Origin of the sequence: Streptomyces sp. ICBB 8177, from assembly GCF_003144095.1 — a bacterium.
Lineage (GTDB): Bacteria > Actinomycetota > Actinomycetes > Streptomycetales > Streptomycetaceae > Streptantibioticus_D.
Genome location: NZ_NSKH01000018.1, coordinates 1,657,790 through 1,712,172 on the forward strand (window position 1 = coordinate 1,657,790; position 54,383 = coordinate 1,712,172).

Annotated in this window: 43 protein-coding genes; 29 read left to right on the forward strand and 14 right to left on the reverse strand. The window is 72.7% G+C overall.

Annotation, left to right across the window (positions count from 1 at the left end):
• From CK485_RS15950 to CK485_RS15965, 4 genes are all read left to right on the forward strand, one after another.
• A partial coding sequence (locus tag CK485_RS15950; RefSeq protein WP_342673478.1) for a flavodoxin-dependent (E)-4-hydroxy-3-methylbut-2-enyl-diphosphate synthase occupies positions 1-196 on the forward strand: 196 nt, incomplete at its 5' end.
• Between the two features lie 150 nt (positions 197-346).
• A complete protein-coding gene (locus tag CK485_RS15955; protein WP_109453074.1) occupies positions 347-1,192 on the forward strand; it encodes a GNAT family N-acetyltransferase in 846 nt (281 codons plus the stop codon).
• Positions 1,193-1,275: 83 nt separating this feature from the next.
• Positions 1,276-1,866 (forward strand): GNAT family N-acetyltransferase, encoded by a 591-nt coding sequence (locus CK485_RS15960; RefSeq protein WP_109451167.1) that lies wholly within the window; start codon positions 1,276-1,278, stop codon positions 1,864-1,866.
• An 81-nt stretch (positions 1,867-1,947) separates the two neighbouring features.
• Positions 1,948-3,621 carry a proline--tRNA ligase gene (locus CK485_RS15965; protein WP_109453076.1) on the forward strand — a complete coding sequence of 558 codons (1,674 nt, stop codon included), beginning with the start codon at positions 1,948-1,950 and terminating at the stop codon, positions 3,619-3,621.
• A 93-nt stretch (positions 3,622-3,714) separates the two neighbouring features.
• On the opposite strand, the gene CK485_RS15970 is transcribed toward CK485_RS15965, so the two are convergent.
• Genes CK485_RS15970 through CK485_RS15980 form a run of 3 tightly spaced genes read right to left on the reverse strand, consistent with a single transcriptional unit; the run spans position 3,715 to position 5,754 of the window.
• The gene (locus CK485_RS15970; protein WP_109451169.1) at positions 3,715-4,629 is read right to left on the reverse strand and encodes an aminoglycoside phosphotransferase family protein; all 915 of its coding nucleotides are present in this window, start codon (positions 4,627-4,629) and stop codon (positions 3,715-3,717) included.
• Positions 4,630-4,655: 26 nt separating this feature from the next.
• On the reverse strand, positions 4,656-5,219 hold the full coding sequence (locus CK485_RS15975; protein WP_109451170.1) for a DUF4439 domain-containing protein: 564 nt from the start codon (positions 5,217-5,219) through the stop codon (positions 4,656-4,658).
• Position 5,220: 1 nt separating this feature from the next.
• Positions 5,221-5,754 carry a hypothetical protein gene (locus tag CK485_RS15980; RefSeq protein ID WP_109451172.1) on the reverse strand — a complete coding sequence of 178 codons (534 nt, stop codon included), beginning with the start codon at positions 5,752-5,754 and terminating at the stop codon, positions 5,221-5,223.
• A gap of 211 nt (positions 5,755-5,965) precedes the next feature.
• On the opposite strand from CK485_RS15980, the gene rimP reads away from it, so the two are divergent.
• From rimP to CK485_RS16025, 9 genes are all read left to right on the forward strand, one after another.
• Positions 5,966-6,586, forward strand: coding sequence for a ribosome maturation factor RimP (rimP, locus tag CK485_RS15985; RefSeq protein ID WP_109451174.1), 621 nt, complete (start codon positions 5,966-5,968; stop codon positions 6,584-6,586).
• 2 nt (positions 6,587-6,588) lie between these two features.
• The gene (nusA, locus tag CK485_RS15990; RefSeq protein ID WP_109451176.1) at positions 6,589-7,596 is read left to right on the forward strand and encodes a transcription termination factor NusA; all 1,008 of its coding nucleotides are present in this window, start codon (positions 6,589-6,591) and stop codon (positions 7,594-7,596) included.
• A gap of 237 nt (positions 7,597-7,833) precedes the next feature.
• Positions 7,834-8,118 carry a YlxR family protein gene (locus tag CK485_RS15995; protein WP_109451178.1) on the forward strand — a complete coding sequence of 95 codons (285 nt, stop codon included), beginning with the start codon at positions 7,834-7,836 and terminating at the stop codon, positions 8,116-8,118.
• A 199-nt stretch (positions 8,119-8,317) separates the two neighbouring features.
• Positions 8,318-11,386 carry a translation initiation factor IF-2 gene (gene infB / locus CK485_RS16000; RefSeq protein WP_109451180.1) on the forward strand — a complete coding sequence of 1,023 codons (3,069 nt, stop codon included), beginning with the start codon at positions 8,318-8,320 and terminating at the stop codon, positions 11,384-11,386.
• A gap of 165 nt (positions 11,387-11,551) precedes the next feature.
• Positions 11,552-11,845, forward strand: a complete 294-nt coding sequence (locus tag CK485_RS16005) for a DUF503 domain-containing protein (RefSeq protein ID WP_109451182.1) — start codon at positions 11,552-11,554, stop codon at positions 11,843-11,845.
• Between the two features lie 26 nt (positions 11,846-11,871).
• Positions 11,872-12,336 carry a 30S ribosome-binding factor RbfA gene (rbfA, locus tag CK485_RS16010; RefSeq protein ID WP_109451184.1) on the forward strand — a complete coding sequence of 155 codons (465 nt, stop codon included), beginning with the start codon at positions 11,872-11,874 and terminating at the stop codon, positions 12,334-12,336.
• Positions 12,333-13,235, forward strand: coding sequence for a tRNA pseudouridine(55) synthase TruB (gene truB, locus CK485_RS16015; RefSeq protein WP_109451186.1), 903 nt, complete (start codon positions 12,333-12,335; stop codon positions 13,233-13,235). Before rbfA ends, truB begins: the two co-directional genes overlap by 4 nt.
• A gap of 410 nt (positions 13,236-13,645) precedes the next feature.
• Positions 13,646-17,053: a serine protease gene (locus CK485_RS28520; RefSeq protein WP_146214548.1), complete on the forward strand. Its 3,408-nt coding sequence runs from the start codon at positions 13,646-13,648 to the stop codon at positions 17,051-17,053.
• Between the two features lie 146 nt (positions 17,054-17,199).
• On the forward strand, positions 17,200-18,141 hold the full coding sequence (locus CK485_RS16025) for a bifunctional riboflavin kinase/FAD synthetase (RefSeq protein ID WP_109451188.1): 942 nt from the start codon (positions 17,200-17,202) through the stop codon (positions 18,139-18,141).
• Between the two features lie 89 nt (positions 18,142-18,230).
• Here CK485_RS16025 and CK485_RS16030 read toward each other — a convergent pair whose 3' ends face one another.
• The 3 genes from CK485_RS16030 to eccE form a co-directional block, all read right to left on the reverse strand.
• The gene (locus CK485_RS16030; RefSeq protein ID WP_109451190.1) at positions 18,231-20,975 is read right to left on the reverse strand and encodes an SCO5717 family growth-regulating ATPase; all 2,745 of its coding nucleotides are present in this window, start codon (positions 20,973-20,975) and stop codon (positions 18,231-18,233) included.
• A 281-nt stretch (positions 20,976-21,256) separates the two neighbouring features.
• The gene (locus tag CK485_RS16035; RefSeq protein WP_241968365.1) at positions 21,257-22,120 is read right to left on the reverse strand and encodes a hypothetical protein; all 864 of its coding nucleotides are present in this window, start codon (positions 22,118-22,120) and stop codon (positions 21,257-21,259) included.
• Positions 22,120-23,466 (reverse strand): type VII secretion protein EccE, encoded by a 1,347-nt coding sequence (gene eccE / locus CK485_RS16040; RefSeq protein WP_109451192.1) that lies wholly within the window; start codon positions 23,464-23,466, stop codon positions 22,120-22,122. The genes CK485_RS16035 and eccE overlap by 1 nt, the downstream gene beginning before the upstream one ends.
• A 293-nt stretch (positions 23,467-23,759) precedes the next feature.
• Between eccE and eccB the strand changes: the two genes are divergently transcribed.
• A complete protein-coding gene (gene eccB / locus CK485_RS16045) occupies positions 23,760-25,289 on the forward strand; it encodes a type VII secretion protein EccB (RefSeq protein ID WP_109451194.1) in 1,530 nt (509 codons plus the stop codon).
• Positions 25,289-26,488 carry a type VII secretion-associated serine protease mycosin gene (gene mycP, locus CK485_RS16050; RefSeq protein ID WP_109451196.1) on the forward strand — a complete coding sequence of 400 codons (1,200 nt, stop codon included), beginning with the start codon at positions 25,289-25,291 and terminating at the stop codon, positions 26,486-26,488. Before eccB ends, mycP begins: the two co-directional genes overlap by 1 nt.
• A 185-nt stretch (positions 26,489-26,673) precedes the next feature.
• On the opposite strand, the gene CK485_RS29665 is transcribed toward mycP, so the two are convergent.
• Positions 26,674-27,987, reverse strand: a complete 1,314-nt coding sequence (locus tag CK485_RS29665) for a hypothetical protein (RefSeq protein ID WP_241968366.1) — start codon at positions 27,985-27,987, stop codon at positions 26,674-26,676.
• 89 nt (positions 27,988-28,076) lie between these two features.
• Entirely contained in the window at positions 28,077-29,603 is a 1,527-nt protein-coding gene (locus CK485_RS16060; RefSeq protein WP_275124639.1) for a beta-N-acetylhexosaminidase, read from the reverse strand.
• Positions 29,604-30,351: 748 nt separating this feature from the next.
• On the opposite strand from CK485_RS16060, the gene CK485_RS16065 reads away from it, so the two are divergent.
• From CK485_RS16065 to CK485_RS16085, 5 genes are all read left to right on the forward strand, one after another.
• Complete coding sequence (locus CK485_RS16065) at positions 30,352-30,798, forward strand: hypothetical protein (RefSeq protein WP_109451200.1); 447 nt, start codon at positions 30,352-30,354, stop codon at positions 30,796-30,798.
• The gene (locus CK485_RS16070) at positions 30,795-32,177 is read left to right on the forward strand and encodes a hypothetical protein (RefSeq protein WP_109451202.1); all 1,383 of its coding nucleotides are present in this window, start codon (positions 30,795-30,797) and stop codon (positions 32,175-32,177) included. Before CK485_RS16065 ends, CK485_RS16070 begins: the two co-directional genes overlap by 4 nt.
• Before the next feature lie 195 nt (positions 32,178-32,372).
• On the forward strand, positions 32,373-33,407 hold the full coding sequence (locus CK485_RS16075) for a S8 family serine peptidase (protein ID WP_241968467.1): 1,035 nt from the start codon (positions 32,373-32,375) through the stop codon (positions 33,405-33,407).
• Positions 33,408-33,568: 161 nt separating this feature from the next.
• Positions 33,569-33,904, forward strand: a complete 336-nt coding sequence (locus CK485_RS16080; RefSeq protein ID WP_158288217.1) for a WXG100 family type VII secretion target — start codon at positions 33,569-33,571, stop codon at positions 33,902-33,904.
• Between the two features lie 78 nt (positions 33,905-33,982).
• Positions 33,983-34,282, forward strand: a complete 300-nt coding sequence (locus CK485_RS16085; RefSeq protein ID WP_109451208.1) for a WXG100 family type VII secretion target — start codon at positions 33,983-33,985, stop codon at positions 34,280-34,282.
• Between the two features lie 52 nt (positions 34,283-34,334).
• Here CK485_RS16085 and CK485_RS28525 read toward each other — a convergent pair whose 3' ends face one another.
• The 4 genes from CK485_RS28525 to eccCa form a co-directional block, all read right to left on the reverse strand.
• On the reverse strand, positions 34,335-34,859 hold the full coding sequence (locus tag CK485_RS28525) for a hypothetical protein (protein WP_146214550.1): 525 nt from the start codon (positions 34,857-34,859) through the stop codon (positions 34,335-34,337).
• A 148-nt stretch (positions 34,860-35,007) separates the two neighbouring features.
• Complete coding sequence (locus CK485_RS16090) at positions 35,008-37,197, reverse strand: hypothetical protein (protein ID WP_109451210.1); 2,190 nt, start codon at positions 37,195-37,197, stop codon at positions 35,008-35,010.
• 13 nt (positions 37,198-37,210) lie between these two features.
• Positions 37,211-37,621, reverse strand: coding sequence for a hypothetical protein (locus CK485_RS16095; protein WP_109451212.1), 411 nt, complete (start codon positions 37,619-37,621; stop codon positions 37,211-37,213).
• 54 nt (positions 37,622-37,675) lie between these two features.
• Entirely contained in the window at positions 37,676-41,629 is a 3,954-nt protein-coding gene (eccCa, locus tag CK485_RS16100) for a type VII secretion protein EccCa (RefSeq protein WP_109451214.1), read from the reverse strand.
• A gap of 183 nt (positions 41,630-41,812) precedes the next feature.
• Here eccCa and eccD point away from each other — a divergent pair, with 183 nt between their 5' ends.
• From eccD to CK485_RS16130, 6 genes are all read left to right on the forward strand, one after another.
• Positions 41,813-43,261: a type VII secretion integral membrane protein EccD gene (eccD, locus tag CK485_RS16105; protein ID WP_109451216.1), complete on the forward strand. Its 1,449-nt coding sequence runs from the start codon at positions 41,813-41,815 to the stop codon at positions 43,259-43,261.
• A gap of 184 nt (positions 43,262-43,445) precedes the next feature.
• A complete protein-coding gene (rpsO, locus tag CK485_RS16110) occupies positions 43,446-43,733 on the forward strand; it encodes a 30S ribosomal protein S15 (protein ID WP_109451217.1) in 288 nt (95 codons plus the stop codon).
• Between the two features lie 394 nt (positions 43,734-44,127).
• Positions 44,128-46,350, forward strand: a complete 2,223-nt coding sequence (locus tag CK485_RS16115) for a polyribonucleotide nucleotidyltransferase (RefSeq protein WP_109451219.1) — start codon at positions 44,128-44,130, stop codon at positions 46,348-46,350.
• The gene (locus CK485_RS16120; RefSeq protein ID WP_109451221.1) at positions 46,347-47,726 is read left to right on the forward strand and encodes a pitrilysin family protein; all 1,380 of its coding nucleotides are present in this window, start codon (positions 46,347-46,349) and stop codon (positions 47,724-47,726) included. Before CK485_RS16115 ends, CK485_RS16120 begins: the two co-directional genes overlap by 4 nt.
• Before the next feature lie 77 nt (positions 47,727-47,803).
• Complete coding sequence (dapB, locus tag CK485_RS16125; protein ID WP_109451223.1) at positions 47,804-48,556, forward strand: 4-hydroxy-tetrahydrodipicolinate reductase; 753 nt, start codon at positions 47,804-47,806, stop codon at positions 48,554-48,556.
• 13 nt (positions 48,557-48,569) lie between these two features.
• On the forward strand, positions 48,570-49,022 hold the full coding sequence (locus tag CK485_RS16130; protein ID WP_109451225.1) for a tetratricopeptide repeat protein: 453 nt from the start codon (positions 48,570-48,572) through the stop codon (positions 49,020-49,022).
• A 60-nt stretch (positions 49,023-49,082) separates the two neighbouring features.
• On the opposite strand, the gene CK485_RS16135 is transcribed toward CK485_RS16130, so the two are convergent.
• Positions 49,083-49,634: a hypothetical protein gene (locus CK485_RS16135; protein ID WP_109451227.1), complete on the reverse strand. Its 552-nt coding sequence runs from the start codon at positions 49,632-49,634 to the stop codon at positions 49,083-49,085.
• Positions 49,635-49,781: 147 nt separating this feature from the next.
• Positions 49,782-50,024 (reverse strand): hypothetical protein, encoded by a 243-nt coding sequence (locus CK485_RS16140; RefSeq protein WP_109451228.1) that lies wholly within the window; start codon positions 50,022-50,024, stop codon positions 49,782-49,784.
• A 228-nt stretch (positions 50,025-50,252) separates the two neighbouring features.
• Between CK485_RS16140 and thyX the strand changes: the two genes are divergently transcribed.
• The 3 genes from thyX (at position 50,253) to CK485_RS16155 (ending at position 54,070) form a co-directional block, all read left to right on the forward strand.
• Positions 50,253-50,999 (forward strand): FAD-dependent thymidylate synthase, encoded by a 747-nt coding sequence (thyX, locus tag CK485_RS16145; RefSeq protein WP_109451230.1) that lies wholly within the window; start codon positions 50,253-50,255, stop codon positions 50,997-50,999.
• A gap of 307 nt (positions 51,000-51,306) precedes the next feature.
• Positions 51,307-52,206 carry a 4-hydroxy-tetrahydrodipicolinate synthase gene (gene dapA / locus CK485_RS16150; RefSeq protein ID WP_109451232.1) on the forward strand — a complete coding sequence of 300 codons (900 nt, stop codon included), beginning with the start codon at positions 51,307-51,309 and terminating at the stop codon, positions 52,204-52,206.
• A gap of 178 nt (positions 52,207-52,384) precedes the next feature.
• Entirely contained in the window at positions 52,385-54,070 is a 1,686-nt protein-coding gene (locus tag CK485_RS16155) for a ribonuclease J (protein ID WP_109451233.1), read from the forward strand.
• Positions 54,071-54,383 lie beyond the last annotated feature (313 nt).

Here is a 54,383-nt window from a genome sequence, read left to right on the forward strand (position 1 = left end):
TGGTGAGGCGCGTGAGGCGGATCTGGGTGTGGCGTCGGGGAACGGGAAGGGGCAGATCTTCGTGAAGGGCGAGGTGATCAAGACCGTGCCGGAGTCGAAGATCGTGGAGACCCTGATCGAGGAAGCCCTCAAGATCGCCGAGCAGATGGAGGCCGACGGCGAGGCCTCCGGCGAGCCCACCGTCAGCGTCTCCTGACCCCGGCCCGCCCACCGGCCGTATCCGCGTCGCACCCGCACCGCCTCCTCCCGCACCCGCAGTTCCATGGCTGCGCCCCGGAGCGGCGGTGCGGGGTACAGTGCGGTGACCAGCAGCCCGCTGCGGGCCCGTACCGGTGAGGCGCCCTACGTGTTGACGACGACCACGACCAAGGTCCTGGAACCCTCCGACCTGGACGCCGCGCTCGCCGTGCTCGACCGCGACCCGGTCGCCAACGCCTTCGTCGCCGCCCGCGTCCAGATCGCCGGACTCGACCCGTGGCGACTCGGCGGGGAGATGTGGGGCTGGTACAGCGGCGGGCGCCTGGAGTCGCTCTGCTACGCGGGCGCCAACCTCGTCCCCCTCTGCGCGACCCCGGCCGCCGTACGCGCCTTCGCCGACCGCGCCCGGCGGGCCGGCCGCCGCTGCTCGTCCATCGTCGGGCCCGCCGAGCCCACCGCCGCCCTGTGGGCGCTGCTGGAGCCGAGCTGGGGCCCGGCCCGCGAGGTGCGCGCCCGCCAGCCACTGATGGTCACCCGCTCGCTGCCCGCCGACGTCGTGCCCGACCCCGGGGTGCGGCGGGTGCGCCGGGACGAGATGGACGTGATCATGCCGGCCTGCGTGGCGATGTTCACCGAGGAGGTCGGCGTCTCGCCGCTCGCCGGGGACGGCGGCCTGCTCTACCAGGCCCGGGTCGCCGAACTCGTCTCCACCGGGCGGTCGTTCGCCCGCATCGAGGACGGCCGGGTGGTCTTCAAGGCCGAGATCGGGGCGGCCACCGCGCACGCCTGCCAGATCCAGGGCGTCTGGGTCGCGCCGGAACACCGCGGCCGGGGCCTGTCCAAGACCGGCATGGCCGCCGTGCTCCACTACGCGCTGCGCGACGTCGCCCCCGTCGCCAGCCTCTACGTCAACGACTTCAACGCCGCCGCCCGCGCCGCCTACCGCGCGGTCGGCTTCACCGAGGTCGGCGCGTTCATGAGTGTCCTGTTCTGAACGCCCCCGCGCGCGGCCGCCGTCGGCGCAGCTCGAACGTCAACGCTGTTCAGCGGAGGCGGTGCGGCTAGTAGTGTCCCCGCATGGATGACGTGCTGGTGGGGCCGCTCGACCTGGCGGAACGGGTCGACGAGGCGCTCGCCGTTCAGGCCCTCGCGTTCGGGCTCAACGACGAGGAGATCGCGGTACGCACGCAGATCGTGCTGCGCCACCTCACCCAGCCCGGCGTGCGCGCCCTGGGCGCCACCACCGAGAGCGGCAGGCTCGTCGGCTTCGGCTACGGCATGCCCAACGACCGCGCCCACTGGTGGTCCACCGTCGTCGAGCCCTACCTGCGCCGCGCCGGCACCGCCGACTGGCTGGACGACTCCTTCGTGGTCGTCGAACTGCACGTCCTCCCCGCCCACCAGGGCAGGGGCGTCGGCCGCCGCCTGATCACCGGACTGACCGGACCCGTGCCCCAGCCCCGCAGCATCCTGTCCGCGCTCGACCTCGACAGCCCCGCCCGCCGCTTCTACCGGGGCCTGGGCTACGTCGACCTCGCGCACCCCGTGCACTTCCCCGGCGCCCCCGTCCCGTACACGGTGATGGGCGCCCCGCTGCCGCTGCGCGGGGCCGGCGCCGGACAGCGCGGCGGCTCCCCGGGGCGGCCGGACCGCGGAACGCGTTTCTGACCGGGCCGCCGCGCTCGGTATCCTCGACGTCCGCCCCACCCCGCCGTGACGACGTACCGGAGAGCCCCCATGGTCCAGCGCATGTCCCGAATGCTCCTCAAGACACTGCGCGACGCACCGGCCGACGCCGAGACCGCCAGCCACAAGCTGCTGGTGCGCGCCGGTTACGTCCGCCGCACGTCGGCGGGCGTGTGGACCTGGCTGCCGCTCGGCAAGCGGGTGCTGGAGAACGTGACGCGGATCGTCCGCGAGGAGATGGACGCGATCGGCGGCCAGGAGGTGCTGCTGCCCGCGCTGCTGCCGCGCGAGCCCTACGAGGTCACCGGCCGCGCCGGGGAGTACGGCGACCTGCTCTTCCAGCTCAAGGACCGCAAGGGCGCCGACTACGTGCTCGGCCCCACCCACGAGGAGATCTTCACCCAGGTCGTCAAGGACCAGGCCACCTCGTACAAGGACCTGCCGGTCATCCTGTACCAGATCCAGACCAAGTACCGGGACGAGGCCCGCCCGCGCTCCGGCGTGCTGCGCGGTCGCGAGTTCCAGATGAAGGACGCCTACTCCTTCGACACCACCGACGAGGGGCTGGCGGAGTCCTACCGCCTGCACCGCGAGGCGTACATCAAGATCTTCACCCGGCTCGGCTTCGACTACCGCGTCGTCTCGGCCGTCTCCGGCGCGATGGGCGGCTCGGCCTCCGAGGAGTTCCTCGCCCCGGCCGCCGCCGGCGAGGACACCTTCGTGGACTGCCCGAAGTGCGAGTACGCGGCCAACACCGAGGCGGTCACCACCGTCGTGCCGCCGGCCGACGCCACCGCGCACGGGCCGCTGGAGCTGCTGGACACCCCCGACACCCCGACCATCGAGACGCTCGCCGCGCACCTCGGTGTCCCGGCCTCCGCCACCCTGAAGAACCTGCTGGTCAAGGTGGACGGCGAGATCACCGGCGTCGGCGTGCCCGGCGACCGCGAGGTGGACCTCGGCAAGCTCGCCGAGCACCTGGCGCCCGCCGAGGTGGAGCTGGTCACCGCCGAGGACTTCGAGGGGCGGCCCGACCTGGTGCGCGGCTACGTCGGCCCGCAGGACCGCAAGTTCCCGTACATCGCCGATCCGCGCGTCGCCCCCGGCACCGCCTGGATCACCGGCGCCAACGAGCCCGGCAAGCACGCCCGCGACGTGGTGTGCGGCCGCGACTTCGAGGTCGACCGCTACCTGGACGTGGTCGTCGTCGAGCCGGGCGACCCCTGCCCGGAGTGCGGCGCGGGCCTGGAGATCGGCCGCGCGATCGAGATCGGCCACATCTTCCAGCTCGGCCGCAAGTACGCCGACGCCTTCCAGCTCGACGTACTCGGCCAGAACGGCAAGCCGGTGCGCGTCACCATGGGCTCGTACGGCATCGGCGTGTCGCGGGCGGTCGCCGCGCTGGCCGAGCAGACCGCGGACGAGCAGGGCCTGTGCTGGCCGCGCGAGGTCGCCCCGGCCGACGTGCACGTGGTCGCCGCGGGCAAGGCGGCGCAGACCGAACTGGCGCTGGAGATCGGCGACCGGCTGCACGCGGCGGGCGTGCGGGTCCTGGTGGACGACCGCACGGGCGTGTCGCCCGGCGTGAAGTTCACCGACGCCGAGCTGATCGGGGTGCCGACGATCCTGGTCGTCGGCCGCCGCGCGGGCGAGGGCGTCGTGGAGCTGAAGGACCGGCGCACCGGCGAGCGCGAGGAGCTGACCGTGGACGAGGCGCTGGCCCGCCTGACGGCGTGACACCGCACGGCTGACGGACCACGGGCGGGACGGCCGCAGGACGGGCGCCCCGCCCGGCCTCCAGACCGCCCCGCCGTCGTCCGGCTTCCGCCGTCACAGCCAGGCGGCGAACTCCAGCAGCAGTTCGCCGTCGCCGCGCGCGCCCACCGACAGCGCCCAGGCGCCCGCCGCCACCGCCCGGAAGAACGCCCAGCCGCGCAGCCTGTCGCGGTCCAGGTCCAGCGCGTCGGCGAGCCGGTTGACCCGGCGCCGGGCGGCGGCCTGGGCCGCGGGGGAGGCGGCCAGCGTCTCCAGCCGGTCGCGCACCAGCCACGCCAGGTCGTACGCGGGCTCGCCCACCAGGGGCTTCGGGTCGATCGCCAGCCACGGCACACGGCTGCCGGACAGCACGTTGCCCTGGTGGAAGTCGCCGTGCAGCAGCACCGGTTCCGGCGCGTCGGCGACCAGCCGCTCGCGCAGCGCCAGCGCCTCGTCCACCAGCGCCTCCAGCTGCGGGGTGCGCCGGGAGGCCAGCGCCTCGGCGAGCGCGGCGGTGTGGTCGGCGAGCGAGGTGAAGGCGTGACCGGCCGGGGGCGGCACCCACAGCCTGCGCACCACCTCCGCCGCCTCCAGCATCGCCTTCGCCTCCGGCAGCGAACGCAGCGAGACGTCGCCGCCGAGACGTTCCAGCAGCATCACGCCGCGTTCGGGATCGGCGCGCAGCAGCCGCACCGCGCCCCGGCCGTCCCAGTGCGCCAGCGCCGCGTGCTCCTCGCGGGTCTCCTCGGTCACCATGCCGAGCTTCAGCGCGGCGGGCGTGCCGTCCTCGTCCCTGACCAGGACGACCATGCTGATGTTGCCGCCGGGCTGCTGCACCCGCTCCGGCGTCAGCCGCCAGTGCTCCAGGTACTCCTGCGCCAGGCCAGGCAGCGCGGCCAGCCACTCCCGGCCCGCCTCGCCCTCCCAGGCGGCGACGGTGCGGGTCAGCCGCTGCGGCGGTTCCAGCCGTACGCGCGGTGCCGAGGCCATCGCGGCATCCCTTCGGCGGTCGTCGGTCACAGGGCGTCGGGCGCCGGGGTGCCGGAGGCCGAGGCCGGCGCGGTGGTCGCGGCCGACGCGGTCGGCGCGCCGTCCGCGGCCCGCTCCGGCAGCCCGGGGAAGGCCACGCACGACCCGCGCCAGCGCACCGCGCGCACGGCCGCGTCCGCCAGGTCGGCCGCCGCGTCGGCCCGCAGGGCACCGAAGGCCGCGGCCACCAGGTCCGCGTAGGCGTCCGCGACCCGGTCCTCCAGCACCGCCGCGAGCCGGGCCGCGGTCGCGGCGCCGGTCACCGGGAACGGCAGCGCATAGGCGGCGTCGGCGGCCACCGGGGTCGCGCCAAGGCCGCGCACCGTCCGGGCCATCGCGTCGCGGCGCGCCCGGTGGGCGGCGTAGGCGGCCTGGGCGTCGGCGCGCCGGTCGGCGTCGACCCGGGCGCCGACCACCCCGTAGCCGTAGACCGCGGCGTGCTCGGCGGCCAGCGCGGCCTGCGCGGCGACGACCAGCCGGGACGCCCCCGCGGTGGACGAGGGCGCCGGGGCGCCCGACGCCGGGGAACTCGATGAGGAGGGCGGGGTCATCTCACGCACCTCCGCGCAGCAGCAGCGCGTGGCACGTCCCGGCCGCCGCGACCGAGGCCAGCAGGCGGGCCAGCGCGGGCGAGGCGTCGCGCAGCGCCGCGGTCCTGGTCGCGGCCGTGCGCTGTTCGGCGTCCGCGAGGGCCTTGAGCGCGGCGTCCTGACCGGACGGCACGGCGGGCGCGCCCGAGGCGCTCGGGGAGGCGGACGCCGGTGCCGAAAGGGCGGGGGACGGCGTGCCCGGGGCGGGCGGGGCGAGCGCCTGCCGGTGCGCGGCGACCTGGGCGCGCAACGGCCGCAGGCGGGCGGCGAGCGGCGGGTGCGCGGCGATCGTGGCGTCGTAGCGTGCCAGCAGCGCCGCGCAGTCCTGGGCGGCCAGGACGCGACCGCGTTCCTCGGCGTCGGCGGCGGCCACCGCGCGCGGGTCCGGCGCGGGCACGGCGTCGGCGCACCCGGTGGCCAGCGCCACCAGGGGCAGCCCGGCACCCCCGGCGAGTACGGCTCGTCTGCGCGGCCCGCGCGCGAGCGGCGTCGTCATCTGGGTCGGCACGTTCCTCGTTCCCGCTCGTCGGACGGTGCCGGCCGGATCACGGCCGGCGGACGGCTTCGGCAGCCTACCTGCGGTGATCGGGAGGGGCCGAGGCCACCCTTGGGGCTGCGCCGAATCGTCAGCCGGGTGCCGGAACCGATAGGCTCATGCCCGACACGCGACGAACCACAACAGCACACGCGGCCGAGGAGTCACCCGGATGAGCACCACCCAGAGCGACAGGCTGCGAGGGTTGCTGGAGCCGCTCGCCACCGCCGCCGGACTGGACCTGGAGGAGGTCGCGGTCACCCCGGCGGGCAAGCGCCGTGTTCTGCGTGTCGTGGTGGACAGCGACGAGGGCGTCCAGCTGGACGCGGTCGCCCAGCTGAGCCGCGCGATCTCCGAGGCGCTCGACGCCTCCGACGCGATGGGCGGCGCCCCGTACGTCCTGGAGGTCACCTCCCCGGGCACCGACCGCCCGCTCACCGAGCCGAGGCACTTCGTCCGCAACCGCGGCCGCCTGGTCAAGGTGCGGCTGGCCGACGGCGGCGAACTCGTCGCGCGGATCGTCGAGGTGGACGACGAGGGCCTGGACCTCGAGGTCCCCGGGGTGAAGGGCCGCAAGCCGACCTCCCGCAGGCTGGCGTTCGCCGAGATCGCCAAGGCCCGGGTCGAGGTCGAGTTCAACCGCAAGGACCGCGACGGTGGCGCTCAGGAAGCCGACGCCGATGCCTTCGAAGCGGACGCCGACAGCGCCGAAGACGAGTACGACCAGCACGACGAGTACGACGACGCGGACACGCCCTCCGCCGAGATCACCGAGAGCCCCGAGGAGGCGTAGCCGTGGATATCGACATGAGTGCCCTGCGGGGTCTGGTACGGGAGAAGGAGATCTCCTTCGACCTGCTGGTCGAGGCGATCGAGTCCGCCCTGCTGATCGCCTACCACCGCGAGCCCGGCAGCCGCCGGGACGCCCGCGTGGAGCTGAACCGCTCCACCGGTCACGTCACGGTGTGGGCCAAGGAGGAGGCCGACGAGGCCGCCGAGGGCGACGCGCCCCGCGAGTTCGACGACACTCCCTCCGGTTTCGGCCGGATCGCGGCGACCACCGCCAAGCAGGTGATCCTCCAGCGGCTTCGGGACGCCGAGGAGGAGATCACGTTCGGCGAGTACGCCGGGCGGGAGGGCGACATCGTCGCCGGTGTGGTCCAGCAGGGCAGCGACCCGCGCAACATCCTGGTCGACATCGGCAAGCTGGAGGCCATCCTGCCCCCGCAGGAGCAGGTCCCCGGCGAGGACTACAAGCATGGCACCCGCCTGCGCACCTACGTGGTGCGCGTCGCCAAGGGCGTGCGCGGTCCGTCCGTCACCCTCTCGCGCACCCACCCGAACCTGGTGAAGAAGCTCTTCGCCCTGGAGGTGCCGGAGATCGCGGACGGGTCGGTGGAGATCGAGGCGATCGCCCGCGAGGCCGGTCACCGCACCAAGATCGCGGTCCGCTCGACCCGTCAGGGGCTCAACGCCAAGGGCGCCTGCATCGGCCCGATGGGTGCCCGGGTGCGCGCGGTGATGGCCGAACTGAACGGCGAGAAGATCGACATCGTCGACTGGTCGGACGACCCCGCGCAGATGGTGGCGAACGCGCTGTCGCCCGCCCGCGTGACCAAGGTGGAGGTCGTCGACCTCGCCGCCCGGTCGGCGCGGGTCACCGTCCCTGACTACCAGCTGTCGCTGGCGATCGGCAAGGAAGGGCAGAACGCCCGTCTGGCCGCGCGCCTCACCGGCTGGCGGATCGACATCAGGCCCGACACCGAGCCGGAGCAGGAAGCGGCGGCGTCCGACGAGGCGTAGTCCGTACGGACCATGGGTGCCTGCGGGCTCATGGTCCTTACGGGACCGTGGTCAGGGGCGGGCTCGTCGGCCGTGCGGCTCGTACGGACTCCGCGGGGCCGGGCGACCCCGCGTGCGTGGCCGGAAACCAGCGGTTACCGACGGCCCACCCGGGTCATGGTCAATAACGCGATACCGAACAGCCGAGCGCAAACCAACCCGAAGGGGTGAGGTTGGCGCGGGGAGGTAGACTTAACAGTGTCTGGCCGGACGCGTGCCCGGGCATGCCCTGAGCGAACCTGCGTGGGCTGCCGGAAGCGGGCGGCCAAGAACGATCTGCTGCGCATCGCGGTGATCGGAGACGAGTGCGTCCCCGATCCGCGCGGTACGCTGCCCGGCCGGGGCGCCTATCTGCACCCCGACAAGGCGTGTTACGAACAGGCGGTCCGCCGCCGCGCGTTCCCCAGGGCCTACCGCGCCCGGGGTCCGCTCGGGACGGCGCGGCTGGAGGAGTGTTTCGGGCCCACCGGGTCCGGGACATGAGCGGTAAGCGGCACCGCGCAAGGCGGTACGCGGCAGGAGCAGTACGCAAGTGAACGGCACGGAGACACCGTGCGGTCAGGTACCTCGCGAGTCGGAAGTAGGTCGAGATTGCGATGAGCACTCGATGAGTACGCGATGAGTACGCCCATGAAGTAGCGACGGTCCGGCGGACGACCACCCCGGACCTAGAAGGAGCGAAGTGGCTAAGGTCCGGGTATACGAACTCGCCAAGGAGATGGGAGTCGAGAGCAAGGTCGTCATGGCCAAGCTCCAGGAACTCGGCGAATTCGTCCGTTCGGCGTCCTCGACGATCGAGGCGCCGGTTGTCCGCAAGTTGACAGACGCCTTGCAGACCGGTGGCGGCGGTTCCGCCTCCGGTGCTGCCAAGCCCTCGGCGCCGCGCAAGCAGGCGCCCGCCAAGCCGTCCGCGCCCACCCCGGGTGCGACGGCCCGTCCGGCTGCCCCCAAGCCGGCACCCCGTCCCGCCGCGTCCGGCCCCGCGCAGGCGCCGTCCCCGGCGGCCCCCGCCTCCGGTGGCGCAGCGCCGGGCCCGCGCCCCGCGCAGCCCGGCCCCCGGCCCGGCCCGAAGCCGGCGCCCGCGCAGCCCGCGCCGGCCGCGGAGTTCTCCTCCCCGGCCGCGAGTTCGCCGGCCCCGGCGGCTCCGGCGCAGTCCGGTCCGCGTCCCGGTGCCACTCCCGGCCCGCGCCCCACGCAGCGGCCGGGTCCCGGCCAGCGTGACGGCGGCCAGGGCCGCGGCGGCGCGCCGCGTCCCGGCGGCGACCGCGCCCCGCGTCCGGGCGGCGGCGCGCCGCGTCCGGCCGGTCCGCGTCCCGGCAACAACCCGTTCACCTCGTCCGGTTCCACCGGCATGCCGCGCCCGCAGGCCCCGGGCGGTCCCCGTCCCGGCGGCGCGCCGCGCCCCGGTGGCCAGGGCGGTCCCGGCGGTGGCCCGCGTCCGCAGGGCGCGCCGCGCCCCGGCGGTGCCCAGGGCGGCCCGCGGCCGACTCCGGGCGGCATGCCGCGTCCCGGTGGCGGCGGCCCCGGCGGCCCGCGCCCGAACCCGGGCATGATGCCGCAGCGTCCGGCGGCGGGCCCGCGTCCGGGTCCCGGCGGCGGCGGCGGTCGCGGTCCCGGCGGTGCCGGTCGCCCCGGTGGCGGTGGCGGCGGCGGTCGTCCCGGCTTCGCCGGTCGCCCCGGTGGCGGCGGCGGTGCAGGTCGTCCCGGTGGCGGTGGCGGCTTCGCCGGCCGTCCCGGTGGCGGTGGCCCCGGTGGTGGCGGCGGCTTCGGCGGTCGTCCCGGCTTCGGCGGCCGTCCCGGCGGCCCCGGTGGCCGTGGTGGCACGCAGGGCGCGTTCGGCCGTGGCCCGGGCGGTCGCCCGGCGCGCGGTCGCAAGTCGAAGCGTCAGAGGCGCCAGGAGTACGAGGCCATGCAGGCCCCGTCGGTCGGCGGCGTGATGCTGCCTCGCGGCAACGGCCAGACGGTCCGGCTGTCGCGCGGTGCGTCGCTCACCGACTTCGCGGAGAAGATCAACGCCAACCCGGCGTCCCTCGTCCAGGTGATGCTGAACCTGGGTGAGATGGTCACCGCGACGCAGTCCGTCTCCGACGAGACGCTGCAGCTGCTCGCCGACGAGATGAACTACGTCGTCGAGATCGTCAGCCCGGAGGAGGAGGACCGCGAGCTGCTCGAGTCCTTCGACATCGAGTTCGGCGAGGACGAGGGCGGCGAGGAAGCGCTCGTCGCGCGTCCGCCGGTGGTCACCGTCATGGGTCACGTCGACCACGGCAAGACCCGCCTGCTGGACGCGATCCGCAAGACCAACGTGGTCGCGGGCGAGGCCGGCGGCATCACCCAGCACATCGGCGCGTACCAGGTGGCGACCGAGGTGAACGGCGAGGACCGCCGCATCACCTTCATCGACACCCCCGGTCACGAGGCGTTCACCGCCATGCGTGCCCGCGGTGCCAAGTCGACCGACATCGCGATCCTGGTGGTCGCGGCGAACGACGGCGTGATGCCGCAGACCGTCGAGGCGCTCAACCACGCCAAGGCGGCCGACGTGCCGATCGTCGTCGCGGTCAACAAGATCGACGTCGAGGGCGCCGACCCGACCAAGGTGCGCGGTCAGCTGACCGAGTACGGCCTGGTGGCCGAGGAGTACGGCGGCGACACGATGTTCGTCGACATCTCCGCCAAGCAGGGTCTGCACATCGACGACCTCCTGGAGGCCGTCATCCTCACCGCCGACGCCTCGCTCGACCTGCGGGCCAACCCGGAGCAGGACGCGCAGGGCATCGCGATCGAGGCCCACCTCGACCGCGGTCGCGGCGCCGTGGCCACCGTGCTGGTCCAGCGCGGCACGCTGCGGGTCGGCGACACGATGGTGGTCGGCGACGCGTACGGCCGCGTGCGGGCGATGCTCGACGACGGCGGCAACAACGTGGAGGAGGCCGGTCCTTCGACGCCGGTCCTGGTCCTCGGTCTGACCAACGTCCCCGGGGCGGGCGACAACTTCCTCGTCGTCGAGGAGGACCGCACCGCCCGCCAGATCGCGGAGAAGCGTGCCGCCCGCGAGCGGAACGCGGCGTTCGCCCGCAAGGGCATCCGCATCTCGCTGGAGGACCTGGACAAGGCCCTCAAGGCGGGCGAGGTCCAGCAGCTCAACCTCATCATCAAGGGCGACGCGTCCGGTTCGGTCGAGGCCCTGGAGTCCTCGCTGCTCCAGCTCGACGTCGGCGACGAGGTGGACATCCGCGTCCTGCACCGCGGTGTGGGTGCGGTCACCGAGTCCGACATCAACCTGGCGGCGGGCTCCGACGCCATCGTCATCGGCTTCAACGTCCGCGCGGAGGGCCGCGCGACGCAGATGGCCGAGCGCGAGGGCGTCGACATCCGGTACTACTCGGTGATCTACCAGGCCATCGAGGAGATCGAGGCGGCCCTGAAGGGCATGCTCAAGCCGGAGTACGAAGAGGTCGAGCTCGGTACGGCGGAGATCCGCGAGATCTTCCGCTCGTCCAAGCTGGGCAACATCGCCGGTGTGCTCATCCGCTCCGGCGAGGTGCGCCGCAACACCAAGGCCCGGCTCATCCGCGACGGCAAGGTCGTCGCGGAGAACCTCACCATCGAGGGCCTGCGTCGCTTCAAGGACGACGTCACCGAGATCCGCGAGGGTTACGAGGGCGGTATCAACCTCGGCAACTTCAACGACATCAAGGTCGACGACGTCATCGCGACGTACGAGATGCGCGAGAAGCCGCGCGGCTGACACGGCTGACCGGTCCGGCCGGGGCCCGGTCGGCGGAGATAATCCGTCGATCGGCCCCGGCCGGTGCCGGTAGTGTGGAAAGAGCTGATCACGTCGGCGTGCAGCCGTCACGTCAGCCGCCATCCCGTCACACGAGGCCTTCCAGATCGGCTAGATCTGCTGCCCATGTACGTAGGGACTCTGTCCTTCGACCTGCTTCTCGGCGACGTCCGCTCGCTCAAGGAGAAGCGCTCCGTGATCCGTCCCATCGTGGCCGAGCTGCACCGCAGGTTCGCGGTGAGCGCCGCCGAGGTGGGGGAGCAGGAGCTGTACCGCAGGGCCACCGTCGGCCTCGCCCTGGTCTCCGGCGACCCCGGCCACCTCAGGCAGGTGCTGGAGCGCTGCGAGCGGTGGATGGCCGCGCGCCCCGAGGTGGACCTGCTCTCGGCACGGCAGCGGATCCACGGCGAAGACGACTGAACACCCAGGAAGAGAGAAGATCACGCATGACCGACACCGCGCGGGCGCGCAAGCTGGCGGACCGCATCCGGGTCGTGGTCGCCGAGACCCTCCAGCGCCGGATCAAGGACCCGCGGCTGGGGTACGTGACGATCACCGACACGCGGGTCACCGGTGACCTGCGGGAGGCGACCGTCTTCTACACGGTCTACGGCGACGACGAGGAGCGGGCCGCCTCCGCCGCGGCGCTGGAGAGCGCCAAGGGCGTGCTGCGCTCCGAGGTCGGCCGCCAGACCGGTGTCCGGTTCACCCCGACGCTCGCCTTCGTCCTGGACGCCGTCCCCGACAACGCGCGCACCATCGACGATCTGCTGGCCAAGGCCCGGGCCGCCGACGAGCAGGTCCGTGAGACGGCCGCCGGCAAGGACTACGCGGCCGGCGCCGACCCCTACCGCAAGCCCGCCGAGGACGACGACACCGAGGCCGACGGCGACGCCTCGGACGACGCGTGAAGCGCAAGGGCGTCGGCCCGGACGGCCTGGTCGTCGTCGACAAGCCCGCCGGGCTGACCTCCCACACCGTGGTCTCCCGGCTGCGCCGCCTGGCCGGCACCCGCCGGGTCGGGCACGCCGGGACCCTGGACCCGATGGCGACCGGCGTGCTGGTCATCGGCGTGGAGAAGGCGACCCGGCTGCTGGGCCACCTGGCGCTCACCAGCAAGTCGTACGACGCCACGATCCGCCTCGGGCAGACCACGGTGACCGACGACGCGGAGGGCGAGGTCACCGCGACCGCGTCCGCCGCGCACGTCACCCGCGAGGCGATCGACGCGGGCATCGCAGAGCTGACCGGCGACATCCTCCAGGTGCCGTCCAAGGTCAGCGCGATCAAGGTGGACGGTCAGCGCTCGCACCGGCTGGTCCGCGCGGGCGAGGAGTTCGAGCTGGCCGCCCGTCCGGTCACGGTGTCCGCGTTCACCGTGCACGACGTGCGCGCCGTTACCGCGCCGGACGGGACCGCGCTGCTCGACCTCGACGTGACCGTGGACTGCTCCTCCGGCACCTATGTCCGTGCCCTCGCCCGCGACCTGGGCGCGGGCCTCGGCACCGGCGGGCACCTGACCGCGCTGCGCCGCACCCGGGTCGGGCCCTACCGGCTCGACGGGGCGCGGACGCTGGAGCAGCTGGAGGAGTCGTTCTCCGTGCTGCCGCTCGGGCAGGCCGCTGCGGCCGCGTTCCCGCGCTGGGACGTGGACGAGCGCACCGCCCGGCTCCTGACCAACGGCGTGCGGCAGAAGGCGCCGGGGCTCGGCACCGGGCCGATCGCGGTGTTCGGGCCCGAGGAGCAGTTCATCGCGCTGGTGGAGGAGAAACGCGGCGAGACCCGGATCCTCGCCGGGTTCGCCCAGTGACCGCGCGTCCGGCCCCGGCCGTCGTGAGCGGTGCGGTCGTCGTGAACGGCGCGGGCCGCCCGGCCGATTCGGCCGATCGCCCGCGCATCGCAAAAGCATCGCATGACAAAAGCGCCCGATCGTAAGTCGTACGACCGTATTCACCGGTATTCCGTTAAGCCTGGAGGATGCGGTCGTGCGCTCTGCGAAGGGCGTCTCGCGGCGGACTCACCGACTATCGCGCAGACTTCGACGATGCCCCTGTGACCAGCGGCTATCCACGTCGTGGCGGTGATTCACCCCAACGTGGCGGAAACGGGGGTGAATTCGGTCGCGGGAAGGGTCGTCCTTCCTTCACGCCCTGTCGGGAAAGGGTGTTCAGCCCTACCGTCGAATCGCGTTTCCTGCCGATTCGACGGGGAGGTTGGTGAATGGCCCTCGGAGTTCCGCGCGGCGCAGGCCGGGGGAGGCCGGATCCGGACGACTCGCTGGTGCGGATCCACGATCTGGCCGGGCGAACGCGCGGCACGGGGTTCCTCATCGACACCCACGGCACGCTGCTGACCAGCCACGAGGCCGTCGACGGGCTGCCCAGGCTGGTGCTGCACGCGGCCGGTGAGCAGACCTGCCTGGCCGACGCCGCCGCCGTCACCCCGCTGCCGGGCCTGGGACTGGCGCTGGTGGCCACCGACGGACTTCTCGCCCCGCCGCTGCCGGTCGCGCCGTACGGGCCCGCCGACCCCGACGGCCGGGTCAGGGTCCGCGCCCAGGAGTGGACCGAGGCACGCGTCGCGGGGACCGCCCCCGGCACGTACACGGCGACCGACCGCTTCCATCTGCTGCCCGAGGTCTACGCGTTGGCCACCCGCGACGCGGGTGCGCTGCGCCCGCATTCGCTGGCCTCCGGCAGCCCGCTGATCGACGCCACCACCGGCGCGGTCGTCGCACTGCTCGCCACCGCGCTGCACGCCGAACGTCCCGCGGCCGCCTACGCGATCCCGCCACGCGGCACCGGGCCGCTGGCCGAGGCACTCGCCCGCAACGCCGCCACCGTCCCCGCCTACGGCCCGCACCTCAACCTCGCGGGCGTCCTCCACCTCACCGGCACCTGCGTCGGCTCCGCGACGGGCGCCGGGCCGCTCGGGGAGCGGTTCGAGCCCGTGCGCAGACCGGAGGCCGAGACGCAGCTGCGGCGCTTCGCCGAACCGGCCGAAGACCAGGGCCCGTCCGTGCTCGCGCTGGTCGGCGAACCCGGCTGCGGCCGCAGCACGGAACTGGCCGCCTTCGCCGCCCGCCGGGCCCACGACGCGCGTCCCGCGCCCACGGTTTGGCTGCGCGGAGCCGAACTGCGGCCTGGCGACGGGGGATTGCGGGACGCGGTGGAACGGGCGCTGCGCGCGGCCGGGCGGATCATCGACGCGGCGACGGGCACGGCGCTGCGCGGCGGCGCGGAGAGCGTGAGCCCGGACGCGGTGGCCCGGCTCGCCCGCGGCGCCGGACGGCCCCTGCTGGTGCTGCTGGACGCCCCGGAGGAGATGCCGCCCGCGCTGGCGCACGCGTTGCCCGACTGGATCGCGGGCACCGCGCACTGGCTGCGGGACGCGGACGTGCGACTGGTCGTCGCCTGCCGCCCGGAGTTCTGGGAGCACGCGGGACGGCGCTTCCCGCCGGGCACGCTCCACGACCCGGGCACACCCGCTCGCGCCCTGCCGTCCTGCGTTCTGCTCGGCGACCTCGGACCCCGCCAGGCCGCGTCCGCCCGCGCCCGCCACGGCGTGCCGGACGACGCGGTGGCCCCCGCCGACGCCGCGCACCCGCTCACCTTGCGGCTGCTGGGCGAGGTGCGCGCCGCCACACCCGGCCTGAGGGGTGTCCCCGACCGCGCCGACGTCTTCGCCGCCCATCTCGACCTGGTCTGCCTGCGTGTCGCGGAACGGCTCGCGTCCGACGCCACGCCCTCCACGCTGCGCCGGCTGGCCACCCGGGTCGCGGGCCAGGCGCACGAGGCGGCCCGCCGCTGCCTGGGCCCCGGCCAGGGCGAGCTGGACCGCGAGGCGTTCGAGCGGATCTTCCCCTGGCGCGGCGGCTGGGCGTCCGCGGTGCTCGGCGAGGGACTGCTGGTCCCGGCGGGCGCCGGATACCGCTTCGCGCACGAGGAGTTCGGCGACTGGCTCCAGGGCGCCCACCTCGACCTGGACGCCGCTCTGCACGCCCTGGTGCACCGCTGGACGACCGCGCCGCGCCCCGGCCGGGAGGCCGCCGTACGCCTGCCGTCCCGTCCCGCCGCCATCGCGCCGCCGGACGGCGGACCGCCCCCGCCGCCGCCCGCGCCCGCGCTGGCCCCGGCCGAGCCGCCGCACACCCTGCCGGTGCCCCGCCACCGCATCGGACCCGTCGCGCAGTCCCTGCTGCTCACCGCCCGCCGCGAGGGCCCCGCCTCCCTCGCGCACCGCCTGCACGCTCTCGTCTCCGCCCTGGACGCGGACGCCCCGGAACCCACCCGGGTCGTCGCGCACGCCGCCGACCCGCGCCCCGACGCCCCCGAGGAACGCAGGTCCGACGCCACGTGGTGGGCGGCGCACCTGCTGGGGGAGGCGCTGCTGCGGGTGCCGGACGCAGAACCGTACCGGGGGGTGCTGCGTCGGCTGGCCGAACGGATCACCGTGCGGGCCGTGCCGCGCGGCGGGTTCGCCGGTCCCGAGGGGCCCCGGGTGCCGCCGGGGCTCGCCGAGTTCGGGCCGTGGTTCTGGCGGCGGCTGACGCTGAGCACCGCGACCCGGCTGGACCTGCTGCGGCTGCTGCTGCCCGCCGACCCCCCGCCCCCGCCCAGGGACGCCGGGCCCGGGCCACGACAGGACCGGTTCATCGCCGCCGTCGACGAGGCGCTGCGCGAGGACACGGCCGCCGCGCTGCCGGTGCTGTGCCGCTGGTTCCGCGACGACCGGCCGCTGGCCGCCGCCCCCGGTGCCCGGCCGCGCCCCACGGTGGCGACCGCCGCCCAGGCCCTGCTGCACACCCACCGGCATCGCGCCCTGGACGCCCTCACCGAGGCGCTGGCCGACGCGGGCCACGCGCGCGCCGACGAACTCCTCGGAGCGCTGGCGGAGGACGAGCCGTCCGCGGTGTGCCGTGCGGTCGAGCGCTGGGCCGGCGACGAACGGGTCGAGCGGCGGGTGGCCGCCGCCGGGCACGGACTGCGGGTCGCCCCGCACGCCCGCACCGAGGAGGACCGCGCCCGCCTGCGCCGGGCGGCGCTGGCGTTGCTGGAGGAATCGCATCCTGTGGACGCGAGACCGGCGGGCCCCGTCGGGCAGGCCTCGGGGACCCGCGGCGCCGCACTGGCGCTGCTGGTCCGCGACCCGGTGACCCGCAACCGCCATCTGCCCGCCGCCGTCGAGCGCTTCGCCGCGGGCGATCCGTGCGTCCCCGCGAGCGCGCTGGCCGCCGCGCTCCCCACGCACCCAGAACCGGTGCTCGCCGCGTTCGGCCGCCGCCTGCGCGAACCGGGGCCGGGGGCGGCCGAGGTGCTGGCCGCGCTGGCCCGGGTCACCACGCCCGCGCTGGCCCGCCGCGCCGCGGCGCTGGTCGGCGGCTACGCCCGGCGCTGCCCGGAGGGCGCGGCCCACGTCGCCGCGTACCTCGACGCCCGGCTGGAGCAGGGCCCCGCGGCGCGCGCGGTGCTCTTCCCGCTGGTCGCGGGGCTGCTGCGGGCGCCGGGGCAGGAGGTGCGGCGCGCGCTCACCCCCGTACTGACGTCGGCCGGGACACCGGCGTCCCGCCCGCTGCGCAGAGAACTGCTGGGTGTGCTGCGGGCACAGGAGACCGCCGTCGGTCGCTAACCCGGCGACCGGCAGCGACGGCCCCGCCCGCCGGACCCGTGCACGCCCGGCGGCGCGGACATGGCAGGCTTGGACCCTACCTACAGACGGGAGCTTTTCTGTAGGTACCCAAGGACGAGAAACGGTACGGGCGAGGAGCGGTCACGGTGGAGCGCTGGCGGGGCTTGGAAGACGTTCCCGAGGGATGGGGGCGCAGCGTCGTCACGATCGGTTCGTACGACGGAGTGCACCGCGGACACCAGCTGATCATCGGACGGGCGGTGGAACGCGCCCGTGAACTGGGTGTTCCCGCGGTCGTCGTCACCTTCGACCCGCACCCCAGCGAGGTCGTCCGCCCCGGCAGCCACCCGCCGCTGCTCGCCGCGCACCACCGCCGCGCGGAACTGATGGCGGAACTCGGTGTGGACGCGCTGCTGATCCTGCCGTTCACCACCGAGTTCTCACAGCTGTCGCCGGGCGACTTCGTGCGCACGGTGCTGGTCGAGAAGCTGCACGCCCGCCTGGTCGTCGAGGGGCCGAACTTCCGCTTCGGTCACAAGGCCGCCGGTGACGTGGAGTTCCTCTCCGCGCTCGGTCTGAAGTACGACTACGGGGTCGAGGTCGTCGACCTGTTCATGCGCGGCGAGGCGGGCGGCGGCGAACCGTTCTCCTCCACCCTGACCCGGCGGCTGATCGCGGAGGGCGACGTGACCGGCGCGATGGAGATCCTCGGCCGCCCGCACCGCGTCGAGGGCGTGGTGGTGCGCGGCGCCCAGCGCGGACGCGAACTGGGCTACCCCACCGCCAACGTGGAGACCCTGCCGCACTCGGCGATCCCGGCGGACGGCGTCTACGCGGGCTGGCTCGTGGTCGCGGGCGAGCGGATGCCCGCCGCGATCTCGGTCGGCACCAACCCGACGTTCGACGGCACCGAGCGCACCGTCGAGGCGTACGCCATCGACCGCGTCGGCCTCGACCTGTACGGGCTGCACGCGGCGGTGGACTTCCATGCCTACCTGCGCGGGCAGGAGAAGTTCGACTCCATCGACGCGCTGCTGGAACGGATGGCGATCGACGTCAAGCGGGCCCGGGAACTCGTGGAGGGCTGAGCGCCCCCGGCCACGGCCTTTCCAGCGCGAGGGCCCGGACACCCGCTCACGTCGAGCGGGTGTCCGGGCCCTCGCGCCTGCGCGGTCGTTCAGCCCTGCGGCGGAGGCGGCGGGTAGCCGTATCCCGGCTGGGGCTGGGGCTGGGGCTGGGGCGGGGACGGCGGCTCCTGCTGCTGCCAGTTCTGTCCCTGCGCGGGCTGCTGCGGCCAGCCCTGCGGTGCGCCCTGGGCAGGGCCCTGCGGCGGCACGCCCGGCTGCGGGGCGCCGGGCTGCTGCGGGTACGGGGGCTGCTGGGCGGGCCGGCCCTCGTACGGCGGCGGGGGCGGGGTCTGCGCGCCGGAGTAGCCGTCGTACGGCGGCTGCGGCGCGTAGTAGCCGGGCTGCTGCTGGCCCGGCACCGGCGGCGCGACCTGCGGCGGCGGCGTGCTGCCGTCCCCTTGCGTCCACAGGCCCTGGGCCTGCTGGGCGCGGGAGAAGTCCTCGGCGATCATCGCCGCGAGGGTGAAGTACGCCTCGCGCGTCTTCGGCCGCATCATGTCGAGGTCCACCTCGGCGCCCGCCGCCAGGTGCTCGTCGAACGGCACGACGACCACGCCCCGGCAGCGCGTCTCGAAGTGGGAGACGATGTCCTCCACCTTGATCATCTTCCCGGTCTCGCGCACCCCGGAGATCACCGTGAGGCTGCGGCTGACCAGATCCGCGTAACCGTGTGCGGACAGCCAGTCGAGCGTCGTGCTGGCGCTGGAGGCACCGTCCACGGACGGCGTGGAGACGATGATCAGCTGGTCGGCGAGGTCCAGCACGCCGCGCATGGCGCTGTAGAGCAGGCCGGTGCCGGAGTCGGTGAGGATGATCGGGTACTGACGGCCCAGCACGTCGATCGCCCTGCGGTAGTCCTCGTCGTTGAACGTGGTGGACACCGCCGGGTCCACGTCGTTGGCGATGATCTCCAGACCGGACGGCGCCTGCGAGGTGAAGCGGCGGATGTCCATGTAGCTGTTGAGGTACTGGATGTTCTGCACCAGGTCGCGGATGGTCGCGCCGGTCTCGCGCCGCACCCGGCGGCCCAGCGTGCCCGCGTCCGGGTTGGCGTCGATGGCCAGGATCTTGTCCTGCCGCTCGGAGGCCAGCGTGGCGCCCAGCGCGGTGGTCGTCGTGGTCTTGCCCACGCCGCCCTTGAGGCTGATCACCGCGATCCGGTAGCAGGAGAGCACCGGCGTGCGGATCAGCTCCAGCTTGCGCTGCCGCTCCGCCTCCGCCTGCTTCGCGCCGAACCGGAACCGGGAGCCGCCCGGCACGTTGCTCCCGGGCTTGCGCGCCTTGGGCTGGTTGCGCAGCAGACGGTCGGAGGACAGTTCGACGGCGGCGGTGTAACCGAGCGGCGCGCCGCCGACGGTGCGCTGCCGCTGGTCGGGCGAGACGGTGGGCCAGCCGCCGGTACGCGGGTCGACGGGCGCCTGCGGCTGGGCCTGCTGCTGCGGAGGCTGCTGCCCGGCGTGGTGGTGCGGGGCTTGCGGCTGCTGCGTGGCGGGCGGGGGCAGGGGTGCGGAGGGCTGCCCGGGCTGTCCCGGCTGGGCCGGGTGCGGGTAGCCGTACGCGGGCGCCTGCTGGTGCGGCGGCGGTACGGGGGCCGGGCCGCCCTGTGCCGGGAACGGGGCCCGCGGCGGCTGGTCGGCGGCGGGCGGCGGGAGCGGGGAGCCGGGCTGTCCCTGGTGCGGGTAGCCGTAGGCGGGCTGCGGCGGTGCCATCGGCGACTCGGCGGGACCGGGCTGTGGCTGGGGCTGGGGCAGCGCGGGCGGGGCCTGCGGCTTCTGGAACTGCGGGGGCAACGGCGGTACGGCCGTGTGCGGCTGGGGCTGCGGCGGCTGCGGGCCGGGCGGGGACGTCGGAGTCCACGGCGCGTCCGGCGCGGGCGGCGCCCACGACTGCGCGCCGACCGGAGCGACCGGCTGCCCCTGCGGGGGCTGCGGCGGCTGCCGGGGCTCGTCCGGCTGCGGAGGCTGGGCCTGCGGAGGCTGGGACTGCGGCGCGAGTTCCGGAACGCGGTCGGTGGGGGAGGGCGGTCCGGGCAGGGGCGCCGGAGGTATGGCGGGGCCGGACGCCTGCGCGGGCTGCGAGGCCGACGCGGACTGCGCCGCCTGCGAAGGCCGCGGGGCTTGCGAAGCCGGGGGAGCGACGCCGGCGTCGGCGGGCGCGTCGGCGGTGGACGACGTGACCGCAGCCGTGGTGACCGGGGTCGGGGACTGCGGCGTCGTCGCCTCGGATGGCGTGGACGTGGGCGCGCCTGGCTCCTCGGCCTGCGGCTCCGGCCGCTTGAGCGACAGCGCGGAGAACCGCTCGGTCGAGCGGAACGCGGGCTCCCGCCGCGCCTCACCGGCGCCCTCGCCCTCGGCGGTCGTGTCCGACGAGGCGTCGGAGGGGGCCGGGGCCTTGATGCCGTCGAGGGACAACGCGGAGAACCGCATGGTCGAGTTGGGCCGTTCCGTCCCCGACTGCCCGCCTGCTCCCGGTACTTGGGTTTCCGGGGCGCCGGAGCCCGCACCCTGCGCGGAGGTGGGCGAACCGGCGGGCGCGGCAGGCCCGGTGGCGCCGGCGGGGTCCGCCGGGCGGGGCGGCAACGGCGGCAGAGGGGGCGTCACCGGAGGCTGCGGCGAGGACGTCGCGGCACTCGCGCCGGATTCGTCAGCGGCGGCCGTCGTGCCGCTTTCGTCGCTGTTGTTCGTCATGTACCAGGCAGGCGGCGTGTAGTCGATGGTGAACTCGCCCGTGTAGTCGGCGTCCGTCGACCGTGCCCCGTCACCGCCGACGTGGTTCTCGTCCCGGTCGCTGCTCACTGTGCCTCCTGGATTGCTGTCATGCCCGGTCGCGTCCACGTCGCACGCGGGCGCGCGGCACCGCGAGGGCGGACACGGCGCATGCCGTATGTCACCGGTGACCCCACCCCCGTACCGCGGCGGCCCCCGCGACCCTGCCCGCGTCCTCCCGGAGACCGGTGTCACGCGAGCCGTGCCACGGGCACCTGCTGTGCTCCTGCCGCTCAGGAGGACAGCCTAATCATGCGACCGGCATCCGTGTCAGGTCCGTCCCCCGGGCCGGAGACGGCCGCCGGTGCGCCTCAGTCCACCCGGCGCGGACCGCCCAGCAGCCCCGTCTCCGCCTCGGTCGGCCGCGTCATCACGAACTGCCGGTGCTGCCGCGTGCACCACAACGCGAACGGGTCGCCCAGCCCGGGCAGCGCCTCCACGTCCCGCTCGGGCAGCCGCATGAGCCGGCCGATCAGCCGCGCCTCGTCCGGCGAGACGCGCTGCACCCCGACGAGCGACGCGCCCTCCAGCAACCTCGGCGCGGTCGGCCCCAGATACGGCAGCAGCGTCAGCACCGACTGCCACGGCGCCGCCGCCACCCGGCCGCGCGGCGGACGCACGCCCGCGTCCCGCACCACCAGCACCGGGCTGCCCACCGACGCCCCCTGCGGCGGCACCCGCCCGACGTCGTGCACCGTCACGCACGGCTGCCCGCCACCCGCCGCCTGGGCCAGCGGAGTCCACAGCTGGGGGCGGGCGGTCTCCACCGCCACCCGGGCACCGGTGGCCGCCGCCCGCAACGCGATCACCTGCGCCGTCCAGAGCCCACCGATCAGCACGACGTCCAGCGGCGTGGGCCGGTTGACGCCCAGCACGGCGGGGCGGTCGGCGGCGTCCACGCCGATCACCACGCCGTCGTCGCCCACCGGGAGCCCCACGGCGGCCAGTTGCTGGGCGGCCAGTACGTGCCGGGGCCGACGCGGCCCGCGCAGCCCGAACCCCAGCCGAGGCCGGCCACCGCGCGAACGCCCGCCCCGCGCCGCGGTGTTCGTCGCGTCGCCGCCCGGGGAGACCGGACCGACCGGGCCCGCGGGCCCGCCGGGGAAGCCAGGCCCGCCGGGGGCAGCAGCCCCGGGGCCGGCGGGCTCGCCCGGGAAAGCCGTCGGCACCGTCATCAGCGGGCACCCCCCAGCGGCAGCGTCGCCAGCACACCCGGCACCTGCTCACGGTCCAGCCGCACGAGGTCCACCTTCACCCCGCGCGCGGCACGCTCCAACTGCCGCCGCGTCGCCACCAGTTCGGTGTCACTGCGCCCGGTCACCCGTATGTGCCCGGTGAGCGCCGGGACGTCGCCCGGCCCCCGGCTCGCGGTCAGGCTGAACGTCGAGGCCAGCGCGGGCATCGACGTCAGCAGCGCCACCAGGTTCGGCGCGGGCGTCGCCCCGGGGCCCAACCGGGGCCAGCGGCCTATCCAGTACGTCGTGTGCCGCCTGTCGTCGCAGCGCCAGGTGCGGGAGGTCTCGGCGGTACGGCGTGCGGGGGTGTCCGTCCGCGACGCCTGCGCCCCGGCGTGCGGGTTGACGCAGGCCGAAGTGGCGATCGCCGAGGTCAGCCCGGCCTCGTCCAGCACCCTGGCGTCGAAGCCCGCGCCCGCCAGCCGGCTCGCCAACTGGTCGGCGGCGCGCAGCAGGGCGCGCTGCGCCCCGACGAGCCCGCCGCCCCTGGCCCGTACCGCCTCGGGGCACAATTGCGGATCGAGTTTGAGCGCGATCCAGGTCAGCCGGACCGCCGGGGCGCCCGACCGGGCCTGCAACGGCGCGTAGGAGCGGGCCGCCATCGCCTGCTCCGGCAGGTGCGGCGCGGGCGCGGGCTGGGTGTGCTGCACGACCTGCACGGACTCCAGCCGCACGCCGTCCACCTCCAGCGCCCCGTACACCAGGTCGAGCGGCAGCGGCCGGGCCGTGCGCAGCGGACGCAACGGGACGTCGCAGGCCTGCACCTGGAGCACCGCGGTCAGGAAGGTGCCGTCGCCGACCATGCCCACGGCGCGCTGCTCGCGGTCGGCGTGACCGTCCGGACCGCCGCGTGCGGGACGCAGATACGTCAGGGTGCGCAGAGCGGGCTCGCACTCCACCGCGGGCGCGAGACCGGGGTCGGTGCCCGGCGGCACCGGCTGACCCGCACCGCGCCGCCTCGCCCGCAACGCCACCGCGGCCGCCAGCCACTCCGGCGCGGGCCGCCGGTGCCGCCGCACCACCGCGAGCAGCACCAGGGCGACCGCCACCACGCAGGCGGGCACCAGCAGCAGCGGATGCGTCGCCCAGGCGGCCAGCGGCACGGCGACGGCGACCTCGATCAGCACCAACTGGCCCAGCCGCAGCGGCCCGAAGCGACCGGAGTGCGGCTGGGTCCTGAGCACCACCCCGGCCGGGGCACCGGCACCGGACGGCACGCCCGCGACGGGCGCCGCGCCGCCGTCCGGCCCGGCGTGGCTCCGTACCGCCGTCGTCGTGCCGGCCATCCCCGTCGCCCCCCTCGCACCCCGGCCGTCCCGGAGCCCCGTTCCCGTCGCCGTCCCTGCCCTGTCACCGCCCCGGACCGGCCACCCGACCCCGACACCCGTGCCGGGCAGGGCTGTTGACAGACTGTCCGCCGCACCCGCACGGCGCGTGCCGATCCACTAACGGCATAGTAGAGGGCCGCACTGACAACGACGGCCGGGTGCCCCGCCGACCGCCACGCCCGGCGCGCGGCGGCATGGCGCCCGGCGACCTCGCGGCGCACAGCGACACACCTGGGGGAGACGAACAGCCCATGGCCTCACGGCGGGACGAGCTCAACGCGTACACCTTCGCCAGGAAGCGGACCATCGCCGCGTTCCTGCAGCCGTCACCGTCCGGCTCCGAGGAGGGCGCGCCGCGCCCGCTGCGCGCGGTGGTGCCGAGCGTGGTGGCCGCCGCGCTGCTGGTCGCCGGGTTCGGCGCCTGGGGCCTGATCAAACCCGGCGCGCCGCCGGGATGGAGCGACGCGTACTCCAAGGTCCTGGTGGGCAGCCAGTCCACGACGCGGTACGTCGTCGTCGAGGTGGACGGCAAGAAGCAGCTCGACCCGGTCCTCAACCTCGCCTCCGCCAAACTCCTGCTGGACCCCTCGAAGTTCGGCGTGCTCAAGGTGGACGAGTCGGTCCTGGACGACGGCAGGATCCCGCACGGCCCCACCCTCGGCATCCCGTACGCGCCCGACCGGCTGCCCAGCGCGGCCGACGCGGGGACGCCGAAGCTGTGGGCGGTGTGCGAGCAGCCGGGCGGCGACGTGACCTCGGCGCAGAAGGCCGCGTTCGTCCTCGCCGCCCGCGACGCGTCGAAGGTGGACGGCTCCGGGCGGCTGCGCGGCGACCAGACGCTGTACGTACAGGGGCCGGACGGGACGCGCTACCTGGTGGACGCCTCGGGTACCAGGTTCCCCATAGAGCAGGGCGAGACGCGCGGCGGCGATCCCAACCTGCTCCTGCGCACCCTCTTCGGCGACGGCGCGGTCCCGCAGAAGGTGACCGCCGACTGGCTGCAGACGTTCAACTCCGGCCGGCCGCTGGCCTTCCCGCACCCGGACGGCTTCGGCGGCCCCGCCGGGGTGCCCGGACTCGACCCGGGACTGGACCGCGTCGGCATGGTGCTCAGCGCCCCCAGCGGCGGCGGCACCCAGAGCTACGTGGTGCTGCGCGGCCAGGTCGCCCGGGTCTCCGACCTCGTCGCCACCCTGCTGCTCAACGCGCCCGGCGCACCGGCGATGTACCCCGGCGGCACCCCCGCCCCGCAGCACGTCGCGGCGCAGGACTTCACCCCCGCGGCCACCCCGTACCTCGGTGGCACCGGCTGGCCGGCCACCATGCCGCACCAGGCCGACACCGGCTCCACGTCCACCGTGTGCAGCGTCTACCGCGGCACGATGAACGGCTCGCGGCCCGCGCTCAGCGTCTGGGCGGGCACCGACTACCCGGCAGCCGTGGCGGACGGCGGTGCCACCGCGTACGTCACCCCCGGCTCGGGCCTGCTCTACCGCCAGGTGAACGGGAGCGCCGGCGGAAGCGGCCAGGTGTTCCTGCTGACCGACACCGGGCTGCGGTACGGCGTTCAGTCCAACGACGACAGCGACGCCGCCAAGTCGAAGATCACCGACCCTTCGGCCGCAAGCGGGCCGGACGGACAGCAGCAGACCGACCAGGCGCAGGTACGGCTCGGCTACGGCGACGTCCAGCCGGTGCCGGTCCCGCAGACCTGGTCGGCGTTCCTGCCGGCCGGGCCCACGCTCGACACCAACAGCGCGGCGCAGCCGCAGGGTTCGTGATGCGCGCGCGTCGCCTGGCACCGGCCGCGCTGGCCGCCGCCCTCCTCCTGCCGCTCTGCGCGGCACCCGTCGGCCACGCCGCCACCGTCCTCGATGGCGACGGCGAGTGCACCTACCCGGCCCCGCAGATCAAAGGCACCCCCTGGTCGCTGCAACGCGTACTGCTCGACCAGCTGTGGCAGTACGGGCGCGGCAAGGGCGTGAAGGTGGCGGTCATCGACACCGGCGTCGACAACCGCAACCCGCAGCTGCGTCAGGCCGTCGACACCCGTGACGGCGAGGACCTGATCGACCCCAAGGGCGGCGACGGCACCGACGACACCGTCGGCCACGGCACCGAGGTCGCCGGCATCATCGCCGCCCGCCCGGCGCCGGGCACCGGCTTCGTCGGCATCGCGCCGCAGGCCACGATCATCCCCATCCGGCAGAACGACGACCAGGGGCACGGCAACACCAAGTCGCTTGCCAAGGCCGTCGACGACGCGGTGCGCGACGGCGCCCGGGTCATCAACATCTCGCAGGACGTGGCCAACCCGCTCACCCCCGACCCCCTCCTGGGCGCCGCCATACGCCACGCGCTCGACAGCGACGTCGTGGTGGTCGCCGCCGCGGGCAACGACGGCACCGGCGGCAAGCTCAACACCACCTATCCGGCCGCCTACCCGGGCGTCCTCGCGGTCGGTGCCTCCGACCGCGACGACGAACGCGCCGACTTCTCCCAGGCGGGTTCCTTCGTCGGCGTCGCGGCGCCCGGCGTCGACATGGTCTCCACGGTCCCACTGGGCGGACAGTGCGCGGACAACGGCACCAGCTTCTCCGCGCCCTACGTGGCAGGCGTCGCCGCCCTCGTCCGGGCCAAGCACCCCGGCTGGACGGCCGGGCAGGTCGTCGCACAGATCGAGCAGACCGCCGACCGGGTCGACCCCGGCCGCAACGACTTCATCGGCTGGGGCGTGGTCGACCCGGTCCGCGCGCTCACCGACGACGCCCGGCCGATCGACCACCCCGTGCCCGACCAGCGGTCCGCCGCCACCGGTGAACGCGTGCGCCCCGCCGCCCTCACGCTCGGCGAGACCCCGCAGCAGCGCGCGGAACGCACCGCCATGTACGCGCTGGGCGCGGCGGTGGTGCTGATCGCGGCGATCGCGGGCGGCGCGGTGGTGGTACGTGACGCACGACGCCGCCGTACGTCACGCTAGCCGCCGCGACGCAGCGGACGATGCGGCGTATACGCAGCGCCTGCCGGAGCGACGTATGCGTTGCGGCCGGCGGAGCCGCGTATGCGTCACGTCGGACCGGATTGACGTGTACGTCACGTCGGCGGGTGTGCCGTATACGTCGCGCCTGTCGGAGCGACGTATACGTCCCGTACCGCGCACGCCTGTCAGGAACCGCTGTACGGGCGCACGGTGCTCATGATCTTGTCGATCTGGGCCTCGGTCAGCGCGTTCGGCACGCCCTGGTCCGCGTAGATGACCCACTCGTGCACCGTGCCGTCCGGCAACTGCTGCGCGATCGTCTTGGCGATCGCCCGCGGCGGCACGCAGGAGCTGGGCCGGTAGATGTCCGTGGCGGTGGCCGTCGACGTCCAGCCCTTGAGCCCGTTGTGGTCCCACGGCACGGCCTTGGTCACCGAGATCTTCGGCTTGTGGTCGGCGCCGCCGTAGGCGGCGAACACCCAATTGCCCGCGACGTTGTAGGCGTCCTGCTGCGGAGTGCCGCCGCTGCCGCCCTGCGTGCCGATGGTCGCCAACTGCCCCTTGCCCGCCTGGCCGACGGTGTTGGCGTTCGGGTGCGAGGCGCAGCCGCCCTCGTGGTAGTCGGCGGTGCCGCTCATCGTGACGATCGGCTTGCCCTGGTCGTCGGTGTACGCGATCTCGATGCCCGGGTCGTACACGTGCCACTGCTGCGAGGCCGGCGGCACGTCGTACGCGAAGTGGTGGGCGGCCCGGGTCTGCGTCTGCCAGCCCGCGATCAACGGCTTGAGCGGCCCGGCGGTGGAGTTGGGCCCGCCCGAGGCGGGCGGGGCGGGCGCCGGCGCGGAGGCGGACGACTGCGGGCCGTTGCGGGCCTGGTCGGACTTCTTGCCGCCACCCTGCATCGCGAAGGCGATGCCCCCGCCGATCACGGCGAGCGCGACCACCGCGCCGACGACCGCGTACAGCGTCTTGCGGCTGCCCGAGGACGGCGGACCCTGCGGATCCTGGCCGGACTGCGGGGCGCCGGGGGCCTGCGGGGCGCCGTACTGCGGGGCGCCGTGCTGGGGCGCGGCGTACTGCTGCGGGGCGGCACCGTACGGGTTGGCGCCGGGCTGCCCCGGATGCGCGGCCTGCGGGGGCGGGAAGGCGCCGCCGGGCGGAGGGGGCGGAGGCGGGTAGCCGGCGCCCTGCTGCTGGGCGGGCGGGTACGTGCCCTGCTGCGGCGGCGGGAACGCCCCCTGAGGCTGCTGCGGGTACTGCTGAGACGGCCGGCCGGGGAAACCGCCCTGCGGCTGCGGCAGTTGCGGCATCTCGCCGGTCGGCGTCCAACGCGGGGCCGGGCCGAACCCCTGCGGCGCTCCCTGCTCAGGCCCGCCGGCCTGCGGCGCGGTCTGCGCCGACTCGCTCTGCGGCGGCTGCGCGGGCTGCTGCTGCGGGTCCGGGCTCTGCCCGGGCTGCGGCGGCTGTTGGGGATCGTTGGGGTTCTGGGGCCAAGACATGGCCGATACCTTATGCCGCCGACTGTCGCCACCCGATCGAGGAGTGGCGACAGAACGGCAACAGGCGGGCGTGGCGGCTCGCGCGACCCCTACGACCCGGTGGCGGGCCAGGGGACTTGGGACGAGCGGTAGTAGCCGATCCCCATCGCGTCCCACCGCGGGCCCTGAGCGGCCAGCCGGACGGAGAACGAGTTCCAGTCATGCGTGGCGGCCGGAGACCACCCCAGTTCGGCGATGGCGGGAAGCCGGGGGAAGGCCATGTAGTCGATGTCGGCGCTCGTGGTGAGGGTCTCCGACCACAGCGGCGCCTCCACCCCGTAGACCGCGGACGCCGGGGCGCCCTTGACGAACGTCGCCGGATCCCAGTCGTAGGCGTCCTTGACCTCGATGTACCCGGCCCAGTTGAGACCCAGGACGGTGTTCTTGTCGTACTTCATGTCCATGTACGCGTGGTTGGCGGGCGACATCACCAGTCGTGTCCCCGCCTTGGCGGCGGCGATGACGGAGGCCTCGGTCCCCGTCGTGCCCCAGTACTGCGCGATGGCGCCCTTGACCGGGTGCGCGTCGGTGATCTCGTTCCAGGCCATCACCGTCTTGTGAAGCCCGGTGACGATCGGCTGGACCTTGTCCATGAACGTCGTGTAGTCGGCCGCGCTGGTCGAGTGCGCCTCGTCGCCGCCGATGTGCAGATAGGGGCCGGGCGTCAGCGCCGCCAGCTCACGCAGCACGTCGGCGACGAACGTATACGTGACGGGTTTGCCGACGCACAGGGAGCTGAAGCCCACCTTGGTGCCGGTGTACAGCGGAGGAGCGACCCCGTCGCAGTCGAGGTCCGCGTAGGAGGCGAGGGCGGCGTTGGTGTGCGCGGGCATGTCCATCTCGGGCACCACCGTCATGAAGCGGCTTGCCGCGTAGCGCACGATCTGCTCGTACTGCGCCTTCGTGTAGTAGCCGCCGGGACCGCCCCCGACCTCGGTCGACCCGCCGTAGGTGGCGAGCTTCGGCCACGAGTCGACGGCGATCCGCCAGCCCTGGTCGTCGGTGAGGTGCAGGTGCAGGTAGTTGATCTTGTAGAGCGCCAGTTCGTCGATGTACCGCTCGACCTGCGCCACGGTGAAGAAGTGCCGTGCCACGTCCAGCATGGCGCCCCGATAGGCGTAACGCGGGGTGTCGGTGATGGTCCCGCCCGCGACGGTCCACGGCCCGGCCTGCCGGGTCCGCGCCTCGACGTTCGCGGGCAGCAGCTGCCGCAGCGTCTGCACGCCGTGGAACAGCCCCGCGGGCGCGCCGGCCTCGATCAGAATGCCCGAGTCGCGCACGTCCAGCCGGTAGCCCTCGTCCCCGAGCGCGGGCACACGGGCGACGCGCAGGGTGATGGCACCAGGCCGCGCGTCATGGGTGAGCGGGAGCGCGTACCCGGTCGATGGCCTGAGCAGGCCCGCGAGGTACCGCCCGACCTGCTCGGCCGGGCCGCTCGCGTCGATCACGGCATGCCGCCCCAGCGTGTACGGGGTGCCGCCCGGCTGGACGGAGGCGGGCTCCGGTACGACCTGCCCCAGCGGCCTCGGCGGCCCGGCCGCCGCGGCGGCGCTCGGCCCGGCGGCCCCCGCCCCCAGCCCGATCCCGCCCAGCAGCCCGAGTACGGCCGCGTACGTCCTGATCTTCCGCCAAGCCTTCTGTCGTCGCCTCACGAATGACCCCTTCGACGGTGTACCCCGAGGACCCGAACCGGCTCTCCCACCCTCCCCTGATCGCCATCCCTGGGTACCGCGCACCTGACGGGTGGTCAAGGGGTGTAGACCATTCGGCGGTGTACGGCCGAAAGTGGGACGGTGTGCGTGAACGTTCGCCGGCGAGCGGGCGAACGGGTGGCGATTACGTGGGGAACGTCGGCGAGGCTCCCGGGATCCGTGGCCGCCGCCGTGGCAGCCGCCCTGGGCGCCGGGAATTCCGTGCCGTTCGAAAGAGCGGTGATGTCATGTCCGGACGCGGGGCATGTCGGTTTCGCCCGCACTGGTGAGGGCGGTCAGTGGGCAACCACTCCGGACCGGCGCCGGCGAAGTGCGGGTCTGGAGGGGAGGGCGACACGGTCGACTGCGACGACTGCCGTCCTCACCTGTTCGCGTTGGTGTGACGGTCCGCCGGTCCGGGCCACCGGCCGACCCTCTGACTTTCCGTCGTATCCGTTTTGACCGCCCTATCCGTCGGACGGACAAGCATGGGTCCTCATGCATTTGTTCAACAGGCAATAACCGGCCGCCAAGTCGCTTAATAAGCAGCCCAGTTACCGCTTTGAAGGCTGTCAGTGCCCGACGATAGAGTGAGCGTCACGTGGCGCAGCAGACAACCCGGGGGGAGCGCGTCGTGACCACACCCGACACCAACGCGCAGCAGCTCGCGCGCGAAGCGGAGTCGCTGAAGAAGTTCAAGGACCGCATCGACAAGATCCTGGCCGACCTGGACACCTCCGAGGCGTCCCACAAGCGGCTCGGCACCCGGAAGATCCCGCAGGCTTCGTACGGCGACTTCACGGAGGCCCACGATCTCGCGTCGCAGTACGACAAGGTGCACACGCAGTTGGTCACGATGTCGCAGACCTTCAGCGACCAGATCGAGGCACTCGGCATAGCGGTCCAGATGGCCAACGGCGACTACGAGGGCATCGACCAGGAGCAGCAGGAGCGGCTCATGGCGATCCAGAAGCGCACGGCGCAGTACTACCAGTCGCCGGCGTCCCAGCACTCCGGTACGGGGCAGCCGTCCGGCGGTGGGAAGTCTACGGTGGGCAGCGGGACGGAGGGATCGCTGTGAGGTCGGACCCGGGAGGCGGTGCCCCCTTCGACCCCTCGTTCAAGTCGTCCTTCGAAGGCCTGTCGCTGGAAGACATGAACGCAATGGTGGCGTCCGCGAACTGGAAGCATCTCACGACGACCGGCGAGGCGCTTGTGGATGCTCAGTCGAAGATCCAGAGCGTCGCGGACGACTTGAAGAGTCACCTCAGCGGTGTCTCATGGGAGGGAGAGAGCGCCCAGGCCTTCCAGGACTGGGGCTCTCAACTGACGACCCAGAGCTACGACCTCGCGGACTACACGGGCCTGGTCGGTGAACAACTCATCACCGCGGGGTCGAGCCTGCAATACGTACAGAGCGCGATGCCCAAGTCGAAGCGCACGGAGTGCTTCGTCGACCCGAAGAAGGAGCAGGCGGCGGTCAAGGCGGAAGAGCCCGACCGTCAGGAGGCGATCACGCTCATGGAGAGCCTGTCGTCGTCGTACAAGTGGGCCAACGGCCAGATCTCCGCAGGGAAGTCCCCTAATTTCCAGCCGCTGCCGATGACATTTAACCGACAGGGCTACCTTCGTCCGTACGGATCGGTTGGTACCTCGGCAGAGACAGGGGAAACGCCCCAGTTCGGACGGGACAACGTCTCGCGGGAAGCGACACTCAGCGAAGCTGATTCGAGCGGTGGGCCCGTCGTGCGCTCAGCAGCTAGGCCCCCCGCGCCGGAGGCGGAGGGGCGTGCGACCCCGCGGACATCGCTGGATTCCATCGCGTCTCCAAGCACGGTAACGATGAGGCCATCGGCCGCGCCGACCCACGGTGGGCCGGACAGCTCTGGCGCTGGATCGAGTAGGCGGCCCGACGTGTTGCTTCCTTCATACGGTACGGCGGGCACCCTGTCCGAGCGGACCCACAGCATCACGCAGCTCCCGCGAGAAAGGCCCCCGGGCGAGGGCGATGCGGGACCGGACCTACCTTCCTTTGTTCACTCCCCAACGGGCGAATCGGGTGGGGGAATCTTCGGCGGCACTGTGCGGACTTCGCCGAACTTCCGCCCCGTACGACGCTTCAGCAGTGTGATCGGCGCGGAGCCGGAGTCCCCCGCGTCGGGAGTCACAGTCGGAATTGGCTCCAGCGCGTCTTCGGCAGCCAGTGGTATTCCCTCAGTCCGCGGTGGTGAAATGGCCTGCGGCCAGGAGGAACGGGGCGTTCCTGCCGAGGACTCCGAGCAGTTCACCTCTGGCGGCTCCGGACTCGCCGGAGGCCGGGCTGCTGGGGGGCCGGGCATGCCTGGACTACCAATGAGCAGAGGTGGCAGACGGGGCGCCGCTCGGCCGGACTACCTGCAAGAGGAAGAAGAGACCTGGGAGGTCGGCAGGACGGATGTCGTCCCGCCGGTCCTCGGGTAGGCGCAAGCAATGAGGACATACGGATGCTGGAGCACTGTGCGCACTGTCGGACGCGGTAGGCCTATGAGCAGGCTCACACGAGGCATCATTGTGCTCATTGTGTGGGGAGCCACCTGCGCCCTGTCCGCACCGACTGCGTCGGCTGTGGATGTCAAGTCCCTTCAGTGGTATCTCGCACCGATGCAGGCCACGGCGATGTGGCAGCACGCTACAGGCGCAGGAATCACCGTCGCAGTCATCGACAGTGGCGTCAGGACCGGCGATCCGGACCTGACAGGACGACTCCTGCCAGGGGGCAACGTTCTGAACTCGTCCCGCGACACGTCTGATCAGGACGGACACGGTACGGAGATGGCGGAGCTGATCGCGGGGGCGGGGGCCGACAACGGGATTCAGGGCCTTGCCCCGGGAGCCAAGATCCTTCCCGTCAAGGTGGGCCCTGGGAACGGTGTGGGAGACGCAGCCGAGGGCCTGCGCTATGCAGCGTCACACGGGGCTCGCATCGCAAACATGTCTCTCAGCGACGGGATCACGGGTCCTGACCCACAGTTCCAATCCGCGGTGAACTATGCCCTGAGCAAGGGTGTCCTGATGTTCGCCTCGTCAGGCAATGACGGAGACAGCAAGAACGAGGATGCCGCTCCGGCCTCTCTCCCCGGCGTGGTCGGCGTCGGAGCCGTCGGACAGAATCTCGCAGTGACCAAATGGTCCACCCATGGCTCACAGGTCGCGCTGGCTGCGCCCGGTGACAACATCCCCCAGCGCTGTAGCGTCAAAAGTGAGCAGTACTGCCAGAGCGGTGGGACAAGTTCCGCCTGTGCCCTCGCCTCCGCATCGGCAGCCCTCATCTGGTCCCAACACCCGAGTTGGACAGCGAACCAGGTTCTGCGTGTCCTGTTGTCGACTGCCGGTAAGCCCACCACGGGGAGGGTGCCCAGTCAGTACGTCGGCTACGGCTTGGTCCGCCCCCGCGTCGCCGTCATCGAACACCAAGGAGACCCGGGACCAGCGAATGTCTTTCCGCTGCCGGGAACACCTGACTCCACACCGTCACCGTCGGACTCCGGCCTGCCTTCGACCTCTTCGCGCCCGATCCAGAAGGCCCAGGCCCGGGCCGACGCCTCGACTGGAGGTGGCAGCGTCCTGCCGTGGGCGCTCGGTGCCACGGCGGCTGTCGTGGTCCTCGGCGGAGGGGGCGCGTTCGCGCTGAGGCGACGGAAGGGAGCGTAACTCCGGTTCATCACAGCTGCGTTGAGTTGCCGATCGGTGTGGCACCGTTCGGAATGGATACGGTGGACCGAGTTCGGTCCGTATCGGCCTTAAGCAGAGCGCAGACACGCAGCGAGCAACAGACCGCACCGACCGAAGACTTCCACAAGGGGGAGGAACAGATGGCTCAGCAGCAGCGGCTCACCTATGCCGAGATCCAGTCTCTGGAGACGGACATCCAGACGACCACGGAATCCATGACCAAGCAGGTGCAGAACCTGGCGAACATGATCGCCCAGCTCCAGTCGGACTGGAAGGGCCTGGGTGGTACCGCCTTCGTCCGCGCTCAGGAGCAGCTGAACGACGACCACACCGCGCTGCGCAAGGTCCTGGAAGGGATCAGGGAAGCGGTGCACGACACCAAGGTCGGCGCTCAGACCAATGACGAGCAGGTTCTCCAGGACCTCAAGAGCGTCAACGTCGGCGGCCAGCCCGCGAGTGGGCTCAGCAGTCTCTAAGCCCGGTCGGACCCCTACCGCGGTCCTTCGCGGAGGAGGCGACCACCATCATCCGAACCATCTTCCTCAGGGGGCACCATGAGCACCGGTGACGACCTCAAGGTCCACTATTCCTCGTTGACCGACGCGGCCACGGCGCTGCGTACGGCCGCCAAGGACCTCGGCAACCAGCTGGAACAGCTGCGCCGCAGGGTCCAGCGCGTCTCGGAGACCTGGGAGGGCGACGCCCAGCAGTCCTTCAAGCAGGCCGACGCCATCTGGCAGTCCCGCGCCGCGGACATCCAGTCGGTCCTGGACGACGTGGCCCGCCGCGTCGAGGACGCCCACGGCTCGTACCAGGCGACCGACCGCAAGGCGTCGCAGTACTTCCACGCATGAGCGCCGTGAGGCGACGCTGAGGGTCGGGGGCCGCGCCGGCGGCCCCCGACCCTCAGTTGCTCCTGGCCTTGGACGGGGACGGCGACGATGCCTCCGGCGAGCGCGAAGTGCTCGGCTTCGTCGGCTGGCACGGGGTCACGGCCAGGTAGGCCTTCACGGCGGGGCCAATCAGCTTGCGCAGCGTCCTCACATCAGCAGCGGAACTTCCTGCCTGAATCGAGAGCGCGTACCATTTTGAATTCGTTTCGAGCATCGGAATCGAGCACGGGACGATGGCCGCCACGTAGCCCCCGAGATCGTCTGTCCAGGATGCCTCTTGGTACGGCCCGTTGATGGGGTCGTAGTCTCGCACGTCACTGCCTGCTGGAGCCTTGACGAACTTGGAGATGTCGTCCTGGTCGACCGGCTGCTCTCCCACTCCGAGATACAGTTTTCCATCGTTGTCCCGGTAGGTGCACCCTCGACCGCCGCGAGCGGATATTTGCTCCTTGGACATCCTGATGAAGGCCGCGCCTCTCTCGCTCAGGGTTTTTCCACCAGGGAACAGTGGGGCGTACAGCGACTTGTCGATCTTCAACCCGCAGAACGTCGACGGAACGGCAGCGGCGGAGCCGCAGCCCGTGAGAGCGGATGCGGGCAGGAGCGCCATGCTGAGGGCGAGCAGTACTGTTCGCGGGGAATACGTTCCGATCCGGTCGCGGATCGATCGCGGCAGGCCACTCCGCCTATCCATGGTGCGCCTTCTCCCAAGCGGTCCCGGATCCGAAACTGGTATTGACCTGATTCGCCACAGTGTTCTGAAGGTCAGTGATCGTCGCGCTGTTCAGATGGTGCATTCGAGCTGCTCGCGTGACCGCCGCTTGGGCCGCCCGGAGAGCTGAATCGCGCGCTGCGGAGTACTGGTCCATGGCTGAGGCCCGGGCGGCGAGTGCGTTGTCGTGCTTGATGGTGTCCATGATGCTGTCGTTGAGGTCGTCCTGCACCCATTCCGAGACGGTACCGACAATGGGCACCGCCTCGGTGACGTGTTCCAGTGCCTTGTCCGCGCCCACCGCGACGATGCGAGTGGCCCACTTGTCGGCGAGGGCAGAGTTCTCGTTGAAGTCCTTGTCGCTCTGGGCGGAAGAGTCGTGTACTGCCTGCGCGCGAGCACCGCTCATCAGACCCGCAATAGTAGTGCCCGGGCCCGTGGCGTTCATGACCCGCTGGGACAGCGGCACCGCGGATCCGTTGTGCGCGGCCACCTCCCGGTCGATGAGGTTGCCGGTGAACGCTTGGTTCGCGCCGGTGATCGCGGCATAGGCGTGAGAATCGGACCCCACGGCACCCAGGAATGCCGCCGCCTTCCCAAGGCCACCATTCTTTTCGAAGTCTGCAGGTGCGCCGAACGACGAGATGTCCGTATAGCCGCTCACCCCCCGCTGGAAGTCCGCGATGTAATCCGCGCTCATGTCCCCGAGGTCCGCCCGCAAGTTGGCGAACTTCGCCGGGTGGTCGTCGTCGCCGTCGAGCCAGTCGGGGTGTCCGCCCAGGGTGTTGACCACCGTGCTCATGATCGACGCACCCGTCTTCGAATGCGGCACCGCCGCGCTCAGCAAACTGCTGCCGTACGGGCGGCCCGTGGTGGCCGCCTCCAGTGCCGCTCCGAAGCCCTGGCAGTCGGCCGGGCCCTTGAACGCCACCAGCGTTCCGCCCGCCGCCGCCTCCGCGTACGGCCACTGCCGCTGGTTGAGCAGGTACTGCAGCCGGTGCTGCGGGGCGGCGGGGTCCAGGAAGGCCTGGGCCGCGGCCGGTTCCTTGCCCATGATGCCCAGCAGGCCGTCCAGGGGATCGGTCAGCGTCCCCGGCGGAACGCTGCCGTTGATCGGGTTCCAGATCCCTGACTGCGCCTTCTCGGCGGCGATGATCCCGTCGCCCACGTCCGACAGGAACTGCGTCCCGTAGCCGTCGCCGCCGTGGCTCATCAGGGTCACGAGCGACTGGTAGCCGTAGACCGGCTCCAGGTTGTCGCCGAAGCTGTGGGTGCCCGCCTTGGTCAGCTGCTTCACCCAGCGCTGGTAGAACGCCGACTTCGGGTCCTTCGTGGCCGAGGCGAGGGAGAGGGCCACTTCCGACTCCAGGGACGCGTACGGGCCACGGGCGTCCTTGGCGCCGCTGTTGGACAGGTGGTTCAGCGTGGTCGCCAGCCGCAACGTGTTGTCCGCGCCCAGCGAGGTCAGCAGCGTCTGGCTGAAGTCCGTGTCGTGGTCGCCGGAACGCATGAGCATCTGCAAGTGGCTCATGTCCTCGCCGGTCAGCTTGCCGGCCGAGTCCAGTTGCAGCGCGAGTCGTGCCGCCTCGTGGGCGTCGTCACGGGCGATGTCGCCGTCCGCGGAGGCGTTGAAGTCGGAGTCCGTCGGAAGGGCCTCGTACCGCGACGCCGCGTCCAGCGCCACCCGTACCCCGTAGTCCTCGTCCTGAAGACTCGACAGCGCGTCGCCGATGCGCCGGGCCCAGTCCTCGGCGGCCTGGGCACCGCTGTCCTTCGACAGGTGCGGGTCGTAGTCGGGGTTGCGCGGGTCGGCGGAGACCGAGCCGTCGGGGCCGACGATCATCCCGGCGGCCTGCGCCCGGCTCACCGTCTTCTTCAGGGCGCTCTGCAACGGGGCCAGCTTCGCCTCGGCCTCCTTCAGGATCGAGGCGACCGCCTGGGCCTCCTTCTGGGCGGCCTGGATGTCCTGGATGTCGCTGAGCGACGTGCCGACCGAGGCCTGCGCGCTCACTCCGGTCCAACTGCCGTCCGTGCTCACGCTGAGCACCTTGTTGCGGTACGTGGTGGCCATGTCGCCGAACTTGCCCGCCATCGCGCTCCACTGCCTGGCGGCGTCCCCGAGCTTGGACAGGTCGGCCGTCATGGCCTCGTGGTACGTGACCATGCGGTCGTCCCCCTCAGAACTGCGACAGCTTGGAGTACGGCGGCACCGGGTACTCGGTCGCCGGATTCAGCAACGGACCGGTGCCGAACGACGACGCCGTCGCGCCGTCGTTGTCGCCGAAGAGCGTGTTCGTGCCGCTCAGCGCCCGTTGCGCCGCCGTGAAACGGCCGTTCAGCGTCGCCACCTGGCGGTGCCACTCGGTGAGCGCGTCCGACAGGCCCGCGGCGGTCTCCCAGCCCTTCAGCCCGGCGACCGCCTCGTGCGTCGCGCTGTCCGCGCTGGAGCCGTCCGTCTTCAGGTCGGTCGCCAGACCGTGCAACGCCGTGACGGCCGCCTTCTTCGCCGCCGGGCTCGACGCCAGGTTCTTCATGCTGCCCGGCGCCGGGAACCGCAGGCCGGTGCCGCCGTCGTTCGTGTCGCTCATCTCGCCCACCCCCTGTACGCATGCGATGACGTGACGCTAGCGCATCGCCGCCCCTCAATGCCCCGGCAGCCACCCCAGTTGCACCAGCGGCACACCCCTCTTGCGGGAGACGAAGAAGCCCCGGCCGGGCGGCATCGGGCGCGGGCGGACCGGGCCCAGCAGTTCGCCCTCGGCCGGGTCACCGGACAGCACGACGCCCTGCGCGCCCAGCTCCCGAACCCGCTGCGTGAACGGCTCGTACAACGCACGCCCCGCGCCACCCGTGCTGCGGGCCACGATGAAGCGCACGCCCACGTCGCGGGCGAAGGGAAGGTTGTCCACCAGGACCGACAGCGGGTTGGACGGTCCGGAGGCGACCAGCTCGTAGTCGTCGACGATGACGAAGACCTGCGGTCCCGACCACCAGCTGCGGTCGCGCAACTGCTGGGGTGTGACGTCGGGTTGGGGAGCGCGCCGGGTCATCAGCGCGTTCAGCTCGTTCATGTGCAGTTCCAGCGACGACGCCACCGGCGCGTACTCCAGCAGGTGCTGCTCGGGCAGCGCGCCCAGCAGTGAACGCCGGTAGTCGCCCACGACGATCACCGCCTCCTCGGGCGTGTACCGCTCGGCGATCTGCTTGGCGAACAGCCGCAGCAGCGAGGTCTTGCCCGACTCGCTGTCGCCGAACACCACGAAGAACGGGTCGGTCTCGAAGTCCACGAAGACCGGGGCCAGGTCGTTCTCGTCGAGGGCGAACGCCACGCCCCGGCGCGGGTGCTCGAAGCCCTTCGGCAGCCGGTCCGCGGGCACCTGCCGCGGCAGCAGCCGCACCTTCGGCGCGTGCGCGTGCGGCCACGCCTGGGCCACCGCGCGCACCAGCGCCGACGTGGCCTGCGGCAGGTCCTCGGCGAAACCGGTGGCGTCCACCCGCGGCTGCGCGGCCATGAAGTGCAGGCGCTCGGGCACCTGGCCCCGGCCGGGCACGCCCGCCGGCACGTTGGCGGCGACCTTGCGGTCGAACTCGGAGTCCAGCGTGTCGCCGAGGCGCAGTTCGAGGCGGCCCAGCAGCAGGTCCTTCAGCGCGGCGCGGACCTCCATGTAGCGGGCGGCCGAGACGACCACGTGGACGCCGTAGCCCAGACCCCGGGCGGCGATGTCGGTGACGACCGCCTCCAGCGCCTCGTGGTCGGCCCGGAACGCGCCCCAGCCGTCCACCACGAGGAAGACGTCGCCCCAGTGCTCGTCCGGCAGCTCACCGGCGGCGCGGCGCCTGCGATAGGTGCCGATGGAGTCGATGCCGTTCGCGCGGAAGAACTCCTCGCGCCGCGCCAGCACCCCCGCGACCTCGGCGACGGTACGGCGCACCCGCTCCGGGTCCAGCCGGGACGCCACACCGCCGACATGCGGCAGGTCCGCGACCGAGCTGAGCGCGCCACCGCCGAAGTCCAGCCCGTAGAACTGGACTTCACGCGGCGTGTGGGTCAGCGCGAACGAGCAGATCAGGGTGCGCAGCAGCGTGGACTTGCCGGAACGCGGCCCGCCCACGACGAGCATGTGCCCGGCCGCGCCGGAGAAGTCGCGCACCAGCGGATCACGGCGTTGCTCGAACGGCTTGTCCACCACGCCCACCGGCACGCACAGCCTGCCCAGGTGCGGATAGCCGGCTGCGGTCAGCCCGCGGCCCTCGACGGGGGCGAGCGGCGGCAGGAGTTCGTCCAGCGGCGGCGCCTCGTTCAGCGGCGGCAGCCACACCCGGTGCGCCGGCGGGCCCTGCCCTTCCAGCCGCCCGGCGACCACGTCCAGCACGGTGGCCGCCTGACCCGCCTCGTCCCGGCCGTCCGGCAGCGGCGAACCGGCCGGGTCGGGCGCTGCGTAGGTCACCGGCACCGGCGCCGCGGTGAACAGCGCGGGCCGCCGCTGAACGGCCGGCGAGCCGTCACCGGAGGCGGTCGTGCCCGGGCGGTACGGCCCGGAGACGTAGGCCGCCTTGAAGCGGACCATCTCGTCGGTGCCGAACTTCAGGTAGCCGGAGCCGGGGATGGACGGCAGGTGGTAGGCGTCCGGCACGCCGAGGGCGGCACGCGACTCGGCGGCGGAGAAGGTGCGCAGGCCGATGCGGTACGACAGATAGGTGTCCAGGCCGCGCAGCCTGCCCTCCTCCAGCCGTTGCGAGGCCAGCAGCAGGTGCACGCCGAGCGAACGGCCGATGCGGCCGATCTGGATGAACATGTCGATGAAGTCCGGCTTGGCGCTGAGCAGTTCGCTGAACTCGTCGACCACCAGCAGCAGCGAGGCCAGCGGTTCCAGCGGAGCGCCGCTCGCCCGGGCCCGCTCGTAGTCGTGGATGTTGGCGAAGTTGCCCGCCGCGCGCAGCAGCTCCTGGCGCCGTTGCAGCTCGCCGGTGATCGAGTCGCGCATCCGGTCGACCAGGGTCAGGTCGTCCGCCAGGTTGGTGATGACCGCGGCTACGTGCGGCAGCTCCGACATGCCGGCGAAGGTCGCGCCGCCCTTGAAGTCGGCGAGCACGAAGTTCAGCGCCTCAGAGGAGTGGGTGACCGCCAGCCCCAGCACCAGGGTGCGCAGCAGTTCCGACTTGCCGGAGCCGGTGGCGCCGACGCACAGGCCGTGCGGGCCCATGCCCTCCAGCGCCGCCTCCTTCAGGTCGATGACGACCGGGCGGCCGTCCTGGCCGACGCCGATGGGCACCCGCAGCCGTTCGTGCGCCGAACGCGGACGCCACGTCCTGGCCACGTCCACCGACGCCGCGTCGCCGAGCGCGAGCATGTCGGTGAACTCCAGGTTGGTCAGCAGCGGTTCCTCACCGTCGTCGGTGCCCAGCCGCAGCGGGGCCAGCTGCCGGGCGAGCGCCTCGGCGCCCGGGTACGGCAGGGCGTCGGGCACGCCGGTGTACACCATGCCGTCCGGCGTCTCGGTGCGCAGTTCGTGCGGATGGACGACGACCGACAACATCCCGAGCGGCTCGCGCAGTTCACCGGGGAGCAACTGCACCACGGTGACGCCCTGGAACCCCTCGGCCGAGGCGATGGCGGCCTCCGCGGGCACGGTCACGCCGTCGATCACGATCACCAGGTGCGGCTGGTCAAGCAGCGGCTGCGCGGAGCGGTGGAAGCGCGGACGGCCCTCCAGGTACGGCCGCAGCGACTCCTCCAGCTCGGGAACGTCGGCGCACAACAGCCGCCGGGTGCCGGCGCCGTCCAGCGTGCCGGGCAGCTGGGTGTGCGGCAGCCACTTGGCCCACTCCCACTCGTCCGCCGAGCCGTGCCCGGCGGCGACCGCGATCACCAGGTCCTCGGGGGAGTGCAGGGTCGCCAGCTGGGCCACCATCGCCCGCGCCGTCCCGTACACCGCGTCGGGCGCGCCGGAGAGCGTCAGGTGGTAGAAGGCCCGCAGGCTGATCGCCATCGGCAACCCGTCCAGGGACCCGTGGGCCGCCAGGAAGCGCCGCATCGCCGACGCGGTGAGCGGTTCCAGCTCCTCCACCGGCGCCGTGGTGGGCGCGACCAGCGGGGTCGCCAGCCGCTGCGCGCCCAGGCCGAGCCTCACGTGGGCGAAGTCCGCGTCGCTCACCCGCCGTTCCCACACCCGGTCGCCCTGCGCCACCACCGCCCACAGCTGGTCCGGCTCGGGGTGCTGGTGCAGTTGCGCGGTGCGCTGCGCGTGCGCCGTGCGGCGGACCTGCTTGCGCACCCCGGCCAGGTACTTGAAGTAGTCGCGCCGCGCCTGCGCCATCTGCCCCGAGGGGCCCTGCCGCATCCGCACCGCCTGGGTGACGCCCATCACCGCGGTCGAGGCGACCATCAGACCGCCCATCACCTTCATGAACGCCTGCGTGCCCGGCATGAAGAAGAACGCCGACGAGGAGGCCATCCCCAGCATCGGCAACAGCGTCATCAACAGGCCCTGCTCCTGCCCGCGGGGCAGTTCCGGAGGGGTCTCCAGCCGGACCTCCTGCGCGGGCACCTCGGGCGGCACCGCCCTGGGCGGGCGTTTGACGACGACCACGCTCACCGAAGCATCAATCCTCAATGCGGACGGGGACGACTTCCGGGTCAGCTGGCCTCAGCTCCGCGCCGCCGCCGGGTGGCGACGGCCTCCCCCCGCGCGATCGACGATCCTACTGAACACGTCAACGTCCTTGCCCGATAGGGTTGCTGGCCGCATCACCACGAAACCCAAGGGGGGAACCGCGAGGTGAGCACGACCGCAGCGACCGGCTTCAGCCGCGTCACCGTCGTCGCACCCGACAGCCGGATCGACGTCGCCCTGCCCGAGGACATCCCGCTCGCCGACCTCAACCCCGAGATCCTTCGGCTGTCCGGGCAGACGCAGCCGCCGGACGCGCCCACCGGATGGCATCTGGTGCGCCGCGACGGCACCGTGCTGGACCCCGCCCGCAGCCTCGCCGCCCAACGCGTGCTCGACGGCGAGGTGCTGAGCCTGCGCCCGTTCGCCGAGTCGCTGCCGCCCGCGGTCTACGACGACGTGGTGGACGCCGTGGCCGCCGCGGTCGCCACCGACCGCCGCCGCTGGAGCGAGGAGCTGATGCGGGCCGCCGGACTCACCGGCGGGGTGCTGCTGCTGGCGCTGACGGCGCTGGTGCTGTGGTGCGCCGACCCGGTGCGCCACGACATGCACGGACTGCCCGGTGTGATCGCCGCGGCGGCCGGCGTGCTGCTCACCGCCCTGGCCGCGGTGCGCGCCCGGGTCTACGACGACCGCGGCTCGGCCGTGGCGTTCGGGCTCGGCGCGCTGCCGCTGCTGCTGCTCGCGGGCTCCGCCGTCGTCGCCCCCGACGCCGGGCAGGGACCGGGCCGCCTGCAGTTCCTGCTGGGCTGCGTCACCGTCCTCGTCGCGTCAACCCTGCTCATCGCCCTCACCCCGAACGGGGACGCCCCGTTCGTGGCCGCCGGGACCGCCGCCGCCGTCGGCACCCTGGCCGCCTTCGCCGCGGTCCTCACCGAGGCGGCTCCCTCCCACGCCGCCGCGATCTGCGCGGTCCTCGCGGTCGCCGCGACCGCGTTCCTACCCGCGCTGTCCGCCCGCTTCGCGCGACTGCCCATCGGCTTCGCCACGCCGCGCCCGGACGACACCGGCGGGGCGCGGGACGCCGAGCCGGTGGACGAGGTGCGGATCGCGGCGCGGGCCCGGCGCGGCCACGAGATGCTGCTCGGCCTGGTCGGCGGTTGCAGCGCGGTCGTGGTGGGCTGCGGCGCGGTGCTGGGCTTCTCGCACTCCGCCTGGGCCCAGCTGCTCGCGCTGGCCACCGGACTCGCCGCGCTGATGCGGGCCCGGCTCTTCCGGTACACCGCCCAGGTCGGCTGCCTGCTGGTCGCCGGGCTCGGCGCGATCGCGCTGCTGGTGCTCGGGCTGGCGCTGCACCCGCCGGCCGCCGAGGCGCACGCCCTGCTCGCCGGCGACCACGCGCGGGCGGACATCCGTACGCTGTGGCTGGCCGGGAGCGTGGCCGCCGGGGCCGGGGTGCTGGCCGCGATCGCGCTGATCGTGCCGAAGAAGGGGGTCTCCCCGTTCTGGGGCAGGCTGCTGGACCTCGCCGAGGGCGCCGTGCTGCTGTCGCTGGTGCCGCTGTGCCTGGCGGTGCTCGACGTGTACGCGGCCGCGCGGGGGATGGGCTCCGGCTGACCGGAGCGAGGACCGCCGCCCGGCCGTGGGCGGTCCCGCCGGCCCGGGAACGGCCCTCGGACAGGGGCTGGTACTCTGGGTGACGGCCGTGTGTCCACCCGGCCCTCTCGCTCGCCGAGTACCCGACGTTCCCCTGAGAAGCAGACCAGGGGCGCTCGCGAGCACGTAGACCCAAGGAGTAAGTGTGCCGCTCGACGCCGCAGTAAAGAAGCAGATCGTCGCGGAATTCGGTACCAAGGAGGGCGACACCGGCTCCCCCGAGGTCCAGGTCGCCCTGCTGACCCGCCGGATCACCGACCTGACCGAGCACCTGAAGACCCACAAGCACGACCACCACTCGCGCCGTGGTCTGCTGCTCCTGGTCGGCCAGCGCCGCCGCCTGCTGCAGTACCTGGCCAAGAAGGACATCACGCGCTTCCGCGCCCTGGTCGAGCGCCTCGGCATCCGCCGCGGCGCGGCGGGCGCCCGCTGAGACGTCGTGAAGGGGAGCGGTTCCCGACCCGGGGGCCGCTCCCTTTGCCGTACGTGAGGACCGCGCGCGAGGCGGCGCCGATGTCGCCGTACGTGTGACGGTTGTTCGCCGTACGTGTGGCCGGACCGCGAGGTTTGTAGTCTGGCCTGGAAAGAACAGAACAAAGGAGGAGCGCCCGCGCCTGCCGACCGCCGAGTCGGTGCCAGAGGCGCCGGTCCTCGGTAGTGGCCCCCGGGTCGCGCCGCACGGTGGACGACCACCGCACGACGTGGCACCCCGGTGGCTTCGATCGAAGACCGGCCCGGCCGGGACCGCCGTGTCCGGCGGTGCGGCGCTCCACCGCGGAAGGCTCCGGGGCAGGCGCCCCGGAGCGGACACAAGGAGAATTCCCATAGTGGAGAACGAGACCCACTACGCCGACGCCGTGATCGACAACGGCTCCTTCGGCACCCGTACCATCCGCTTCGAGACCGGCCGCCTGGCCCGTCAGGCCGCCGGTTCCGCGGTGGCCTACCTGGACGACGAGACCATGGTCCTGTCGGCCACCACCGCCTCGAAGCACCCCAAGGACCAGCTCGACTTCTTCCCGCTCACGGTGGACGTCGAGGAGCGGATGTACGCGGCCGGCCGCATTCCCGGCTCGTTCTTCCGCCGTGAGGGCCGCCCCTCCGAGGACGCCATCCTCACCTGCCGTCTGATCGACCGCCCGCTGCGCCCCTCGTTCAAGAAGGGCCTGCGCAACGAGATCCAGGTCGTCGCCACGATCATGGCGCTCAACCCCGAGCACCTCTACGACGTGGTCGCCATCAACGCCGCCTCCGCCTCCACGCAGCTGGCGGGCCTGCCGTTCTCCGGCCCGATCGGCGGCGTGCGCGTCGCGCTGATCCGCGGCCAGTGGGTGGCGTTCCCGACCCACACCGAGCTGGAGGAGGCCGTCTTCGACATGGTCGTCGCCGGTCGCGTCCTGGAGGACGGCGACGTCGCGATCATGATGGTCGAGGCCGAGGCCACCGAGAAGACCATCAAGCTGGTCGAGGGCGGCGCCGAGGCGCCGACCGAGGAGATCGTCGCCGCGGGTCTCGAGGCGGCCAAGCCGTTCATCAAGACCCTGTGCAAGGCGCAGTCGGAGCTGGCCGCCAAGGCCGCCAAGCCGACCGGCGAGTTCCCGATCTTCCTCGACTACCAGGACGACGTCCTGGAGGCGCTGACCTCCGCCGTCCGCGACGAGCTGGCCCAGGCGCTGACCATCGCGGGCAAGCAGGAGCGCGAGGCCGAGCTGGACCGGGTCAAGGGCCTGGCCGCCGAGAAGCTGCTGCCGCAGTTCGAGGGCCGCGAGAAGGAGATCTCCGCCGCCTACCGCGCGCTGACCAAGAAGCTGGTGCGCGAGCGCGTCATCAAGGACAAGGTCCGCATCGACGGCCGCGGTGTCACCGACATCCGCACCCTGTCCGCCGAGGTCGAGGTCGTGCCCCGGGTGCACGGCTCGGCGCTGTTCGAGCGCGGCGAGACCCAGATCCTGGGCATCTCCACGCTGAACATGCTGCGCATGGAGCAGCAGCTCGACACGCTCTCGCCCGAGACGCGCAAGCGCTACATGCACAACTACAACTTCCCGCCGTACTCCACCGGTGAGACCGGCCGCGTCGGCTCCCCGAAGCGCCGCGAGATCGGCCACGGCGCGCTGGCCGAGCGGGCGCTGCTGCCGGTGCTGCCGACCCGCGAGGAGTTCCCGTACGCCATCCGTCAGGTCTCCGAGGCGCTGGGCTCCAACGGCTCGACCTCGATGGGCTCGGTGTGCGCCTCCACCATGTCGCTGCTGAACGCCGGTGTGCCGCTCAAGGCCCCGGTCGCCGGTATCGCCATGGGCCTGATCTCGCAGGAGATCGAGGGTGAGACGCACTACGTGACGCTGACCGACATCCTCGGCGCCGAGGACGCGTTCGGCGACATGGACTTCAAGGTCGCGGGCACCAAGACCTTCGTCACCGCGCTCCAGCTCGACACCAAGCTCGACGGCATCCCCGCCTCCGTGCTGGCCGCCGCGCTCAAGCAGGCCCGCGACGCGCGCCTGCACATCCTGGACGTGATGAATGAGGCCATCGACGTCCCGGACGAGATGTCCCCGAACGCCCCGCGGATCATCAGCATCAAGATCCCGGTGGACAAGATCGGCGAGGTCATCGGCCCCAAGGGCAAGATGATCAACCAGATCCAGGAGGACACCGGCGCCGAGATCGCCATCGAGGACGACGGCACGGTGCTGATCGGCGCGTCCGAGGGCTCGGCCGCCGAGGCCGCCCGCGCGACCATCAACGGCATCGCCAACCCGACGATGCCCGAGGTCGGCGAGCGCTACCTGGGCACGGTCGTCAAGACCACCACCTTCGGTGCCTTCGTCTCGCTCATGCCGGGCAAGGACGGTCTGCTGCACATCTCGCAGATCCGCAAGCTGGCCGGCGGCAAGCGCGTGGAGAACGTCGACGACGTCCTCGCGGTCGGCAGCAAGGTGCAGGTCGAGATCGCCGAGATCGACCAGCGCGGCAAGCTCTCGCTGATCCCGGTCATCGAGGGCGAGGACGGCGACGCCGAGGCGGCGAAGGACGAGTCCGCCAAGTGACGACGCGCGAGCGTGGCGTGACGGCCCGCCCCTCTTCTGAGGGGCGGGCCGTCGCCCGTACCACCACCGTCCTCAAGGGCGACGCGGGCGTCGGCACCGTGCGCCGCACGGTGCTCCCCGGCGGACTGCGCGTCGTCACCGAGTCGATCCCCGGGGTGCGCTCGGTGACCTTCGGCATCTGGGTCGGCGTGGGCTCGCGGGACGAGACGCCGGCGCTGAACGGTGCCACGCACTACCTGGAGCACCTGCTCTTCAAGGGCACCCGGCGGCGCAGCGCGCTGGAGATCTCCGCCGCGATCGACGCGGTCGGCGGTGAGATGAACGCGTTCACCGCCAAGGAGTACACCTGCTACTACGCGCGGGTGCTCGACTCCGACCTGCCGCTCGCCGTCGACGTCATCTGCGACATGCTCACCGGTGCGCTGATCACACCGGAGGATGTGGACGCCGAGCGCGGCGTGGTCCTCGAAGAGATCGCCATGACCGAGGACGACCCCGGCGACCAGGTGCACGACCTGTTCAACACCGCGATGCTCGGCGACTCCCCGCTGGGCCGCCCGGTGCTGGGCACCGTCGAGACCGTCAACGCGCTCACCCGCCCGCGCATCTCCCGCTTCTACCGCAAGCACTACGACCCGACCCACCTGGTCGTCGCCGCCGCGGGCAACCTCGACCACGCCACCGTCGTACGGCAGGTGCGCCGGGCCTTCGAGCGGGCCGGTGCGCTCGACGACACGACCGCGGTGCCGGTCGGGCCGCGCTGCGGGGCGAAAGCGATCCGCGCCACCGGCCGCGTCGAGGTGCTCGACCGCGGCACCGAGCAGGCCCACGTGGTGCTCGGCATGCCCGGCCTGTCGCGCACCGACGAGCGGCGCTGGGCGCTGGGGGTCCTCAACGCCGCGCTGGGCGGCGGGATGAGCAGCCGCCTGTTCCAGGAGATCCGCGAGAAGCGCGGGCTGGCCTACTCGGTCTACTCCTACACCTCCTCCTTCGCCGACTGCGGCCTGTTCGGCGTCTACGCCGGCTGCCAGCCGCAGCGCACCGACGAGGTCCTCAAGATCTGCCGCGAGGAACTGCACGACGTCGCCGAGAACGGTCTGTCCGACGAGGAACTCACCCGCGCCGTCGGCCAGTTGGCCGGCTCCACGGTGCTGGGCCTGGAGGACACCGGCGCGCTGATGAACCGTATCGGCAAGAGCGAGCTGTGCTGGGGCGAGCAGTTGTCGGTGGACGACATGCTCGGCCGCATCCGCGCCGTCACCCCCGACGAGGTGCGGGCGGTGGCACGCGACGTGCTGGGCCGGCGGCCGTCGCTGGCCGCGATCGGCCCGCTGAACGGCAAGCGGGCCGCGCGCCTCCAGGAGGCCGTGGCCTGACCCGGGTCCCGCCGCCCCGGACCGCGGGCGACGCCCCGACCCCTTCCGACCCGCCCGAACCCGAAGGACGAAGCGAGATGAGCAAGCTGCGTGTGGCCGTGATCGGCGCCGGCGGCCGGATCGGTTCCGAGGCCGTACGCGCCGTCGAGGCGGCCGATGACCTGGAACTGGTCGCCGCCCTGGGCCGGGGTGACTCGCTGGAGACGTTGACCGCCGCCCGCGCCGAGGTGGCCGTCGAGCTGACCCACCCCGACGCGGTCATGGAGAACCTGCGCTTCTGCGTGGCAGCCGGCATCCACGGCGTCGTCGGCACCACCGGCTGGACCGAGGAGCGCCTCGCGCTGCTCGACGGCTGGGTCGCCGCCTCGCCCGGCACCGGCGTGCTCATCGCGCCGAACTTCTCCATCGGCGCCGTGCTCACCATGCGCTTCGCCCAGCAGGCGGCGCGGTTCTTCGAGTCCGTCGAGGTCGTCGAACTGCACCACCGCGGCAAGGCCGACGCGCCGTCCGGCACCGCCACCCGCACCGCCCAGCTGATCGCCGCTGCCCGCGAACGCGCCGGACTCGCGCCGCAGCAGGACCCCACCACGCACGGCCTCCAGGGCGCGCGCGGCGCGGACGTGGACGGCGTGCCGGTGCACGCGGTGCGGCTGCACGGTCTGCTGGCCCACCAGGAGGTCCTGTTCGGCGACTCGGGCGAGACGCTGACCATCCGGCACGACTCGATGCACCACCGGTCCTTCATGCCCGGCATCCTGCTCGCCGCCCGCAAGGTGGCCGAGCGCCCCGGAGTCACCTTCGGCCTCGAACACTTCCTCGACCTGGACTGATCGGCTGATCGCTGTGCGCGCGAAGATCACGTATTTCGTCACGGCCGCCGTGCTGCTCGTCTACTTCTACCTGGCGGGCAGCCGCGGCGTGATGCTCCTGCAACAGGGCACCGCGGTGACCATCCCGTTCGGCGTCGCCGTACTGGTGCTGCCGCTCATCGGCGTGTGGTTCCTCGTGCAGACGACGCGGTTCGCGACGAGCGCCGACCGGCTGGCGAGGGAACTGGACGCGGAGGGCGGCCTGCCCGTCGACGAGCTGGTGCGCACCCCCAGCGGCCGCATCGACCGGGACTCCGCCGACGCGGTCTTCGCCAAGCGCAAGGCCGAGGCGGAGGCGGCGCCGGACGACTGGCGCTCGTGGTTCCGGCTCGCCGTCGCCTACCACGACGCCCGCGACACCCCCCGCGCCCGCAAGGCCATGCAGCGCGCGATCGCCCTGCACGACGGCCGCCCGGTCCGCGCCTGAGCGGACGGCAGCGCTGCGCTGGCCTGGCCGGACGGCGCGGCCGCGCGGGCCTGGAAGGACTCAGCCGCGGCGCAGGTCCGTGGCCCAGCCCTCGATCGCGTCGGCGGCCACGTCGAAGGACTCCGTGCGGCCCAGGAAGTCCGGGCTGTGGTCGGTCAGCACGGTGGGCAGCTCGCCGCCGTGCGCCTTGCGGATCACCAGCGCCTGCCCCTGCACGGTGCGCGGCAGCGCCAGCAACCGCACCGGCTGCTGCGCGGTGCGCACCTCGACGCCGTCCCACGAGACGGTGTTCGTCCGCAGCAGCGTGGTGACCCGCAGGCCGTGCGCGCCGACCCAGACGCCGACGCGCAGCAGCCGCAGCGCGACCGCGATCACCACGACGCCCGCCACCAGCAGGGTGACCGCGCCGGGCCCACTGGCCGCCAGTCCCTCGACCAGCGCCGCGAGCAGCAGGTAGGACGCCAGCACCAGCAGCAGCGACGCCGTCGCCACCCGCCACGGCCCCAGTTGGTACGGCCGGTGCCATCCCTCCACCGCCCGCCGCGAGGCGACGTCGGCGGTCGCGAAGCGCTCGTCCTGGCCGGCGTCGGAGGTGAGGAAAGACAGGGGCACGGCGCGATGTCCTTTTCCAGCGGTGGATGTGCGCGGACCAGCCCGGCCGCCCATTCGGTCAGGGGCGGGCCGTGACGGGTGAGGCTACCAGCGCCGCGACAGGCCGTGCGGCCTCCGCATCGGCGGCTCCGTACCGGCGGATCGGGCTCAGTGGTGGTGCGCGACGTCCGCCTGCTGGGGCGCGGACCCGGCGGAGTGCTGGGCGTTGAGCGCGGGCGTGCCCAGGATCACGGCGCCCACCAGGCCGGCGACGACGGTCACCGTCGCGAATATCCGCCCGGCTATCTGGGACCGTGACGGGCGCTGCCGGGGCGGAGGCTCCACGTTGCTGCGGAAGCTGTCCGCCTCGGCCACGAAGGCGAACGGAACGGGCTCTCCCCGGCGGAACATCGCGATCCCCTCCCGAAGTCGTCGGCCCGCTGCGTGGAGCCGATGAGGAACTCTCGTAAGAGAAGACGCACGAAGCGGCCGCATGGTGCCCGATTTCGCCGAGAAACCCGCCAAATCCCGCCACGTCATCGCGGCCGGTGAGGCCCACGTAAGCTGGGCCACGCCCCGCGGCCCCGGAACGCCCGGACGCAACGGCCGACGACCTGGGGCGACGAGGAAGGATCCCCGGTGACCGACACCCCCACCGAGCCCACCGAGACCGAAGTCCGGTTCCGCGACGACGTGAGCGTGGAACTGGTCAAGCACAACGCCGCGGACTCGGACGTGCTGTGGGCGGCCCGGGTCTCCACCGCGGGGGAGCAGTCCCTCGACGAGCTGGGCAAGGACCCCGACCGGTCCAAGGGCCTGATCAACTACCTGATGCGCGACCGCCACGGCAGCCCGTTCGAGCACAACTCGATGACCTTCCTGGTCAGCGCGCCCATCTTCGTCTTCCGCGAGTTCATGCGGCACCGCGTCGGCTGGTCGTACAACGAGGAGTCCGGCCGCTACCGCGAGCTGCAGCCGGTCTTCTACGTGCCCGGCGAAGACCGCAAGCTCGTGCAGCAGGGCCGCCCCGGCAAGTACGAGTTCGTGCACGGCTCCCCGGAGCAGCACGCCGCCGTCTCCGAGACGATGCGGGCCTCCTACCTGGAGTCCTACGAGGCCTACCAGCGCATGCTCAAGGACGGCGTCGCCCGCGAGGTCGCGCGTGCCGTGCTGCCCGTCGGCCTGTTCTCCTCCATGTACGCGACCTGCAACGCCCGCTCCCTGATGCACTTCCTCAGCCTGCGCACCAAGGACGACCGCGCCACCGTGCCGTCGTTCCCGCAGCGGGAGATCGAGATGGTCGCGGAGCGGATGGAGGCGGAGTGGGCGAAGCTCATGCCGCTGACGTACGCCGCGTTCAACGCCAACGGCCGCCAGGCTCCCTGAGCCGACCAGCCGTCCTGAGCCGATCGGCCGTCGTGGGCGCTGCGTGACGAGCCCGCCCCGCGACAGAGCCGTTCCCCTGATGAACCAACGTCCAAAGTGTCCCAATTGCGGGTATTAGTGACCTTCATCTAGGCTTCAGAAACGGATTCCGGCGCTGCTTGGACCCCCGAGCAGGCAGCGCCGGGGTCCCACCCCCCACTCCCCGCCCTCCGCCAGAGCCCGCCCGCACCGGCGCGCAACCCTCGCGGAGCTCGCGGAAGGTCCCCAAGGGGGCACTCCGGCACCGGCTACGAGTAGCGTTGGACCCATGGCTCCGACCTCCACACCGCAGACCCCCTTCGGGCGGGTCCTGACCGCAATGGTCACGCCGTTCACCGCAGACGGCGCTCTCGACGTCGACGGCGCCCAGCGCCTCGCCGCCCATCTGGTGGACGCCGGCAACGACGGACTCGTCGTCAACGGCACCACCGGTGAGTCCCCGACCACCAGCGATGCGGAGAAAGAGCAGCTCGTCCGGGCGGTACGCGAAGCGGTCGGCGACCGCGCCTTCGTCGTCGCGGGCGTCGGCACCAACGACACCCGGCACAGCGTGGAACTCGCCCGCCAGGCCGAGAAGGCCGGGGCCCACGGCCTGCTGACCGTCACCCCGTACTACAGCAAGCCCACCCAGGAGGGCCTGTACCGGCACTTCACGGCGATCGCCGACAGCACCGGCCTGCCCGTGATGCTGTACGACATCCCCGGTCGCAGCGGGGTTCCGATCCAGACGGAGACGATCGTCCGGCTCGCCCAGCACCCGCGCATCGTCGCCAACAAGGACGCCAAGGGCGACCTCGGCCGCGCCAGCTGGGCCATCGCCCGCTCCGGCCTCGCCTGGTACTCCGGCGACGACATGCTCAATCTGCCGCTGCTGTCGGTCGGCGCGGTCGGCTTCGTCTCGGTCGTCGGCCACCTCGTCTCGCCCGAGCTGCGCGACCTGCTGCACTCCTACCTCGCGGGTGACGTGGCCAAGGCCGCCGAGCTGCACCAGCGCCTGCTGCCCGTCTACACCGGCATGTTCCGCACCCAGGGCGTGATCACCACCAAGGCGGCGCTGGCCCTGCGCGGCCTGCCCGGCGGACCGCTGAGGCTGCCGCTGGTCGAGCTTTCGCCCGAGGAGACCGAGCAACTGAAGAAGGATCTCGCCGCGGGCGGGGTACAGCTCTAACCAAAGACTTCACAACTGAATACAGGCCACAACAGGCAACACTCACCAGAACATCGCACGATCCACTCGCGCCATGTGTCCTACGGGACCGCCACGCCGGGCCGGCAGAGCCCGCGGACCACGACGGGTCCGCACGGCGGGACCGGTGGGGGCGTGGCGCGAGCGCTAAGGAGAACCTTTGAGCCATCCGCATCCTGACCTCTCGGCCCCGCCGGCGCTCCGCGAGGGGGCCCTGCGCATCACGCCCCTCGGCGGCCTCGGCGAGATCGGCCGCAACATGACCGTCTTCGAGTTCGGCGGCCGCCTGCTGATCGTCGACTGCGGGGTGCTCTTCCCCGAGGAGGAGCAGCCCGGAATCGACCTGATCCTGCCGGACTTCACGTCCATCAGGGATCGCCTCGACGACGTGGTCGGCATCGTGCTCACCCACGGCCACGAGGACCACATCGGCGCCGTCCCGTTCCTGCTGCGCGAAAAGCCCGACATCCCGCTGATCGGCTCCAAGCTGACGCTGGCCCTGATCGAGGCGAAGCTCCAGGAGCACCGCATCCGGCCCTACACGCTGGAGGTCGAGGAGGGCCGCCGCGAGCGCATCGGCCCGTTCGACTGCGAGTTCGTCGCCGTCAACCACTCGATCCCGGACGCGCTGGCCGTCGCCATCCGCACCCCCGCGGGCATGGTCGTGCACACCGGCGACTTCAAGATGGACCAGCTGCCGCTCGACGGCCGCCTCACCGACCTGCCCGCCTTCGCGCGGCTCGGCGAGGAGGGCATCGACCTGCTGCTGTCGGACTCCACCAACGCCGAGGTCCCCGGGTTCATCCCGCACGAGCGCGACATCTCGCCGGTGCTGCGGCAGGTCTTCGCCAAGGCGGAGCGCCGCATCATCGTCGCCAGCTTCGCCAGCCACGTGCACCGCATCCAGCAGGTCCTGGACGCGGCGTACGAGTACGGGCGCCGGGTGGCCTTCGTCGGCCGCTCGATGGTCCGGAACATGGGGATCGCCCGTGACCTGGGCTACCTGCGCGTCCCCGGCGGCCTGGTCGTCGACGTCAAGACGCTGGACGACCTGCCCGACGAGGAGATCGTGCTGATCTGCACCGGCTCCCAGGGCGAACCGATGGCGGCGCTGTCGCGGATGGCCAACCGCGACCACCAGATCCGCATCGTCGAGGGCGACACGGTGGTCCTGGCCTCGTCGCTCATCCCCGGCAACGAGACGTCCGTCTACCGCGTGATCAACGGACTCACCCGCTGGGGTGCCAACGTCGTCCACAAGGGCAACGCCAAGGTGCACGTCTCCGGCCACGCCTCCGCCGGTGAGCTGCTGTACTTCTACAACATCTGCAAGCCGCGCAACCTGATGCCGGTGCACGGCGAATGGCGCCACCTGCGCGCCAACGCGGACCTCGGCATCGCCACCGGCGTCCCGAAGGCCCGCACGGTCATCGCCGAGGACGGCGTGGTGGTCGACCTCTACGACGGCGTCGCCAAGATCGTCGGCAAGGTCCAGGCGGGATACGTGTACGTGGACGGCCTGTCGGTCGGCGACGTCACCGAGTCCTCGCTGAAGGACCGCCGCATCCTGGGCGAGGAGGGCATCGTCTCGGTCTTCGTCGTGGTGGACAGCAGCACCGGCAAGCTGGTGGGCGGTCCGTACATCCAGGCACGCGGCTCCGGCATCGAGGACGCGGCGTTCGCTCCGGTCGTCGCGAAGATCGAGGAATCCCTGATGCGGTCCGCCAACGACGGCGTGGCCGACGTCCACCAGCTCCAGCAGCTGATCCGTCGCGCGGTGGGCAAGTGGGTATCCGACACCTACCGCCGTCGGCCGATGATCCTGCCTGTGGTGGTTGAGGTCTGACGGCTCGTCATCGGAAGGGGCGTCCGGATTTGCATCCGGACGCCCCCTCCAGTACGTTGGCACAACCGCCTCGACGAGCAGCACGGGAACGTGTGTGCTCGACAGGTCGGTAAAACCCCGGCGGTAAATCGGATCGGAAATGGTCTGATAGAGTCGGGATCACCGGAAAGCGGAATGCGGAACGGTGAAAGCCCCGCTCCAGCAGGAGGCCGGATGCGAAAGCCGGAAGCGGAATTCGGATCTGGTAAGGTTGGAAACACCGAAGGGAAAGCCCGGAGGGGCCTGTGAAAGGGTCTTGAAGGTAGCTTCCGTT

What these genes read in the sequence shown, in the direction of transcription:
- CK485_RS28520 (WP_146214548.1), top strand. Translation starts at nt 13,646, where the DNA reads ATGGCCCTCGGAGTTCCGCGCGGCGCAGGCCGGGGGAGGCCGGATCCG.
- dapB (WP_109451223.1), top strand. Translation starts at nt 47,804, where the DNA reads ATGAGCAAGCTGCGTGTGGCCGTGATCGGCGCCGGCGGCCGGATCGGT.
- CK485_RS16080 (WP_158288217.1), top strand. Translation starts at nt 33,569, where the DNA reads ATGGCTCAGCAGCAGCGGCTCACCTATGCCGAGATCCAGTCTCTGGAG.
- CK485_RS16085 (WP_109451208.1), top strand. Translation starts at nt 33,983, where the DNA reads ATGAGCACCGGTGACGACCTCAAGGTCCACTATTCCTCGTTGACCGAC.
- CK485_RS15975 (WP_109451170.1), bottom strand. Translation starts at nt 5,219, where the DNA reads ATGACCCCGCCCTCCTCATCGAGTTCCCCGGCGTCGGGCGCCCCGGCG.
- CK485_RS16005 (WP_109451182.1), top strand. Translation starts at nt 11,552, where the DNA reads ATGTACGTAGGGACTCTGTCCTTCGACCTGCTTCTCGGCGACGTCCGC.
- eccE (WP_109451192.1), bottom strand. Translation starts at nt 23,466, where the DNA reads ATGGCCGGCACGACGACGGCGGTACGGAGCCACGCCGGGCCGGACGGC.
- rimP (WP_109451174.1), top strand. Translation starts at nt 5,966, where the DNA reads ATGAGCACCACCCAGAGCGACAGGCTGCGAGGGTTGCTGGAGCCGCTC.
- CK485_RS15980 (WP_109451172.1), bottom strand. Translation starts at nt 5,754, where the DNA reads ATGACGACGCCGCTCGCGCGCGGGCCGCGCAGACGAGCCGTACTCGCC.
- CK485_RS16035 (WP_241968365.1), bottom strand. Translation starts at nt 22,120, where the DNA reads ATGACGGTGCCGACGGCTTTCCCGGGCGAGCCCGCCGGCCCCGGGGCT.
- CK485_RS16090 (WP_109451210.1), bottom strand. Translation starts at nt 37,197, where the DNA reads ATGGTCACGTACCACGAGGCCATGACGGCCGACCTGTCCAAGCTCGGG.
- mycP (WP_109451196.1), top strand. Translation starts at nt 25,289, where the DNA reads ATGCGCGCGCGTCGCCTGGCACCGGCCGCGCTGGCCGCCGCCCTCCTC.
- CK485_RS29665 (WP_241968366.1), bottom strand. Translation starts at nt 27,987, where the DNA reads ATGTCTTGGCCCCAGAACCCCAACGATCCCCAACAGCCGCCGCAGCCC.
- CK485_RS15965 (WP_109453076.1), top strand. Translation starts at nt 1,948, where the DNA reads ATGTCCCGAATGCTCCTCAAGACACTGCGCGACGCACCGGCCGACGCC.
- CK485_RS15970 (WP_109451169.1), bottom strand. Translation starts at nt 4,629, where the DNA reads ATGGCCTCGGCACCGCGCGTACGGCTGGAACCGCCGCAGCGGCTGACC.
- rbfA (WP_109451184.1), top strand. Translation starts at nt 11,872, where the DNA reads ATGACCGACACCGCGCGGGCGCGCAAGCTGGCGGACCGCATCCGGGTC.
- CK485_RS16075 (WP_241968467.1), top strand. Translation starts at nt 32,373, where the DNA reads ATGTGGCAGCACGCTACAGGCGCAGGAATCACCGTCGCAGTCATCGAC.
- CK485_RS16095 (WP_109451212.1), bottom strand. Translation starts at nt 37,621, where the DNA reads ATGAGCGACACGAACGACGGCGGCACCGGCCTGCGGTTCCCGGCGCCG.
- CK485_RS16140 (WP_109451228.1), bottom strand. Translation starts at nt 50,024, where the DNA reads ATGTTCCGCCGGGGAGAGCCCGTTCCGTTCGCCTTCGTGGCCGAGGCG.
- dapA (WP_109451232.1), top strand. Translation starts at nt 51,307, where the DNA reads ATGGCTCCGACCTCCACACCGCAGACCCCCTTCGGGCGGGTCCTGACC.
- eccB (WP_109451194.1), top strand. Translation starts at nt 23,760, where the DNA reads ATGGCCTCACGGCGGGACGAGCTCAACGCGTACACCTTCGCCAGGAAG.
- CK485_RS15960 (WP_109451167.1), top strand. Translation starts at nt 1,276, where the DNA reads ATGGATGACGTGCTGGTGGGGCCGCTCGACCTGGCGGAACGGGTCGAC.